This is a genomic window from Oceanisphaera pacifica (assembly GCF_017498065.1).
Classification (GTDB): domain Bacteria; phylum Pseudomonadota; class Gammaproteobacteria; order Enterobacterales; family Aeromonadaceae; genus Oceanimonas; species Oceanimonas pacifica.
In genome coordinates, this window is record NZ_JAGDFX010000003.1 from 173,015 (window position 1) to 230,685 (window position 57,671).

Annotated in this window: 50 protein-coding genes (2 of these 50 running past the window's edge); 31 read left to right on the forward strand and 19 right to left on the reverse strand. The window is 48.1% G+C overall.

The window, feature by feature from the left end; all coding sequences use genetic code 11:
* Positions 1-122, forward strand: partial view of a chromosome partition protein MukE gene (gene mukE, locus J3U76_RS03530; protein ID WP_208004449.1) — the 3' portion only. 601 nt of this gene lie to the left of the window's left edge; the window shows 122 of its 723 coding nt (coding positions 602-723); its start codon lies off the left edge, out of view; its stop codon occupies positions 120-122.
* 38 nt (positions 123-160) lie between these two features.
* Positions 161-4,618, forward strand: a complete 4,458-nt coding sequence (gene mukB / locus J3U76_RS03535) for a chromosome partition protein MukB (RefSeq protein WP_208004562.1) — start codon at positions 161-163, stop codon at positions 4,616-4,618.
* 81 nt (positions 4,619-4,699) lie between these two features.
* Here the strand turns inward: mukB and J3U76_RS03540 are convergent, their stop codons facing one another.
* Positions 4,700-5,446 (reverse strand): hypothetical protein, encoded by a 747-nt coding sequence (locus tag J3U76_RS03540; RefSeq protein ID WP_208004450.1) that lies wholly within the window; start codon positions 5,444-5,446, stop codon positions 4,700-4,702.
* Positions 5,447-5,665: 219 nt separating this feature from the next.
* Here J3U76_RS03540 and J3U76_RS03545 point away from each other — a divergent pair, with 219 nt between their 5' ends.
* Positions 5,666-5,929 carry a DUF4282 domain-containing protein gene (locus J3U76_RS03545; RefSeq protein WP_208004451.1) on the forward strand — a complete coding sequence of 88 codons (264 nt, stop codon included), beginning with the start codon at positions 5,666-5,668 and terminating at the stop codon, positions 5,927-5,929.
* A 79-nt stretch (positions 5,930-6,008) separates the two neighbouring features.
* Here J3U76_RS03545 and J3U76_RS03550 read toward each other — a convergent pair whose 3' ends face one another.
* Positions 6,009-7,514, reverse strand: coding sequence for an MFS transporter (locus tag J3U76_RS03550; protein ID WP_208004452.1), 1,506 nt, complete (start codon positions 7,512-7,514; stop codon positions 6,009-6,011).
* Positions 7,515-7,581: 67 nt separating this feature from the next.
* Between J3U76_RS03550 and J3U76_RS03555 the strand changes: the two genes are divergently transcribed.
* On the forward strand, positions 7,582-7,716 hold the full coding sequence (locus J3U76_RS03555) for a DUF2256 domain-containing protein (protein WP_208004453.1): 135 nt from the start codon (positions 7,582-7,584) through the stop codon (positions 7,714-7,716).
* 141 nt (positions 7,717-7,857) lie between these two features.
* Here J3U76_RS03555 and ybiO read toward each other — a convergent pair whose 3' ends face one another.
* Positions 7,858-10,152: a mechanosensitive channel protein gene (gene ybiO, locus J3U76_RS03560; protein ID WP_208004454.1), complete on the reverse strand. Its 2,295-nt coding sequence runs from the start codon at positions 10,150-10,152 to the stop codon at positions 7,858-7,860.
* A gap of 166 nt (positions 10,153-10,318) precedes the next feature.
* Here ybiO and J3U76_RS03565 point away from each other — a divergent pair, with 166 nt between their 5' ends.
* Both J3U76_RS03565 and J3U76_RS03570 read left to right on the forward strand, forming a co-directional pair.
* Positions 10,319-10,945, forward strand: a complete 627-nt coding sequence (locus J3U76_RS03565; protein ID WP_208004455.1) for a 3'-5' exonuclease — start codon at positions 10,319-10,321, stop codon at positions 10,943-10,945.
* A gap of 70 nt (positions 10,946-11,015) precedes the next feature.
* Positions 11,016-11,885, forward strand: coding sequence for a LysR family transcriptional regulator (locus tag J3U76_RS03570; RefSeq protein WP_208004456.1), 870 nt, complete (start codon positions 11,016-11,018; stop codon positions 11,883-11,885).
* A gap of 23 nt (positions 11,886-11,908) precedes the next feature.
* Here the strand turns inward: J3U76_RS03570 and J3U76_RS03575 are convergent, their stop codons facing one another.
* Genes J3U76_RS03575 through J3U76_RS03600 form a run of 6 tightly spaced genes read right to left on the reverse strand, consistent with a single transcriptional unit; the run spans position 11,909 to position 15,876 of the window.
* Positions 11,909-12,700: a sterol desaturase family protein gene (locus J3U76_RS03575; RefSeq protein ID WP_208004457.1), complete on the reverse strand. Its 792-nt coding sequence runs from the start codon at positions 12,698-12,700 to the stop codon at positions 11,909-11,911.
* The gene (locus J3U76_RS03580; RefSeq protein WP_208004458.1) at positions 12,693-13,367 is read right to left on the reverse strand and encodes a TIGR04282 family arsenosugar biosynthesis glycosyltransferase; all 675 of its coding nucleotides are present in this window, start codon (positions 13,365-13,367) and stop codon (positions 12,693-12,695) included. The genes J3U76_RS03575 and J3U76_RS03580 overlap by 8 nt, the downstream gene beginning before the upstream one ends.
* Complete coding sequence (locus J3U76_RS03585) at positions 13,364-14,029, reverse strand: TIGR04283 family arsenosugar biosynthesis glycosyltransferase (RefSeq protein WP_243454033.1); 666 nt, start codon at positions 14,027-14,029, stop codon at positions 13,364-13,366. The genes J3U76_RS03580 and J3U76_RS03585 overlap by 4 nt, the downstream gene beginning before the upstream one ends.
* A complete protein-coding gene (gene arsS, locus J3U76_RS03590; RefSeq protein ID WP_208004459.1) occupies positions 14,026-15,012 on the reverse strand; it encodes an arsenosugar biosynthesis radical SAM (seleno)protein ArsS in 987 nt (328 codons plus the stop codon). Before arsS ends, J3U76_RS03585 begins: the two co-directional genes overlap by 4 nt.
* Positions 15,013-15,061: 49 nt before the next feature.
* Positions 15,062-15,292 (reverse strand): anti-sigma factor family protein, encoded by a 231-nt coding sequence (locus J3U76_RS03595; RefSeq protein ID WP_208004460.1) that lies wholly within the window; start codon positions 15,290-15,292, stop codon positions 15,062-15,064.
* A complete protein-coding gene (locus J3U76_RS03600; protein ID WP_208004461.1) occupies positions 15,286-15,876 on the reverse strand; it encodes a sigma-70 family RNA polymerase sigma factor in 591 nt (196 codons plus the stop codon). The genes J3U76_RS03595 and J3U76_RS03600 overlap by 7 nt, the downstream gene beginning before the upstream one ends.
* Before the next feature lie 212 nt (positions 15,877-16,088).
* Here J3U76_RS03600 and mtnK point away from each other — a divergent pair, with 212 nt between their 5' ends.
* Positions 16,089-17,261, forward strand: a complete 1,173-nt coding sequence (mtnK, locus tag J3U76_RS03605) for an S-methyl-5-thioribose kinase (protein ID WP_208004462.1) — start codon at positions 16,089-16,091, stop codon at positions 17,259-17,261.
* Positions 17,262-17,327: 66 nt separating this feature from the next.
* Here the strand turns inward: mtnK and J3U76_RS03610 are convergent, their stop codons facing one another.
* On the reverse strand, positions 17,328-19,478 hold the full coding sequence (locus J3U76_RS03610) for an FAD-dependent oxidoreductase (protein WP_208004463.1): 2,151 nt from the start codon (positions 19,476-19,478) through the stop codon (positions 17,328-17,330).
* Positions 19,479-19,728: 250 nt separating this feature from the next.
* Between J3U76_RS03610 and J3U76_RS03615 the strand changes: the two genes are divergently transcribed.
* The 9 genes from J3U76_RS03615 to recR all read left to right on the forward strand — a co-directional run bounded on the left by J3U76_RS03615 (position 19,729) and on the right by recR (position 27,672).
* Positions 19,729-20,490 carry a c-type cytochrome gene (locus J3U76_RS03615; protein WP_208004464.1) on the forward strand — a complete coding sequence of 254 codons (762 nt, stop codon included), beginning with the start codon at positions 19,729-19,731 and terminating at the stop codon, positions 20,488-20,490.
* 8 nt (positions 20,491-20,498) lie between these two features.
* Entirely contained in the window at positions 20,499-21,227 is a 729-nt protein-coding gene (locus tag J3U76_RS03620; RefSeq protein ID WP_208004465.1) for a DUF6969 family protein, read from the forward strand.
* A 13-nt stretch (positions 21,228-21,240) separates the two neighbouring features.
* Positions 21,241-21,390, forward strand: a complete 150-nt coding sequence (locus J3U76_RS03625) for a hypothetical protein (protein WP_208004466.1) — start codon at positions 21,241-21,243, stop codon at positions 21,388-21,390.
* A gap of 145 nt (positions 21,391-21,535) precedes the next feature.
* Positions 21,536-21,928 (forward strand): YbaN family protein, encoded by a 393-nt coding sequence (locus J3U76_RS03630; protein ID WP_208004564.1) that lies wholly within the window; start codon positions 21,536-21,538, stop codon positions 21,926-21,928.
* A gap of 75 nt (positions 21,929-22,003) precedes the next feature.
* Positions 22,004-23,527: a carbon-nitrogen hydrolase family protein gene (locus tag J3U76_RS03635; protein ID WP_208004467.1), complete on the forward strand. Its 1,524-nt coding sequence runs from the start codon at positions 22,004-22,006 to the stop codon at positions 23,525-23,527.
* A 129-nt stretch (positions 23,528-23,656) separates the two neighbouring features.
* Positions 23,657-24,202, forward strand: a complete 546-nt coding sequence (gene apt, locus J3U76_RS03640) for an adenine phosphoribosyltransferase (RefSeq protein ID WP_208004468.1) — start codon at positions 23,657-23,659, stop codon at positions 24,200-24,202.
* A 36-nt stretch (positions 24,203-24,238) separates the two neighbouring features.
* The gene (gene dnaX / locus J3U76_RS03645) at positions 24,239-26,599 is read left to right on the forward strand and encodes a DNA polymerase III subunit gamma/tau (protein ID WP_208004469.1); all 2,361 of its coding nucleotides are present in this window, start codon (positions 24,239-24,241) and stop codon (positions 26,597-26,599) included.
* A gap of 35 nt (positions 26,600-26,634) precedes the next feature.
* On the forward strand, positions 26,635-26,964 hold the full coding sequence (locus J3U76_RS03650) for a YbaB/EbfC family nucleoid-associated protein (protein ID WP_208004470.1): 330 nt from the start codon (positions 26,635-26,637) through the stop codon (positions 26,962-26,964).
* 99 nt (positions 26,965-27,063) lie between these two features.
* On the forward strand, positions 27,064-27,672 hold the full coding sequence (gene recR / locus J3U76_RS03655; RefSeq protein WP_208004471.1) for a recombination mediator RecR: 609 nt from the start codon (positions 27,064-27,066) through the stop codon (positions 27,670-27,672).
* Between the two features lie 461 nt (positions 27,673-28,133).
* Here the strand turns inward: recR and cdd are convergent, their stop codons facing one another.
* Genes cdd through sbcB form a run of 4 tightly spaced genes read right to left on the reverse strand, consistent with a single transcriptional unit; the run spans position 28,134 to position 31,474 of the window.
* On the reverse strand, positions 28,134-28,988 hold the full coding sequence (gene cdd / locus J3U76_RS03660) for a cytidine deaminase (RefSeq protein WP_208004472.1): 855 nt from the start codon (positions 28,986-28,988) through the stop codon (positions 28,134-28,136).
* A gap of 29 nt (positions 28,989-29,017) precedes the next feature.
* Positions 29,018-29,707 (reverse strand): LrgB family protein, encoded by a 690-nt coding sequence (locus tag J3U76_RS03665; RefSeq protein WP_208004473.1) that lies wholly within the window; start codon positions 29,705-29,707, stop codon positions 29,018-29,020.
* Complete coding sequence (locus J3U76_RS03670) at positions 29,704-30,069, reverse strand: CidA/LrgA family protein (protein WP_208004474.1); 366 nt, start codon at positions 30,067-30,069, stop codon at positions 29,704-29,706. The genes J3U76_RS03665 and J3U76_RS03670 overlap by 4 nt, the downstream gene beginning before the upstream one ends.
* Positions 30,053-31,474 carry an exodeoxyribonuclease I gene (gene sbcB, locus J3U76_RS03675; RefSeq protein ID WP_208004475.1) on the reverse strand — a complete coding sequence of 474 codons (1,422 nt, stop codon included), beginning with the start codon at positions 31,472-31,474 and terminating at the stop codon, positions 30,053-30,055. Before sbcB ends, J3U76_RS03670 begins: the two co-directional genes overlap by 17 nt.
* Before the next feature lie 237 nt (positions 31,475-31,711).
* On the opposite strand from sbcB, the gene J3U76_RS03680 reads away from it, so the two are divergent.
* Together J3U76_RS03680 and J3U76_RS03685 are read left to right on the forward strand one after the other, a co-directional pair.
* The gene (locus J3U76_RS03680) at positions 31,712-32,791 is read left to right on the forward strand and encodes an efflux RND transporter periplasmic adaptor subunit (protein WP_208004476.1); all 1,080 of its coding nucleotides are present in this window, start codon (positions 31,712-31,714) and stop codon (positions 32,789-32,791) included.
* Entirely contained in the window at positions 32,778-35,870 is a 3,093-nt protein-coding gene (locus J3U76_RS03685) for an efflux RND transporter permease subunit (protein WP_208004477.1), read from the forward strand. Before J3U76_RS03680 ends, J3U76_RS03685 begins: the two co-directional genes overlap by 14 nt.
* 372 nt (positions 35,871-36,242) lie before the next feature.
* Here the strand turns inward: J3U76_RS03685 and lpxM are convergent, their stop codons facing one another.
* From lpxM to J3U76_RS03710, 5 genes are all read right to left on the reverse strand, one after another.
* On the reverse strand, positions 36,243-37,214 hold the full coding sequence (gene lpxM, locus J3U76_RS03690; protein ID WP_208004478.1) for a lauroyl-Kdo(2)-lipid IV(A) myristoyltransferase: 972 nt from the start codon (positions 37,212-37,214) through the stop codon (positions 36,243-36,245).
* Positions 37,215-37,296: 82 nt separating this feature from the next.
* On the reverse strand, positions 37,297-38,064 hold the full coding sequence (locus J3U76_RS03695) for a DUF3025 domain-containing protein (RefSeq protein WP_208004479.1): 768 nt from the start codon (positions 38,062-38,064) through the stop codon (positions 37,297-37,299).
* 153 nt (positions 38,065-38,217) lie between these two features.
* Positions 38,218-38,319, reverse strand: a complete 102-nt coding sequence (locus tag J3U76_RS03700) for a MetS family NSS transporter small subunit (protein ID WP_208004480.1) — start codon at positions 38,317-38,319, stop codon at positions 38,218-38,220.
* On the reverse strand, positions 38,316-39,794 hold the full coding sequence (locus J3U76_RS03705) for a sodium-dependent transporter (protein ID WP_208004481.1): 1,479 nt from the start codon (positions 39,792-39,794) through the stop codon (positions 38,316-38,318). The genes J3U76_RS03700 and J3U76_RS03705 overlap by 4 nt, the downstream gene beginning before the upstream one ends.
* 501 nt (positions 39,795-40,295) lie before the next feature.
* Positions 40,296-41,666, reverse strand: coding sequence for an SLC13 family permease (locus tag J3U76_RS03710; RefSeq protein ID WP_208004482.1), 1,371 nt, complete (start codon positions 41,664-41,666; stop codon positions 40,296-40,298).
* Positions 41,667-41,735: 69 nt separating this feature from the next.
* Between J3U76_RS03710 and J3U76_RS03715 the strand changes: the two genes are divergently transcribed.
* The 13 genes from J3U76_RS03715 to J3U76_RS03775 all read left to right on the forward strand — a co-directional run.
* Entirely contained in the window at positions 41,736-44,384 is a 2,649-nt protein-coding gene (locus J3U76_RS03715; protein ID WP_208004483.1) for a hybrid sensor histidine kinase/response regulator, read from the forward strand.
* Positions 44,385-44,637: 253 nt separating this feature from the next.
* Complete coding sequence (locus J3U76_RS03720) at positions 44,638-45,891, forward strand: D-amino acid dehydrogenase (RefSeq protein WP_208004484.1); 1,254 nt, start codon at positions 44,638-44,640, stop codon at positions 45,889-45,891.
* A gap of 550 nt (positions 45,892-46,441) precedes the next feature.
* A complete protein-coding gene (locus J3U76_RS03725; protein ID WP_208004485.1) occupies positions 46,442-47,323 on the forward strand; it encodes an AEC family transporter in 882 nt (293 codons plus the stop codon).
* Positions 47,324-47,456: 133 nt separating this feature from the next.
* Positions 47,457-48,323, forward strand: a complete 867-nt coding sequence (locus tag J3U76_RS03730; RefSeq protein ID WP_208004486.1) for an MSHA biogenesis protein MshI — start codon at positions 47,457-47,459, stop codon at positions 48,321-48,323.
* Complete coding sequence (locus J3U76_RS03735; protein WP_208004487.1) at positions 48,320-48,898, forward strand: fimbrial assembly protein; 579 nt, start codon at positions 48,320-48,322, stop codon at positions 48,896-48,898. Before J3U76_RS03730 ends, J3U76_RS03735 begins: the two co-directional genes overlap by 4 nt.
* Positions 48,895-49,581 (forward strand): MSHA biogenesis protein MshJ, encoded by a 687-nt coding sequence (locus J3U76_RS03740; protein WP_208004488.1) that lies wholly within the window; start codon positions 48,895-48,897, stop codon positions 49,579-49,581. Before J3U76_RS03735 ends, J3U76_RS03740 begins: the two co-directional genes overlap by 4 nt.
* Positions 49,574-49,891 (forward strand): SctD/MshK family protein, encoded by a 318-nt coding sequence (locus J3U76_RS03745; RefSeq protein WP_208004489.1) that lies wholly within the window; start codon positions 49,574-49,576, stop codon positions 49,889-49,891. Before J3U76_RS03740 ends, J3U76_RS03745 begins: the two co-directional genes overlap by 8 nt.
* Positions 49,888-51,648 (forward strand): pilus (MSHA type) biogenesis protein MshL, encoded by a 1,761-nt coding sequence (gene mshL / locus J3U76_RS03750; protein ID WP_208004490.1) that lies wholly within the window; start codon positions 49,888-49,890, stop codon positions 51,646-51,648. The genes J3U76_RS03745 and mshL overlap by 4 nt, the downstream gene beginning before the upstream one ends.
* Before the next feature lie 38 nt (positions 51,649-51,686).
* The gene (locus J3U76_RS03755; protein WP_243454059.1) at positions 51,687-52,574 is read left to right on the forward strand and encodes a tetratricopeptide repeat protein; all 888 of its coding nucleotides are present in this window, start codon (positions 51,687-51,689) and stop codon (positions 52,572-52,574) included.
* Entirely contained in the window at positions 52,552-54,249 is a 1,698-nt protein-coding gene (locus tag J3U76_RS03760; RefSeq protein WP_208004492.1) for a GspE/PulE family protein, read from the forward strand. The genes J3U76_RS03755 and J3U76_RS03760 overlap by 23 nt, the downstream gene beginning before the upstream one ends.
* On the forward strand, positions 54,249-55,469 hold the full coding sequence (locus tag J3U76_RS03765; RefSeq protein WP_208004493.1) for a type II secretion system F family protein: 1,221 nt from the start codon (positions 54,249-54,251) through the stop codon (positions 55,467-55,469). The genes J3U76_RS03760 and J3U76_RS03765 overlap by 1 nt, the downstream gene beginning before the upstream one ends.
* Before the next feature lie 1,181 nt (positions 55,470-56,650).
* Positions 56,651-57,172, forward strand: a complete 522-nt coding sequence (locus J3U76_RS14600) for a type II secretion system protein (RefSeq protein WP_208004494.1) — start codon at positions 56,651-56,653, stop codon at positions 57,170-57,172.
* A gap of 64 nt (positions 57,173-57,236) precedes the next feature.
* A protein-coding gene (locus J3U76_RS03775) for a prepilin-type N-terminal cleavage/methylation domain-containing protein (RefSeq protein WP_208004495.1) crosses the window boundary here: on the forward strand, positions 57,237-57,671 show its 5' portion. Its footprint extends 78 nt past the window's final position; only the first 435 of its 513 coding nucleotides appear in the window; the start codon lies at positions 57,237-57,239; the stop codon falls past the right edge of the window.

Consider the following 57,671-nt stretch of genomic DNA (forward strand, 5'->3'; position numbering starts at 1 on the left):
TACGCATGATAAGAGACGGCGAAGCCGTGGTTGGAGAAGGCACACAGTCGCCCATCGACCACAATGAGCAGCAATACGAGCAACAAGACGAACCACAAGATGAGCAAGAGGATGAGCTGTGAGCCTAATAACGCAAGCGACTGATACAAGCATGGCTGCTATGCCCAGTGCCACCCCAGAACAAGACGCCCAAATACCGCCTTTTGCTCGTGGTAAGTTTCACTCATTAACCATGGTGAACTGGAACGGTTTTTTTGCCCGCACCTTTGAGCTCGACACCCTAGTAACTACCTTATCGGGCGGCAACGGGGCAGGTAAATCAACCACAATGGCGGCTTTTATTGCCGCGCTTATCCCCGACTTAAGCCTGTTACACTTTCGTAATACCACTGAGGCGGGCAGCCAAAGCGGTAGTCGCGATAAAGGCTTATACGGTAAGTTACAACGCGGCCATTGTTATTCGCTGATAGAAATAAACAGCTCTCAAGGGGAGCGTGTTTGGTTTGGTGTGCATTTAGAGCAAGTGGCTAATCGCGATAATAAAGTAAATTTAACTGCCTTTAGCATACGGGGCATGCAAGCCGACGATAATATAAAGCCCACGGCATTGTTACTGGCTGAATTAGCAGATGGCCGAGGCCAAGTGCGCTCGCTTAATGAGCTAAAAGCGGCGGCCACTGCCGAAAATTTACAATTTACGCGCTTTAATACGGTGACCGAGTATCATAACTTTTTGTTTGATGTGGGGGTAACGCCACGCAAGCTAAAAGATCAGCGCGACCGAGTGAAGTTTTATCGCCTGATTGAAGCCTCTTTATATGGCGGTATTTCTAGCACCATTAGCCGCAGCTTAAAAGATTACTTATTGCCAGAAAACGCCGGTATTCGCCAAGCCTTTAATGATATGGAAGCGGCGATTTTTGAAAACCGCCGCACCCTAGAAGCCATTCGTGAAACCCAGCGCCAACGGGATGTGTTTCGCCAATTAATCACCGAAACCACTCAGTATGTGGCGGCAGATTATGTGCGCAACAGTGCCGAAAAGCAGCGTTTATCTGAACAAGCGCTGGCGGCTCGCCGTGCCCTTAATCACGAACGCACTATTTTAGCCGAAGAGCGAGCACGGCTCATCTACTTGGCCGATGAGCTTGAGCATTTAGCGGCCCGAGAGCGGATGCAGACCGAAGAGCTTGATCTGGCTGCTGAGCATTTATCGCGGGTGTTAAGTGGTGTTAAGCTCAATGAAAAAATTCAGGGCTATCAGCAAGAGCTTGATGAATTAGCAGAAAAACTGGCCATTCAGCAAGAAACCCTAGCCGAGCTTGAGGATGAACATCAAGCAGCCAACGCCTGCAAAGAGGCCGCCGATGAAGAAGTCGACAGCCTTAAAACGCAGCTAGCAGATTACCAACAAGCGCTCGACACACAACAAACCCGGGCCATTCAATATCGCCAAGCCCGCACCGCCTTGGGTGAGGCCAAGATACAATGTGGCTTGCCTGAGCTAACGCCCGAGCAGGCCAAAGTCCAGGAGCAAACTCATCAGGCGCGAGAACAAGCGCTTACCGCCGTGGTGCTGGAGCATCAGCAGCAGCTGGCATTGGCACAGGCTGCCCGCACGCAATTTGATCAGGCACTGGCGTTATTGCAAACCATAGACAGCAAGGCCGAGCGTGCACAGGCTTTTGCGCGTGCTAACCAGTTATTAGAGCAAGGTCGGGAATATCAGGCACTGTTAAACCGCGAAAGCCGTATTCGCCAGCAATACAGCCAAGCACAATTAAATGTGCAAAAGCGCGAAAAAGTACAAGCCTTGCAAGAAGAACTATCGCGCCTTGGCCATACCGTGACCGATGAGGCGGCGTTAGAACTGCAGCTGGCGGAGTTAGAAGAACAAAAAGCCGAGCTAGAAGCGCAGTTAGCCGAGTGTGCTGATAACCAGCGCCAACAGCAAAACTTGCGCGAACAAATTGCGCCGCAAATAGCCGAGCAGCGCCGCCAAGCCCCAGCATGGCATAAGGCCCAGCAACAATTAGCACGGCTACAAACCTTATCTGATTTAGCGCTACAAGACAGCAGCGAAGTCACCCATGCTATGCAGCAGGCTCTGCGCGCCGAACACAGCGCAGAGCAGCAAAAGCAAGACGCGCTCACTCAAAAACAGCAGTTAGCGCAACAAATTCGCAGCTTACACGGTGGCAGCAATGCCGACGAACGCTTAGTGTCATTATGCGAACAACTTGGCGGTACCTTACTGGCCGATGTGTATGATGATATTGCCGTGGATGATGCGCCTTATTACGAAGCCTTATATGGCCCAGCGCGCAACGCCATTGTGGTACAAGACCCTCAAGCCGCCCTTAAGCAGTTAGAGGGTTTGGAGTCTTGCCCAAATGATGTGTATTTAATTCAGGGTAATCCCGACGCTTTTGATGAAGATGTATTGCATGCCACCGAGCTTGAAGGGGCGATTTGGGTAAAAAACGGTGAGCGGCAACTGCGTTACTCACGCTTTACCACAGAGCCTTTATTTGGTCGTGCCGCAAGAGAAGCTAAAATTGAACAGCTTAACCTCGCGCTTGAAGCGGCAAATAGTCAGTATGCTGATGCCGCCTTTACCCAACAAAAACAAAGTCGCTTGTATCATCAGCTAAGTGAGTTTGTAAATGAGGGCATGCAGCACGCCTTTGGTGATAATCCAGAAACGGCCTTAGCCCAGTTAACGGCAGAGCAAGACCGCATAGACGCAGCCCTAACTGATAACGAAGCGCAGCTGCTGCAGTGGCAGGCTAAGCGTGATCAACTGCGAGACATACAAACCCTGTTACATCGCTTATTGCCGCTGGCAGATCAGCTCTCAGCATCTGAAGGGGAGCGAGTTCAAGAGCAATTTGCAGCCGCCCAAGCCGAGCAAGATTTATTAGCACAAGCGCGTGACTTTATGGCGCTGCATGGTCAACATTTAGGGCGTTTAAGCGAGCAAGTGCAGGTATTGCGCCAAGATCCCGCCGAGTTTGATGCACTGCAACAAAAAGTGAGCAGTGTTGAAGCGCAGTTAACCGAAGCCCGAGCGCGCACCTATGCCTTAACGCAGTTAGTGGCCCGCTTACCCCATTTAGCCTATGCCGATGCCGAGCAATTACTCGATAAAAGCTCCGCCATGAACGACAGCCTAAAGGCAAAACTGGTGCAAGCGGAAGAGGCAAGGCGCAAAGCCAATATTAGGGTAGAGCAACTCAGTGGGCGCGTAACCGATGCGCTGCAAGCCCGTACCGCCATTACCACAGGGCACGATGCGCGAAGCCAAACGCTGAATGAATTTTGCGAGGAATTTGCTGCCTTGGGCATTACCTTGTCTGACGATATGGAAGAGCAGGCCTTGGCGGCGAAGCGCGAGCGAGAAAATGAATTGGTGCACACGCGCAGTAAACGCAGTCAAACCGAGGCTCAACGCCAAGTATGCCAGCGCGAAGTGGAGTCGCTAAGCCAGCGTTTAAGCAAAGATGGTCAAGGCTATTTTGCCGCCCGCAAAGCCTTAGTGGCCCATAAAGCTAATTGGGCAAAAGTGGCAAGGCTTGCACGAGATCATGATGTTGAGCGCCGCTTAGCCCGCCCAGAATTGGCTTATTTAGATGCCGATGAACTGCGCTCTATTTCTGATAAAGCACTGGGTGCACTGCGCATGGCAGTGGCAGATGATGACGAGTTACGCGATGCGCTGCGCGTGAGTGAAGGCCAACGTAACACGCTACAAAAAGTGCAATTTTATATTTTGGTGTTTAACCACCTTAAAGCGCGCATTCGTCACGATATTATTCGAGCCGACGATCCGGTGGAAGCACTAGAAGAAATGGAAATTGAGCTGGCCCGCTTAGCCGATGAGCTGCAACAGCGAGAAGGGCAGTTATCCTTGTCGTCTCATGAAGTGGCGGCCAAAATTAATACCATTATTCGCCGCGAGCAAAATCGTATTCGCCAGCTTAACCAAGGCCTGCAAAATATCAGCTTTGGCTTAGTGGGTGGGGTACGCCTTAATGTTAATATGCGTGAGACCTATGCGCGTTTATTAGCGGCATTAAGCGATCAAGAAGGCCGCCATCAAGACTTATTTTCTAGTAAAGAGATCAGTTTTTCTGAGGCCATGGGTAAATTATTTCAGCGCTTAAATCCGCAGTTAGAGCAGGGCGATCGTAGCCCACAAGTGCTGGGGCAGGCGCTGTTAGATTATCGTAACTACCTAGACTTAGACGTAGAAGTGCAACGCGGCAGCGATGGTTGGCTACGCGCCGAAAGCGGCGCACTGTCTACCGGTGAAGCCATTGGTACTGGGCAGGCTATTTTATTAATGGTGCTGCAAAGCTGGGAAGATGAATCACGCCACTTGCGCAGTCGCGATGTATTACCTTGTCGTTTATTGTTTTTAGATGAAGCGGCACGGCTAGATACCCGCTCAATTGCCACTTTGTTTGAACTGTGTGAGCGCCAAGATATGCAATTATTAATTGCCGCGCCCGAGAATATCAGCCCAGAAAAAGGCACCACCTATAAGCTGATCCGTAAAGTGCACGGCAATCAAGAGCAGGTGCATGTGATTGGCTTAAAAGGCTTTGCTGCATAATCGCATTTAGCCAAAAACATAAAAGGGGTCGGCGTCATTTTAGTGTATTAAGCTAAATGACGCCGACCTTTTTTATCATTTTTAGTAGTCTCCCCCCATGATGTCGCCCATTAAACCTTGTAAATCCATTGGCTCGGCGGGCAGCTCAAACAAAGAAGCGGGAGGGTCGGCGGCACGAATGGACTCAACATAAAGTTGGTCGGCCATTTGCAATAATCCGCTGGCATTTTTTGGCATGGCTTCTTGATAGGCACGAACATGGTCGCTGCCAAGCATGGCCCCCATATAATTAATATAAGCTTGGGTCATTTCTACCGTTAATGGATCACCGGTTAACACCGCCTTGCCAGATTGCTGGCTGCCATCTGGCTCGGTCCAAGTCATGTTATAAACGGTGCCGTTAATACCGGCCACGGTTTTATTTTGTTGGGTAGCACTCACAGAGTCAATGCTGCCAAAAGGGTCGCCACTGCCTTTCCCTTTATTCATGGCTTTGCCCATAGCTTGAATCATGCCACTCATGCTCGCCATGTCCATCACGAGTGCTTTGCCATCTTCTTGGCTAATGGAGTATGCTTTGCCATCGCGCATAATAAGGTAGGTGCTGGAGTCATCATCAAAATTAATACGCATATTATTGGCATCTTGCCATGTCATGGTCATGGTAGTTTGCTCTGCATCCATTGCTAAGCCCTCAGCGTGCATGGGTTGCGCGCTGGCAACCATCACCGCCTCGCCACCTGCCAGTGCCATACTGGGCAGCAGTAAGGTCGCTGCGGCCAAAGTACTGCGCTGAGTGAGTGCTGTTAATCTGTAGCTATTAGACATAATCACATCCTTATGTAGGTCGAGATACTTAGGTGTCCTTTTACTTTAGCGCGACTTAGGCAGCAGCGACAGTTGATAAAAAAGTCTCTTTTTATCTTTGTATTGTGCGCAAACAGGTTTTTGTTTATCTAACGCCAGTGACTTTGTATTTGTGGTTAATTAATGCATAATGTTGTTGCTATATTAATACAAGCCGTTTTATTTTATTAAAGGACTATCATGAGAAATTTATTTTTCTTTGACGCCATGTTGACGCCAAAGATTATTACAGTTGTATATTGGATTTTACTGTTATCTGCGGTTATTTCTGGTCTGGGTAGTATGTTTACCGGTTATAATGGTTTTACTTTTGGCGGCTTTTTAACCGGCTTGCTCATTGCAGCTGCTGGCGCGGTATTTGCCCGTATCTGGTGTGAGCTGATGATAGTGCTGTTCAAAATAAACGGTAACTTACAAAAAATTGCTGATAAGCAAAGTGACTAAATAAGACTAACTGAGTCACTTTTTTAGTGATAGCAAAACGAAATGGCTTTTACCTTAATATTAAGATAAAGGCCATTTCTTAATGGTTGCGCGCGTGTTTGGTGTTTAGATTAAATTCGTGGGGGCTAAGTACCACTATGATTAAAATAATAAACGCCACTACTGCCAGCCCGATATACAAGCCAGAAACAGCGTTAAATACTGCATGGCGTAAATAATTGGCAATATCACTGGTGAGCGACAGCTGTTGTAGTTGGCTGACAACCTGATCAATATTCTCAGGTAATGATGGCTGTAAGGCGCGAGGAGCATCCGTTAATTGCTGAGCGAGGTGCGCATTAAATAAGGTACCAAACAAGGCTATGCCCAAGCTTTGGCCTAAAAAGCGTGAAAACATATTGGCCCCCGTAACCACCCCCCTTTGGTGCCATTCTACAGAGGCCTGTGCACCCACTAATAAGGGAGTAGACAGCAAACCAAAGCCGGCGCCTAAGAGTATTTGATCTAGCACTATCATAATAATGGGCGCTTGATAAGGCAGGCTTAAAAAGCCAAGGGTGGCCACCAAAATACAGGCGCTGCCAATAAGGGCGGTATTACGATAGCCAATGCGCAAATATAATTTAGCCGACAAGGTGGACGCCGTGGGCCAGCCAATACTAATGGCGGCCAGTACTAAACCGGCACTAATGGCATTAAGTCCATAAATAGACTGAGCAAAGGTAGGCATATAGGCTGTAGGCACCATTAAAATAAACCCCATGCCAATCATGGCCACATTGGCTCCGGCAATGGCAGGGTGTCGCCATAACCACAGCGGCATAATGGGCTCTGCGGCACGAGTTTGAGTCCAAATGGCAAAGGCAATAAACACAGCTGAAAGTAAAAGAGCCGTCATGCTGGCCGTCGATAGCCAAGGCCAAGCCGTGCCGCCTTGCATAAGAGCAAAAATAAGGCTGGTCGCGCCCGCTAGAATACTGGCAGCCCCTAAGTAATCGATTTGGTGGCGTTTTTTAACCACCTCTTCTTTTAAATAGAGGCTAAGTAAGGCGATTGCGATAAGACCAATGGGCACGTTTACTAAAAAAATCCAGTGCCAGCTAACGTACTCAACAAAGGTGCCACCCAGCACTGGGCCGGATATTGCGGCCACTCCCCATACACTCGATAGATAACCTTGTACTTTACCGCGCTCAGCCACCGAGTATAAGTCACCGGCCAAAGTATTCACCGTTGCCATAATGGCCCCAGCGCCTAAGCCTTGTAGGCCACGAAAGACAATCAAACTTGGCATATCCCATGCCAGAGCACAGGCAATGGAGCCCAGCAAAAAGACTCCGCTTCCAAACAGAAGTATGGGTTTTCGCCCATATAAGTCCGCCAGTTTTCCGTAAAGCGGGATGGTGACCGTTTGGGTGAGCAAATAAATAGAAAACACCCAAGTGAATAACGAAAAGTCGCCTAAATCGGCCACTATTTGTGGTACCGCCGTCGAGACTATGGTCACATCAATGGCGGCCAGCATCATAAACAACATAAGTGCGGCCAAAATTAAAGGGCGATGTGGGTTAGCTGTCTGCGTCACTGACACTCCGTTATTGTTAAGTATAATTTGCTGAGTTGTTATCGGATGATAAAACAAGAGATAGCCAATGATCAAAAAGTCTGACTTGCCCTCTAAGGTATGCCCTGTGTGCTTGCGGCCATTTAGTTGGCGTAAAAAGTGGCAGCGCAATTGGGATGAGGTTAAATATTGTTCTAAGCGCTGCGCAGGTAAAAAAGCATAAAAAGGGTCGGCGTCATTTCGCGCAACAAGCTAAATGACGCCGACCCTGTTATCTGTGATGGATGATTAGGGACAAGGCACAGTGTTTACCTGTTAGTGACCATTCCCTACTCACCAATCCCTAACCCTTGTTTAATGATATTTAGTCCTCGTTAGGGGCATCATCATTAAGGTGCGTGTTTTGTTTTGACACCGTATGTTTCTCCCCTAAATGGGCAACAGGGTTTGGGCGTGGTTCAGGCGCTTGATCGATGACGCGCAAGTTAGCTGCCGGTGCTTGGCCGTCTTTATCGGCGCCAAAGTAAACGGTGCTATGTGGAAACGGAATATCAATACCGGCTTGCTCAAAGTGCATCTTAACCAAGCGGTTATAAGCACGACCCACGGCCCATTGCATGCCAGGTGTCGATTTTATACGCACGCGAATGATCACCGAACTATCCGCCAAGGCAATCACCCCAGATACTTCTAACGCATCGAGTATTTCGTGCTTCATGTCTTCTGTTGCAGCAAGTTCATCAAAGGCATCTTGCAAGCGTGCAATAGCATCGTCGATATTCTCACGATATGCCACCCGATATTCACCCACATGATAACCAAATTCACGCATGTAGTTAGACACCGTATCCACACTAGAAAACGGAATAATATGGTAAGTGCCACTTAAATCACGAATACCCACAGAGCGAATGCTGAGCTTTTCAGCCGTTCCTGTAATGCCGCCTAATGTCACTACATCACCGGTATTCATGGCATTTTCTACTTGAATAAAGATCCCAGTAATAATGTCTTGTACCAGTTTTTGTGCACCAAAACCAATGGCCAAGCCTAAGACCCCAGCACCGGCGATCAGTGGTCCTATATTAATACCAATTTCTGCTAATGCGATCATAAAGGTAAGCGTACCAAGGGTAATGGCGAGTGCATTACGAAACAGTAGCAATAGAGTTTGGGTGCGGGCAGAAGGGCGACCCTGACCCGTTTCAGGATTGAGTTTATGCTCAATAATGCTGGCCATGAGTACCCATATTATTGCAGCTACCAGTAAAATAATGGCCACCCCAATCACTTTACTGAGTAGTTTTCCGCCGGTTTCAGATTCATACCAAGCGTTTAAGTCCACTATGTACCAAGCATTCAGCACTAATAATAGGGCGATACTAACAATGAGTATGCGCAAAAAGTGTAAAGCAGGAGGCACATAGCTATTAATGCGAGCTTCTAGCAAGGGTAGCTTACGGCGCAATTCGTTTGACAGCGTAATACGACGGCCTAGCGTTTGCGCAAGTAAACTGGAGAGTAAAATGCTGACTATCACGATGCCAATGGTTTTAAGCGTTGCAAACAGCACATAAGGCAGGGCTTCGGCTGGACTTAGCAAGGTCAATACCAAGACGACGGTAAAGTAGGCAAGGGCTATTAGGTGCCAAGTACGAGACAATAATATTAAACTAAATTGGCTGGCAGAAATGGTACTTTTCTCGGCTTTTTGGCGGATCGCTTGGCGTAAACGCACGCGATTTTTTAAGATCACAGTTACGGCATACAGATACGCTGCAATCATGATCAAGGTGTTCACGCCTTGGCCTAGGGTGGGTGAAATATTAATGTTAATTAACGGTTCTACTACTAAAATACCATAGCCCATTAAGCTTATCAGTAGCGCCATCCAGCGATTCCAATAAGCGGCTTCAGTGGCGGCGATGGGCAATAAGCGAAGTCCGTCATAACGAGAAGAAAACAGCACTCTTAAACCGGCTTTTAATAACTCAATGACCACAAAGGCGTTTAAAAACAGCGAGGCTTGAGTGGTCAGCTCCCCTGACTCTCCCACTAAAAAAGTGGCCACTAAATTACCGCCGACATAGGCCAGTGCTACGGCTAATGCATCGACTAAGCTTGCCAGCGCCACGCATACCACTAACCGTAATACGGGGGTTTTTCCTTCACCGTGGCGAGACCAGTGGCTAAAGCGAATAAAAATAGGGCTGGCCAGTCGGCGGAGTAGCCAAAATAGTAGTCCCGTAGCTGCAATAACAAGAGTTAAGTTGAGTGCGGCAGATAAAAAGACATGACTGTCAAACTGCTCATTATCACTTGCTAAATTACCAGAAAATAAACTGCCTGTTACAGCAATTAAGTTAGATAACTGCTGACTTAGACCGCCAGCAATGTCACTGGTTGTTTCTGCAAATTGGCTGGGTAGCGAAGGCTCGGTAGGTTCGCTGCTCGCTATTTCTGCTGCGGGTTGCGTTTGTTTATCGGCCATATTGCGCAGCTCGTTAATGAGTTGCTGGCGCGACTGTTCATTTTCTAATACTTCAGCTAAGGCTTCGTAAGATGGGCCCGAATTGGCTTCTTGTGACTGCGCCACTCCCACAATAGGAATAAACAACAGCCATAACATCAGCAGAGTGAGTCTGTTAAATCGGTTCACTGTGGCCTCCGATAGGCGTTAATGATGATGAACTGTGAATAAACATTGCTTTTATTAATGTAAGTGAAGGCATTAATGCCATCAATAAAGCAGCAAAGTGATGAATTAGGTTAACATAGCAGGCTAGGCGATGTTAATTTTCAATGAGCGATAAGTATGCTAAGCAATGAGTAAATACTTAATAAGACCGACTAAAGCCACCATGGCTGAGCTGCCAGAGTTTAGTGGTTTACCCCTTTGTCGTATTCACTTAGTGAACAATACAGAGCTGCTGCACTTTGCCGCGACTGAGTTAAACGCCTGCACTCACCTTGGATTTGATACAGAAAGTAAACCTACTTTTATAAAAGGAGAAGCGAGCACAGGACCACACTTAATACAGTTGGCCACCACTGAGCATGCTTTTTTATTTCAGATCTTGCCCGAGCAAGGGGTGGCAAGCGCGACACATCAGTTGCTGACACAGGTTTTACAGTCTCCTAATATAGTGAAAGTGGGCTTTGGACTATCATCAGATCGCAAGCCGCTGTGGCGTAACTTAGGCATAGTGTTAAACACCAGCTTTGAATTATCGAGTGCCATCAAGCAGATGGGCTATCAGCAACAGGTGGGGTTACAAGCTGGGGTGGCATTGGTATTAGCAGAGTACCTGCCTAAATCTAAACGGCAAACGCTTTCTAATTGGGCCGCCAAGCCTTTATCTGAAGCACAACTGCATTATGCTGCCAACGACGCTTATGCCAGTTTATGGGTGTATTTAATTATGAAAAGGTGGCATCTGTCAGGCAACTAAAGAGCTGAGGCCGTTTCTTCTTCATGTCTGGGGTTAGGTGGGCAGTCATCACCAATAATAAGGAACAAAGATGTTTATTTGGGAAGGTGTGAGTGAGTTTGTAGCAGTGGCCGAAGCCGAGAGCTTTACTCAGGCGGCTAAAAAATTAAACATTTCAACCGCCCAAGTAAGCCGACAAGTAAGCGGGTTAGAAGCACGACTGTCGACCAAGCTTTTTTATCGCACCACTCGTAAAGTGTCGGTGACGGAGGCGGGACAAATTTACTATCAGCATTGTCGGCAGGTGCTTGATGGGCTAGAAGAAGCCGAGCGTACCATTACTAATTTACAGCTAGTCCCTAAAGGCAAGCTTAGGTTAACCGCGCCAATTACCTATGGTGAAAAGACCATAGCACCATTAGTGAATGACTTTGTGCAGCGCTATCCTGAACTAGATGTACAAATGAACTTAACCAATCAAAAGCTGGACTTGGTGGCAGAGGGCTTTGATTTGGCAGTGCGCCTTGGCAAACTGGAAGACTCCAGCATGATGGCAAAGCGCCTGTCTTCTCGTACCCAGTATGTGTGTGCATCACCTCAGTATATCGCCACTTATGGTGAGCCTAAGCAGCCATTAGATTTAGAGCAACATAACTGCTTGCAAGGTAATTTAGATTACTGGCGCTTTCAAGATCAGGGCAAGGCGCGCAATATACGCGTTAGCGGTAATATCCGCTGCGATAGCGGCTGGGCCTTACTGGATGCCGCATTAAAAGGCATAGGGATAGTACAGCTACCCGATTATTATGTGCGCTCGGCATTAGCGAGTGCAGAGTTAGTCCCTTTATTGGCGCAGTATCAAGAGCCAGATGAGGGGATATGGGCACTGTATCCGCACAATCGTCATTTATCACCCAAAGTGCGTATGTTGTTAGACTTTTTAAGTGAATCGCTAAACTAATACGAGAGTGGTGTTTGGCTGGATTATTTACGTCGAAAAGGCTGTAATAGCTGCTGATGTAGACGCTGCTCGGCGGGGGTACGAAATTGCGTTAAGCCAATGGTCATCCCCACATGCCCAGCTTTAGGCGCTGCTTGATAGGTACCAAATAATCGATCCCACCAAGGAAGATTAAAGCCAAAGTTACTGTTTGTTTCAGCCGGGGTTACCGAATGGTGCACGCGGTGCATATCTGGTGTTACTAGTATGCGGCGAAGCACTATATCGAGCCGTGTTGGCAGGTTAATATTAGCGTGATTAAACATGGCGGTGGCATTAAGCAAGACCTCAAACAATAATACCGCCAGTGGCGGTGCGCCCAACAAAATTACAGCACTCAACTTAACCAGCATGGACAATAATATTTCTAACGGGTGAAAACGCAAACCAGTGGTGACGTCAAACCCCACATCTGCATGATGCACTCGGTGTAATCGCCACAGCAAGGGCAGGGCATGCAGCAGCCGATGTTGTAAGTAAATTAGTAAGTCAAGTATCAGCAGCGACAACACTAGGCTAAGCCAAGTAGGCACAGGCCACGCATTAAACAATCCCCAGTTTTGCTCGCTCGCCAACAGGGCCGCTCCAACCGCCGCTAACGGAAAACACCATCGTAAAATTAGCGTATTGATCACCAGTAACAATAGATTACGCGGCCAGCGTTGGCTACGATTTTGCGGCTGTGGCCGGCGTGGACTTCGCCATTCCCACCACATCATTAGCAGTAATATGCCGACAAAGCAGCCCAGCCGGATCCAAGGTTCAAGCTCAAACATCAGCAATTTCCTGTGACGCCTTGTGGAGAGTTAATACCTGCCGCCAGCTTGGTGTGAGCCAAAATAAATCTGCCGGTTCGTCAATGTCGCGCAGCCGTTCGGCCACCCTATAGCGCCAACCTAATTGGCTAAGCCGCTTTTGAGTGAGGGCAGCCACAGTATGCGTACTCCAAGGGATATTGTTAAATAAGGAATCCCTAAACTTGCGTAAGCCCAGCAGCGCATAGCCGCCATCTTCGGTGGGGTGCAATAAGGCATCTTGCGAACTTAAACGATGAGTTGCATCACGTAGCAACGTGGATGACAGTTGCGGGCAGTCGGTACCGACTAGCAACACTTGCTGCTGCGCCTTATGTCCAACTCTCGCATTGTCAGATAAGGCGCGGCGCGCGGCGTAGGCCATGCGATAACCTAAGTCCCCCTCGCCTTGATTGCTTAATATAAGCGTGGGTGGCAAGGAAATATCGGCCCATTTGGGATCATCAAAATCCGGACTCATGCACAGCTCAACGGGGCCTATGTTGGCGGTTAAACAAGCATGCAGTGTACTGTTTAGCATGTGTTGCGCCAATCGCGCCGTTGCTTCGGTGCCCAGTACACCCGCGAGTCGGGTTTTAGCCCGGCCCGCAACCGGTGCCTTGGCAAACACAATAATACGGGTATTCAACGGTACCTCCTTGCTAATTGTGTGGGGCACACGCCGCGCCAATAGGCAAAGCGCAACCGCCACATTAACCAGATGGTGCGCCATACGCCGTTTTGTTCCCAACGTCGACCCGAGGTAATCACTGTTTGTCTTAAGCAGGCGGGCTTACCCAAATGCTTTAGCCGCTGACTAAGGGCAATGTCTTCCATTAAATCTTGTTCGGGAAACCCCCCAACGGCGGAAAAGGCCGTGCGGTGCATAAACAGCGCTTGATCGCCGGTGGCAATGCCTGACAGGCGCGAACGCCAATTCATCATGGCGCTTATTACTTTTAGCATGGGATGCTGGCCGCTGATCTCCACATCAAATCGCCCCCACTGGTGCTGAGTTAATGCCGAGTTAATGAGTGACTCAAACTGGGCGGGTAGTTGAGTATCGGCATGCAAAAACAATAAATAATCGCCAGTCGCATGCATGCCTCCTAAGTTCATTTGCCGAGCGCGACCAGCGGTGGTACTTAGCACCATGCCCCCTTGTTGCTGTGCAATGGCCACCGATTGATCACTGCTGCCACCGTCCACCAATATCAACTCGATATGGGGTGAGTTATGCACCAAGGTAGCCAAAGTAGCAGGCAGCGCCTTAGCCTCATTGAGCATGGGCATAATAATAGACAGCGTCATGATGCTTTAACATCATCATGCAGTGCGCCACCACAGCTGCTGCCTTGGCCTGCGGTACAGCCATAACAATGCTCGGCGACGCGTATTGGCTGACCGTTAATATCGCGATGCAGTAGGTCACGCAGGTGAGGTCGACTTGCTTTGTGGTCGGCATCGGGCAGTCGCAACCCTAATTGCTGGTTAAAATCGCAGTCATATAAATAGCCTTGCCAGTCGACGCTGACGAGGTTACGGCACATTAAGTTGGCAAGGTTATCGGCAGAAAAATTGTCTTTTAGCAACCGTAAGTAATCATGAAACTGCCGCTTGGTGATCAGGTAATCACCAAAGCGCTTAATGGGCATATTAGCCAGCGCAAACAGGTGATTAAAGCGAATATCAAAATGCTCCCGTAGCGCTTGGCGATATGCCGCCTCTAATCCTTGTTGCTCCGGTGGTAAGCTTGGCCCTTGTGGGTTATAAACCAAATTTAATATCAAGCCAGAATCGGGCTGCCCATAACCTAACTTATTGAGCTGCTGCAATGCGGCTATGCTTTTATTAAAGGTACCTTTGCCGCGTTGCTTATCCACATTGTCCAGCTCGTAGCAGGGCAGTGACGCCACCACTTCTACTTGGTGAACGGCTAAAAAATTGGCCAGCGTCTCTTGGCCAGGCTCATATAAAATAGTGAGGTTACAGCGGTCTATCACATGCACACCTAGCTTGTGCGCGGCAATCACCACGTCACGAAAGCGTGGGTGCATTTCGGGGGCACCGCCAGTTAAATCGAGGGTGTTAAGCTTTTGCACTTTTAAGACACGGGTGATCAGAGCGAGGTTGGCGTCATCCATCATTTCGGTGCGATGCGGGCCGGCGGCCACATGGCAGTGCACGCACTTCATGTTGCACATATAGCCCAAGTTGACCTGCAGTGTGTCTAGTGCATTACGCTTGATTGCCGGAAAACCCGTTAAGTCTAGTAGAGGTAAAGTGTCTCTCATCATGCTTCCTTAATTGAGGCGAACCGCGTTTGGCACAAGTTCACCTGTGTTAGCTGCTGTCTTTATCAACCGTGCCTTGTGGGCCCAAGTTGGTCGGTGTGGTGTCGGGGCGGCGAGCAAAGGTATGGGCTAATGAACGAATGAGCGGTAATTGCCGTTCAAATTGACGACAGCCATTGCACATCGCGGTGTGCAACGCCAAAGAGAGTCGCTCAAATTGGCTTAAGGGGCGTTCTTGGCTCTCGGACATCAGCCGAGTGGCTTTGTGACAGCTCAACATGGGCAGTCTCCTTGTTGTTGCCAAGTGTTTTCTAGGCATTCGCGTAAACGTAACCTAGCTCGATAGAGCAACACATTTAGGTTGCTGACTGTTAAATCTAGTTCGAGGCAGATTTCGCGGCTTTCTAGACCAATAAACTCGCGCATCATAAAAGTACGTCCTTGATTAGGTGGCAGCTTGTCTAAACACAATTCAAACAGTGTCCAAAACTCATCATCTTCTTGGCTATTTTCTGGTGCACTCCACTCCACAGGGCGCTCTGCTTTGTACCACATGCCAAAACGGTTAAATAGCTGTTCTTCTAGGTCGTTATTGTCGTCGGCCCCTAGGCTGGTTAACGTGACTAGACGCTGGTTTTTGCGGATAATATCCACAATTTTGTGTTTAAGAATGGCAAACACCCAGTTTTTATAGGCGGCACGGCCTTTAAAACTATCTGCGTATTTAAAGGCTCCCAACATGGCTTCTTGCACTGCGTCTTCCGCCAGCTGGGCGTCTTTTAATTGTAAGGTGGCAAAGCGCAGCATTTGTCGGCGTAGCTCCTCAGATAACAAAGGGTGTACGGCATTGTGTTTATGATTCATCATGCCCCTTATTGGCTGACGGTTGATAACTCAGTATATGCGCTCTTATGCCTGAGCTCTTATTTAGGGTGCGAATGTTGCCAATATTGTGCTTTCTGTCCCGTTTGTGTTGTTATTCATTTAGCTTAGTCGCCGTTACTGTCGGTTTTGTTACAGCAGCAGGCTGCTTTTATTACTTTTCTATTAGCACAGGTTAAGAGCAAGGAGCGCTGATGAGCCAATATCGAATATTTAATGATGAAGATGCCATTACCTACGCACGAGAAGCGGCCCAGATTGGCCCAGAAGTCATATTGCAAGGAGCAGAAATAGGGGACGGCAACCTCAACCAGGTGTTTAAGGTGTGCCAGCCTGGTGATGCAACAGGATTGATTGTGAAACAGGCGCTTCCCTACATTCGTTGCATTGGTGAGTCTTGGCCTTTAACGCGAGATAGGGCTCGCATAGAAGCCGAAATATTGCTGCAACATGGGCAATTTTGCCCCCAGCACACGGTAGCTGTGTTGCATCACGATGTGTCTTTGTCGGCGATGCTGCTAGAAGACTTATCCAAGTTTCAAGTCTGGCGCCAAGCGTTGCTTAACGACCAGTATTTTGCCGATGCGCCTGTGCAGTTGGGAGAATATTTAGCGCTGGTGCACTTTCACAGCAGTGACTTTAAGCTTGATTATCAGACACAGCTCGCAGCACAAAGACAATTCGCCAACCCAGAGTTAATGTCAATAAGCGAAGCCGTGTATTTTGTCGATCCCTTTTGCGATCATGAACGCAATGATGTGGCCGCCAGTATTCGTCAAGATGCCGAGCAACTATGGGCCGATAAGGCATTAAAAATACGGGTAGCCAAGCTTAAGCACGAGTTTCGCTGCAAGGGCCAAGCCTTGCTGCATGGTGACTTGCATACCGGATCTGTGATGGTGGCGGCTGGCAAGCTAAAGGTGATTGATGCCGAGTTTGGTGGTTATGGCCCCATGGGGTTTGATGTTGGCGTGATGATAGCCAATTTGCTGCTTAATTTTTGTAGCCAGCCATCTTGGTCGCAACAGTCACTGCGCATTAAAGACGTTCACGCCTTTTGGCATAGCTTTAACACGCGGTTTTTTCTGTTGGCTAGCCAGACTTCGGACTCTGCTTTGGGCGCACCTGGTTATATAAGCGCATTTTTACGCCAAGTATGGCAAGACGCCTTGGGCTATGCCGGTTGCGAAATGATACGTCGCACCCTAGGCGTCGCCCATGTGGCGGACATTGAGAGTATTGCCGACCCCCTGCAAAAAACCGCCAGTCAACGCCAAGCATTGGCATTAGGCCGCACTCTTATCATGCAAGCAGACCAGATCAACGACGAACAACTAAAAAGCGTAGCGTTCGCCTACCGACCGTAGTGTTGCGTTTTTAGTTATAAATGTTGAGTTAAGCTCAACACTCGCCGCCGTGGTGGGCGGTATTTGTTACCCCCGTCGACGGCGGTGATAACGGCTTAGCCATGCCAAGGTGCGTGTTGGGGCATGAGCGCGCTTCCACTCGCCGGCCACGTACTTGTTGGCTTCTGCCAAGGTCGGATAAACATGAATGGTACCCAGAATCTTGTTTAGGCCGAGCTTATGTTTCATGGCCAGCACATACTCGGCCAGTAAATCACCAGCATGCTCACCGACTATGGTCACCCCTAATATTTTATCGTTGCCGGGCACGGTTAACACCTTGATAAAGCCCTGATCTGAGCCGTCTGTGATGGCCCTGTCCAGTTCGTCCAACTCAAATCGAGTCACTTCATAGGCAATATCTTGCTCTGTCGCTTCTTGTTCGCTCAAGCCTACTCGGGCCACTTCCGGGTCGACGAAGGTGCACCAAGGCACTACCGAATAATCAACCTTAAAGCGTTTGAACTGGCCAAATAGGGCATTCACGCTGGCATACCACGCCATGTGGGCGGCGGTGTGAGTAAACTGGTAGGGGCCGGCCACGTCGCCGGCGGCGTAAATGTTGGGAAACAGGGTTTCCAGATATTCGTTGGTGGTAACGGTACGCTCGGTGGGGATGCCCAGTGCCTCCAGGCCGTAGCCTTGTAACCGCGCCTTGCGGCCGAGCGCCAGTAATAAGTCGTCACATTCCAGTACCATCTCTTGATCCTGGTGCGTGGCGATAACGCGGATGCCAGCGCCGTTTTGCTCTACCCGCAGCGGGCTGTGCTCGGTCAGTACTCGCACCCCGTCATTGCTGAGGGCATTGTTGACCCAGCCACTGACTTCCCTGTCTTCTTTTGGCATCAGACGCGGGTTGCGCTGTAATAGAGTGACCTCGGACCCTAAACGGGAGAAGGTTTGCGCCAGCTCGCAGCCGATGGGGCCGCCGCCCATGATCAATAGTCGTTTGGGCGGCGTGTCACGCTTAGCCATGGCGTCCCATAATGTGTCGCTGGTTAGATAACTGACCTCATCTAGCCCTGATATGGAGGGAACTGCGGCGCTGGCACCGGCGGCAATAATGATGCTGCGGGCGGTCAGCCGCCGGATGTTACCATCGGCCAAGGTGACTTCCACCGTCCAAGGGTCGACCAGCTTGGCGTAACCTTGCAATACCTCTACGCCAAGTCCGGTGTAACGCTCTACGCTGTCGTGGGGTTCGACCTTGTGGATCACCGCCTGCACCCGCTGCATAACCTGTTTGAAGCTGAATTCCGGTTGGGTGCGGGTCAAACCGTACTGTTCGGCGTGGCGCATCTGATGGGCTAACTTAGCGCTGCGGATCAAGGCTTTGCTCGGCACGCAGCCGGTATTGAGACAGTCGCCGCCCATCTTGTCGGCTTCAATCAGGGTGACCTTAGCCTTAACCGCCGCCGCTATGTAGGCGCTGACTAGCCCGGCGGCACCGGCACCGATCACAATAAGATTGCGGTCAAAATGGCGAGGTTTGTTAAAACCACGATACACTTTTTGGCGTTGCACCAAGCGCAGCACAGCGCGGGTCAGCAACGGAAACAGGCCCAGCAAGGCAAACGAAGCTAACAAAGCCGGCGACAGTATGCCGCTTAAGCTGTTAATGGCGGCCAACTGGGTACCGGCGTTCACGTACACTAGGGTACCGGGCAGCATGCCGAGCTGGCTCACCCAATAAAAGGTGCGGGCGGGCAGGGCGGTGAGTCCCATCAGCAAGTTGATGATGAAAAACGGAAACACCGGCACTAGGCGCAGGGTAAACAAATAGAAGGCACCATCGCGGCTGATGCCTTTGTCGATGGCCTTGAGTCGGTCACCGAAGCGCAGCTGTACCTGATCTCGCAGTAGAAAACGCGACACCAGAAAGGCCAAGGTGGCGCCGATACTAGAGGCAAACGACACCAACAGCAACCCCTGCCAGACGCCGAAGAAGGCCCCGGCGGCCAGCGTCATAATGGCGGCACCAGGTAAAGATAAGGCCGCCATCACGACATAAAGCACGAAAAAACCGCCGGCCATCAACCAGAACGACTCGGCTCGCAGCGTGGCAATGTGCGCTTGTTGTTGTTTTAGAGCCTCGAGGGTGAACCAATCGCCGATATCGAAGAAGAAAAACAGGGCGACCAGCAGCAATAGCAGGGCAAGCAGCAGGGGTTTGCGCATAACAACATCCTTTTTATGACGATGAGGCCGACCTTTATGGCATTGAAGCTAAATAGTGCCGACTATTATTAACATGGTGATGATGAATAAAGACACAACAGGACGAAGAATTCTTACAACGAGATTAGGAGATAGTTAATAAAAATAAGCTGTTTTTGTAATAACCAAACAGTTTGACGCGTCTTATTACTATGCAGGTACTTTTTATGCGTTTCCTGCCATGGATGACCCTATCTTAAGGAGTATGATCATGCGTCTATGTCATTTTCACTTAGAATCTCACTTTCGTATAACCCCCGTTGCCGCTTTAGTGTCGGCATCCTTGTTGGCTTTAGCGTTATCGGGCCCAGTGCTTGCCGCTGAGTCGGGGGGATCTTTAGCACAAGAGAAGGCAGTGCAACAAATAGCCATGAGTAAGAAGCCTTGTGCTGCTAACCCTTGCGCTACCAAGAATCCTTGTGCGGTGAAGAGTCCGTGTTCGGCTAACCCCTGTGCAACCAAAAATCCTTGCGCGGCCAAACCGGCGGCAGTGAACCCTTGTGCAGCCAAGGCGGTACAGCGGCCTGACAATTATCAGCCTTACCAAGGCGAACATGCCGAGCTGGTGACGCTGGGCAAGACGCTTTTTAACGATACCAGCCTAAGCAGCAATGGCCTTGCTTGCAGTAGCTGTCACCAAGGTCAGCTGATGTATCAGGCAAGCTTTGCCATGGCGTACCCGCATCCGGTGGCGATGGCACAAGATCAGTTTGGTCTAAGTCAGGTGCATCTGGATGAAATGATCCAAATTTGTATGATGTCGCCGATGGCGACTCAGCCCTTAGCGTGGGACTCGAAAAAACTAGCCGCCTTAGTGGCCTATGTACAAACCGAGCAAGTCAGCCATTCACCCAGTGGCGCTAATCCCTGTGCGGCGAAGAACCCGTGTGCTGTGAAAAGCCCGTGTTCGGCTAATCCCTGTGCAGTGAAAAGCCCATGCAAGGCTAATCCTTGTGCGGCCAAGTCACAGTAAGGATGTCTATGACTACTACCATACCCAGACTGGTGCCGCCGGTGGCAGCCAGCCTGACGCCTGCCGACATCAGCCGGCTACGTGAAGCCGGTGCCCAAATTCGGGAATGCTATCGGGTGATGAGCAAAGGCGGGGTCAATATCGTCGGGGAAGTGCTCAAAGGGCAGGGGACCTTTTTCGAGATGACTCACTATCCGCTGGACGATGTACTCGATAAAGACAGTCACAGTCAGTATTACTACCATGCCCATCGCGGTGGCGAACAAGAGCATGGCCACTTCCATACCTTTTTGCGTGCGCCAGGCATTCCCGCCGAGTTGCGTATGCTGGATTATCCACAGGCCAGCGAGCCCTGGCCCCAAGGGGACAAGGCGATTGCTCATCTGGTTGCCATCTCCATGGATGCCTGGGGCTTTCCCTCAAGCCTGTTCGCCTGTAATCGCTGGGTGACCGATGAAAGCTGGTACCCGGCCGAGGCGGTGCTCTCGATGCTGGACCGCTTCGTTATCGATCATGCCAGTCCGTCTTGGCCGGTAAATATCTGGCTGAGCAACATGCTGGTATTATTCCGGCCTCATATCGCAGCGCTGCTGGTGCACCGGGATGCGGTGATCAATCAGTGGCAATTGCAGCATCCAGAGCAGGACATATTTGAGAACCGGCAGCTGGAGATCACCGGTCAGCTGTCCATTTCGGTGGATGATTGGCTAACCGAGCTGGAGGCCGTGTTGGTTTAAAGCTACCTTGGCCATGTTGTTGCTGGGGCTGGCGCTGGCGCTGGTGATATCGGCGGCTTCTACCTTGGACTCAACCTTGTCTAGTGCCGCTAAGCAGTTGGTGGTCGATATGGAGTTGTGCCGCCCCTCTGCGGGTAGCGGTCGCCTGGCCATGGCACTGTGACGCCCAACCCCCCGATAGATAACGCCCTCTACACATCACAAAAACGCAAGGCGGGTACCGCTTGCCTGACAAACCCACTGATATTTGGGCTCCTTGTCGGGGAGACTTCTTGCTATCATTGATGGCAGGTTTTAGGGAGGGCGTGATGCGTATCTTATTTGCCCTATTAGGGGGCGTTTCATTATTCTTAGGCTTAATTGGTGCCTTCTTACCCGTGCTGCCTACCACACCATTTATTTTATTAGCCGCCTTGTTGTTTAGTAAATCTTCGCCTCGTTTGCATCGTTGGATGTTGAACCACCCTTGGTTTGGCACCCTGATCCGAGACTGGCAGACCTATCGGGGTTTACGGCCTAAGATCCGGCGCAGAGCAATATGGATGATGGCCATCAGCTTTGCATTTTCCATTTACATGGTGCCATTATGGCCGGTTAAAGCAGGGTTAGTGCTCACCTTTGTTATCTTATTAGCGTGGTTTTTACGCTTGCCGTTAGTGCCCGAACCGCCTCAAGGGGACAAAGAGGGTCGCTCCCCCTGATAGAAATCACGAACAGATTTGTGAATCTGCTCTGTAAAAAACAACTCTACTCATTGCCATACCGGAGTGTACTGCATGACTCAGCCTGAAGATCTGTATCTTAATTTACGTAACTTAACACTCGATGACTACGATCAGCTGCAAGTACTGATGAACCGTGTCTATCATGATATTGGTGGTGCTTGGCCCAAAGCGACCATAAAAGCCTTAATTGAGCAGTTTCCAGATGGTCAAATTTGCATTGAGGATAGCGGCAACCTGGTGGCCGTTGCGCTAACCGTTAGTGTTAAATATGATCGTTTTAGCAACCCCCATACTTATGATGATCTTATTTTAAGTAACGAAAAAATTAGGCATAGCGATAAGGGCGACTCTTTATATGGCTTAGATGTTTTTATTCAGCCTGAATACCGAGGTTTTCGACTGGGGCGAAGACTATACGAGGCGCGTAAAGAGCTGTGTCGGTCACTGAATCTTAGGGCTATTTTGGCTGGTGGGCGTATTCCGGGTTATTTTCAACACAGTGAGCAATATACGCCGGCAGAATATATTGATCGGGTAGACCGTAAAGAAATTTACGATCCTATTTTGAGCTTTCAATTAGCCAACGATTTTCAAGTGACTCGCTTGATGCACAAATACCTACCGGAAGATGAAAAGTCTTTGGGGTATGCCACCTTACTTGAATGGCGCAATATTTTGTATACGCCGCCTTCTTCGGTACTAAACGAAAAAAAGGTTCAAGTGCGGATGGGCGCGGTGCAGTGGCAAATGCGTGAGTTTGCCTCAGTAGACGAAGTATTGGAGCAGGTTGAATACTTCGTCGACGCTTTGTCTGATTATCAGAGTGATTTTGCGTTGTTTCCTGAGTTTTTTAATGCGCCTTTAATGGGCTTAACTGATCAGGTAGACCAAACCCGAGCTATTCGTTATTTAGCAGAATATACCCCACAGTTTCGAGATAGAATGTCGGACATGGCGGTAAGCTACAACATTAATATCATTACCGGTTCTATGCCATTAATCGAAGATGATCGTGTTTATAATGTATCTTATCTTTGTCATAGAGATGGGCGGGTTGACGAACAGCGCAAAATTCATATTACGCCTCATGAACGCAGAGACTGGGTCATAGAAGGGGGCAATAAATTTGATGTGTTTGATACGGACGCAGGGCGTGTGGCTATTTTAATTTGTTACGATATTGAGTTTCCTGAACTCGGTCGTATTGCTGCCAGCAAAGAGGTGGACATTATTTGCGTGCCATTTTGGACAGATACCAAAAATGGTTACTTGCGGGTGCGCCATTGTGCCCAAGCACGAGCCATTGAAAACGAATGTTATGTGGTGATCACAGGCAGTGTGGGCAATTTACCTAAAGTACAAAACCTAGACGTACAATATGCGCAGTCATCGGTTTTTTCTCCGTCTGATTTTGCTTTCCCTCATGACGCTGTTATGGCTGAAACAACGCCTAATACCGAGATGATTATGTTCTCGGATATGGATTTAGAAAAGCTCACCTTAGTACGTAACGAGGGCTCAGTGACTAACCTAAAAGACAGACGAACCGATCTTTATAACATTGTGACTCGTTAATCTTGCTTAAGGTTGCTTCGCCAGGGTCAATGCTGATTGTTGCATTGGCGTTGGCTAAGCCCTAAGCTAGCTGCCGTTGTAAATTTACATGCTGAGCTCTTACTTTTAGGGTTGATAAGGCCGAACATTATGAAACAAGAAACGCTTAAGCTCATTGCCGATAGCATTGCTTCTGTCCCTGACTACCCAAAGCCTGGGGTAGTATTTCGAGATATAACCAGCCTAGTAGAAAATGCTGAGGCGTTTAAAGCGACCATTGAAGCCATTGTTGAACGGTATCAAGATGCGGGTATCAACAAGGTATTGGGCACCGAGGCCCGAGGATTTATTTTTGGGGCGCCCGTTGCCGCCGCCCTAGGGGTTGGTTTTATTATGGCGCGTAAACCTAATAAGTTACCCCGAGACGTCATTGAAGTTGAGTACGACTTGGAATACGGCAAAGATAAACTGCAAATTCATGTTGATGCTATTTTACCCGGCGAAAAAATCTTAATTATTGATGATCTATTAGCCACTGGTGGCACAGTAGAAGCCGCTGTAAAACTGGTGCGCCGTTGTGGCGGTGAGGTGCAAGAGGCGGCCTTTGTGGTGGCATTACCGGCACTCGGTGGTTTGCAACGCCTTAATAACATGGGCATTCGTGTGAATAGCTTGGTGCAGTTTGATGGCGAGTAGCCAGAGTTCACAAATCACAATGGTCACTAATAACTGATGAATTACCAGGTTCTTGCCAGAAAATGGCGCCCGCAGCGCTTTGCCGATGTAGTGGGTCAGCAACATGTGCTGACCGCATTAATTAATGCCCTCTCTCAGGGTCGGCTGCATCATGCCTACTTGTTTAGCGGCACTCGGGGCGTAGGGAAAACATCCATTGCTCGGCTATTAGCTAAAGCGCTTAATTGCGATCATGGCATTACTCCAGACCCTTGTGGTAGCTGTGCCAGTTGTCAAGAAATTGAGCAAGGGCGCTTTGTTGATTTACTTGAAATAGACGCCGCGAGCCGTACTAAGGTCGAAGACACGCGAGAGTTGCTCGATAATGTGCAATATCAGCCCGCTCGTGGTCGCTTTAAAGTGTATTTAATCGATGAAGTGCATATGTTGTCGCGGCACAGCTTTAATGCACTGTTAAAAACACTGGAAGAGCCCCCGCCTCATGTTAAGTTTTTGCTGGCAACAACGGATCCACAAAAACTGCCGATTACGATTTTATCGCGCTGCTTACAGTTTCATTTAAAGAGCCTTGAGCCCGAGCAAATTGATACTCAGTTGCAGCATATTCTGGAACACGAACAACTTCCCTTTGAGGCGCAAGCCACAGCGGCTTTGTCTCGTGCGGCAGACGGCAGCTTGCGTGATGGCTTAAGTTTAACCGATCAGGCGCTGGCCTTTGGTAATGGAGAGGTGAAACTGGCATGGGTTGAGTCTATGCTGGGCAACCTGAATCGCAGCCAGTTATTAGCGCTCATTGAGGCTATTTTGTCTGGCCAAGGTGATGTCTTGCTCGCGCAGGTGGCAGAGCTTGCCAGTTTAGGGCCCGATTACGATCAGGTACATAAAGAGTTAATAGGCTTTTGGCACCAACTGGCCTTGGCGCAACTGGTGGCGGCGTCGCCTCAGCAACCTTATGCCGAAGAGCTGAATCGGCTGGCGCCTTTGGTGTCATCAGAGCAAATACAGGTTTTTTATCAAATCTGTTTACAAGGCCGTAAAGATTTACCCTTTGCTCCCGATGGTCGTTCGGCATTAGAGATGACGTTACTGCGCACCTTGGCATTTCGCCCAGAAGCGCCTGTGGTCACCACCAATGTTGCTTTTGGCAGCCTTGCTAGCGCTGTGCCTAAAGAGGTGAGCCCCACAGTAAAAAAGCCTGAGCCGCCGCCCATTAAAGAGGCGCCATCAACGCCTGCTGCTCATGAGCCCACGGCGGCTTCATTAGAACAAGAGCAAAATGAAATATGGGAGCAAGCAGCTCGGCTAGGGCAAGCTTCGCCGTCTGCGGTGGCTTCTGAGCAGCCCTCAGCAGGCACGGCTAAGGCAGCGTTACCAGACGAAGCGCTACATACACCTATATCCGATAACGAATCTAAAGCAGCGGTAACACCTGCGCCAGTGGCTAAACCGTCATCGGCTGATGCAATAGAAGACCCAGCGGCTGCAGACGTTGCACGGTTGCGTCGTTTATTACAAACTCGCAATCGTTTACGCAGTCAAGAGCCAGATAAAGCGGCACCTGCCCCAACAGTGACGCCAATAGCCAAGCCGAGTGTTACGCCCACAGCGCCGCCGGTACAAGCAACACAGTCGCAAGCTCAGGTGCAGGATCAAGAACCGATCAGGGCAGCAGAAAAACCAAGCATACCCGCATCGGGAGCTTCTCGTGCCGATGAGTTACCACCGCTAGATGCCTATGATGACGCCAATTGGCAAAACGAGGATCAAGACTTGCCGCCCTGGCATGCCGACGGGCAGTCTACTCAGGCAACGCCATTAGCACCATCAACAGCACAGGCACAAGCCTCCTCTCGTGCAGAGGCAGGGCAGTTGCAGCGAACAGCACAGCCTCAACCGGCGTCTTCTGTTGTCCCTAATGTTGCTGCTCATGCGCCTGCGGGACCTTTGACGAAAGCGCAACACAGTGCTAGCGATCCTGAACCGTTAAAAGCGATTAGCTTATTACCTCAAGCTGAAGATAGTTGGACTCGCTTGGTTGCAGAATTACCCTTAGGCGGCTTATTACGACAACTCGCGATGCACAGCAGCCGCGAAGAAATCACCGAACAGCAATGGCAATTGTGGCTACAGCCACAACATAAGCACTTATTAAACGAAAAAAGCCGACAAGAATTAGAGTCGGTGATCCAGCAACATATCTCTCAGCCCATTACTGTGCTGGTAACAGTAGGGCAGCAAACAGGTCTGCAAACGCCGTTTGAAATAGAGCAAGTGCTATATCAAGCCGCCATTGCTCAGGCAAAAGATGAAATTAAAGGCGATGATGCGGTACAATTTTTAATATCGCGCTTTGCAGCAGTACTAGATGAAGATAGCATTGAACCTATGGTGCAATAGCACCGTTTTTATCCATTAATAAAGAGTGAGTAATTATGTTTGGTAAAGGTGGAATGGGCAACATGATGAAACAGGCCCAGCAGATGCAAGAAAAAATGCAGAAGCTACAAGAAGAGTTGGCCGAGTTAGAAGTGGTTGGCGAAGCTGGCGCAGGCTTAGTAAAAGTTACCATGGCCGGCAGCCACTCTGTACGTCGTGTTGAGTTAGACGACAGCCTGTTTGAAGACGACAAAGAGCTAATAGAAGACTTACTTGCAGCAGCAACAAACGATGCTGTGCGTCGTATTGAAGAGCAAAATAAAGCGCGCATGAGCGAAATTACCGGTGGTATGAACTTACCGGCCGGCTTCAAAATGCCGTTCTAAATTGATTATTTATCAATAATTTAAAAAGCTGGAAACTACAGGTTTCCAGCTTCTAGCTTCCAGCTTCCAGCTTTATCCTCGAACTTCCAGAGTAAATTCATGCGTTTTAGCCCCCTGTTAGATGAATTAATCAAGAGCCTACAAGTGTTGCCTGGTGTTGGGCCTAAATCTGCGCAACGTATGGCCTTTGCTATGCTAGAGCGCCAGCGCAGTGGTGGCCGACGTTTAGCGCATGTATTAGATCAGGCGCTAGAGCATATAGGCCATTGTCGCCAGTGCCGAACCTTTACCGAAGAAAGAGTCTGTGGTCTTTGTACTAATCCTAAGCGCGCAGTGAGTGGCCAACTATGCATAGTAGAAAGCCCAGCTGATGTGGTGGCCATTGAGCAGACCGGTCAATATCAGGGGCGTTATTTTGTGTTAATGGGGCACTTGTCACCACTTGATGGCGTCGGGCCTGAAGAGCTAGGGTTAGATAAGTTAGCGGACTTATTAGCAACTGAGGCATATCAAGAAGTCATTTTAGCGACTAACCCCACAGTAGAAGGGGAGGCGACAGCCTATTACATTGCCGATATTGCCCGCAGCCAAGACGTTAACGTTAGCCGCATCGCCCACGGCGTGCCCATTGGTGGCGAACTCGAGCTAGTTGACGGCAACACCCTCACTCACTCCTTTATGGGCCGCAAAGTGTTTAGTGAGCAATGAAGCACTGACAGCCATCAGCCATCAGCTATCAGCCATCAGCTTTCAGCTGTCAGTTAAAGACAAACACGCTTTTTGTAGCATTGTGGTGCACCTCTACATGGGTGTTTAGGGTTGGTTTTTAAACTGAAAGCTGGCCGCTTACGGCTGACAGCTTTCAGTTCGGCCGTCATTGCGAGGAGTGCAACGACGCGGCAATCCATCTAACAAGCAGCTGTACGCCTTACGCTGACCGCTGTACGAAAAACCAAACCGCGTTTTTAACTGATAGCTGTACGCCTTACGCTAACCGCTGTACGAAAACCAAAACCGGTGTTTTCTTTGACGTAATGCGTACCGCGTAAAGCGTACAGCGCTCTTTTGGTCGAATAAATTCGACCCTACACTCGGTTGTATTTTCTTTAACTGACAGCTGAAAGCTGACGGCTGAAAGCTGATGGCTCTCAGTTCTGCGCTGTTTATTTTTAAAACTGAACTGTTTCTAGTTTAACATCGCAGGCAGCGGCTAATACTTGAGCGGCATTGTGGGTTTGCTGCACTTGGGTGCTGGCCTCAACTAAACAAGCGCGTTCGATATCTGAGGGCTGATAACCGTTTAAAAACAGCTGGCTTAAGGCAAGCTGCATAGGGCCTAGGCCTGGATTAAAGGCGGCGTTTTCTAGGTATCTCCCCCGACAAATCTGCCCGCCTTCTAATTGCAGTGCAACCCCTGCCCGATTTTGGCTATAAGGTGCATAGCTGGCATTGGCTTCATCGATGGCGAGCAACATTAAGGCATCATGCGGATTAATATCAGGGTTGTTCACCGCAGCCAAGGTACCTGTCGGTGCGGTTAGCATGCCGTAACTTTGGGATAAATCTGCGGGTCCAAAGGCATGGGGCAGTAATTCATTCAGCATCACATGCGCCTCAGGCAACACCAGCATTAGGCTTTCTTGATTTAACTCATGCATAAATTGACGACAGTGGCCACAAGGGCTGGCACTGACTATGACCTTCTCAATATGCTGTTCATCAAACAAGGCGGCATGACCGATGGCGGCTTGCTCGGCATGCAAGGCGTTATTAAGAGACTGGCCAGCCAACTCCATATTGGCCCCTAAATACCAATGGCCGGAGCCGCTAATGGCAATAGCACCAACCTTAAAGTCAGAGACAGGCACTTGGGCTTTTTGTTGGGCTAACGGTAGTAGGGCAAGGGCGAGGGCCTCTTCACCTAGCTGGGTGGCCTTGGTTAATAGCGTAATTTGTGTAGGACTAAAACGGGCAGCATCGGCTAATCGGTGCTGGGCTAAGGTATTTTTTAATACATCACTCATGATATCTGCCTCTTTTTAATTAATACACGTTATTGAATCAGCCATAAATAAAGATGAAATAAGGGCGGCGCCAGTAGGGCGGTGGCAATGCCGCAGACTACCATGGCCAGAGAAGCAAACGCCCCCTGTACTGCGCCCACTTCAGCCGCCGCCCCAGTGCCAATGGCATGGGCAGCGGCCCCCATGGCCAAACCTTGTGCTTCTGGGTGGGTCACACCGGCAAGTTTTAATAGCGGAAAGCCAATAATGGCACCCATCATACCTACTATAATAACCAAGCCTGCGGCAATCGCCGGAATGCCCCCCATGGTCTCGCTTACACTCATGGCCAAGGGCGTGGTAATCGATTTAGTCGCAATAGAGGCCAATAGTTCAGGGCTTGCCTGTAATAAACCGCCAATCACTAAAGTGGTGCCCACTGAAATAAACACAGATAGCGAGCAACACAATACAATGGGCCACCATTGTTTGCGAATTTTGGCAGCCTGTTGATATAAAGGCAGGGCAAACGCCACCACGGCCAGTTCTAGTAGGTGCGTAAGGGGCTGGGTGCCGGTTTGGTAGTCGCTGCCATCTTGGCCGGTGAGCACTAATAAAGCGATAATTATTAACGCGGGCAGCATAATGGTGTTAATAAGCGGGCTTTTATAGTGTTGTGCCAGCTTTCTCACCGATAAATACAGCAGCAGTGTCAGAGGCGTAGCTAACCATACCATCATGCTTGCATCCTCTGATAAAGGCGGCCAACAACCAACAATATAAGCACTAAACCAATAAAAGCTGCGCTTAAGATCAGGCCTATCCCTTCGCTTAGTACATCCACATAGCCTAACAAGCCGGCAGCCACAGGAATAAATAAAATAGCCATATGGCGCAGTATTAGCTGGCCACTGTTATATACCCAATTAAGGGGCAGCAGTTGAGTACTTAGCAGTATAAACAAAATAAATAAGCCTAAAATGCTGCCCGGAAAATCAAAAGGTAGCAGGCTGGCCATGCCATTTCCGGCTTGTAGGCAAGCCAGTAACACCATAAAGCCACGTAGTAATATAAAAGCAGAAGATTTATAAAGATTGAACATAATGCGCTACCGCTTGTAATAAGGCCAATTTGGCTTCATCTTCTTGATGCGCCATTACTAATTGTTCTAAACGTTGCATATACGGCTCGGCCTGATTGGCGAGCTTGTCTTGGCAGTGTTGGCGCCAGCGCTGCCATTCTTGCTCGGTTAAGGTGTGAGGATAATTGCGCGCCCGGTAGCGAAACAGCATCTCGGGCAGGCGTTCATCATTAAATTGCAGCGGCATGTCTGCTAATGCCTCGGGTTTACTGGTGCGGATCATGTCCATGACCGCTTTATCGGCACTACCAAAAAATCCCCCTTCATATAGGGCACCGTCTACATCTGTAATGGGGGCAAAATCAGGGGCAATTTGATACAAAGCCACGACCTTTTCGCGGATCTCGGGGTGGCTGCGTAATAAATCTAGGCTTTTGCGGCACTGGGCACGATCAATACCCAGTTCATCGGCTCGCTGCTCGGTAAGGGCGCCAGCTTTAGCCAACACCGGGCATTTATTGATTTGTACTAGCTTAACGGGCACCGGTAATTGCTCACCTAAATCGGCATGCTTGGTATATAAGTGCGTGTGTAATTGTTCGGGGCTGAGTTCAATTAATGGGGCGAGATCCATGCTTAAATTAACGCAAATTACCGCATTGGCATTGTCGGGGTGCCAAGCCAGTGGTGCAATCCAGCTGGCGCAGCCTTGCCAAGACGAAAACCGGCCCGACACATGCACTAATGGCTGGCTATTCACCACATCAATCAGTGCTTTTACCTTGTGTTTATTTCTTAGTTCAAATAAATAATCAAACAATTTAGGCTGAGCTTGGCGCAGCAACTTCGCCACGGCAATGGTGGCTTTTACATCAGCCAAGGCATCGTGAGCGTCACCATGGTCAATGCCATTGGCTTGGGTGAGTTGCTCAAGCTTAAAGCTAGGTTTGCCGTCTTCATCGGTGGGCCACTGAATGCCCTCGGGGCGCAGAGCATAAAAGGCGCGCACCACGTCTAATAAGTCCCAACGCGAATTACCTTGTTGCCAGCTGTAAGCATAGGCATCATAAAAGTTACGATACAGAGTAAAGCGGGTCACTTCATCGTCAAAACGAAGGTTGTTATAACCCAAAATACAGGTGTTAGGCAGGCTAAATTGATCGTGGATCTGGCGAATAAACTCGGCTTCACACACACCTTTTTGTTGCGCTGTTTGTGGGGTAATACCGGTAATTAAGGTGGCTTCCGGTGAGGGCAGATAATCGCTCGGCAACTGACAATACAGTTTTAGCGGCTCGCCAATTTCGTTTAACTCGGCATCGGTACGAATAGCGGCAAACTGTACTGGCCTGTCATAGGCTGGATGAAGACCAGCGGTTTCGTAATCGTGAAACAAAAAACTGGGTGTTGCTGCAGACTGGCTCATGATTATGGGTCTTTTTACAGTGGGCCAAGCGTAAACAAATTAATTACCTTGGCCAATAAAAGAGATTACCTATAAGAGTATCATGTTGAAAAAGCAGCGGTAAGAGGGGGAGAGACACTATCAGCACCTGGTGCTGTATCTCGCCACACTTTGTCACAGGTTAATGCTTTACAGACATAGTTTAGAGAAATTAAACAGGTAAACTAAGCCAAGCTTAGAAAAAGGAATAACAAAAGCATGCTTAATAACAAAAAATCGGTATGGCTTAACGTCGGTTTGTGGGTGTTAGTTGCACTTATGCCTGTATCTGTGTTCGCACAACGTAGCGCTGTGGTTACTACTGTGCGGGTTGCCGAACAGCCCATTGCTGCCAAAGTAGAACTTATTGGTACCCTAAAGGCCAATCAGCAAGTGGCCATTGCCCCCCAAGTGAGCGCCCGTGTCACTCAAGTGCATTTTTCGCCGGGGGTAAAAGTTAAAAAAGATCAGTTGTTATTAAGCTTAGATGACAGAGCCGCCCAAGCTGTGGTGCGTGAAGCCCAAGCGGTAAAACAAGATGCGGTGCGCATTCTAAAAAACTATCAACAGCTGTTTACTCGAAAAGCCGTTACCCAAACTGAGTTAGAAGGCCAAGAAGCGGCAGTGGCCATGGCGGATGCTAAGTTGGCGGCAGCGAGAGTGGCAGCCGATCATTTAACGCTGCGCGCACCTTTTGCCGGGGTAATGGGCTTAAGTGATGTAGCACCCGGAATGCTGCTATCGGCCAATAGCCCGATTGCCGACTTGCAAGATAACAGCCAGTTAAAGTTAGATTTAGCCATACCCGAAAAGTACTTTGGCCAATTAAAGGTGGGCGAGCAATTAACCGCCTTCACTCAAGCTTATGGTGAGCAAGCATTTACCGGTAAACTCACTGTGATTGCCCCCAGTATTAACAGCAACACGCTAAATGGCAAAGCACGGCTAATTTTTGATAACAGCACACAACTATTAGTGCCAGGCATGTTAATGCGAGTGCAGCTGCAGGTGTCTAACAGCACCCAAATGGTGATTCCTACCCAAAGCTTGTTGTATGCCGGCCAGCAACGCTATGTGTATGTAGTAAATGAAGAAGGTAAAGTGAGCCGTCGTAATGTGAGTATTGGTCGTAACTTAGGCGCACTTGTCACTATTACCGACGGCTTAGCTGTGGGCGAGCTGGTGGTGAATAAAGGTACCGTTAAAGTGCGAGAGGGCAGCCAAGTTGAAGTATTAGATACCCCCACTACAGATAAAACAGCCGCTAAGCAGGCAGAGGTAACCCATGAAGCTCTCTGATCTGTCGATAGCCCGGCCAGTATTAGCCACGGTACTGAGTTTAATGTTGTGCGTGTTTGGGGTGATCTCTTTTATTGAGCTGCCGCTGCGTGAAATGCCCGACACCACCTCACCTGTGGTCACAGTACGCACGACTTACAGTGGTGCCAGTGCCAGCGTATTAGAAGTAAAAGTCACTAAGCGTTTAGAGGATGAGTTATCCGGCATTAGCGATGTAAAATATATCAGCTCAAGCACCCGAGATGGCAGTTCAAGCATTACCATTGAATTTGATCCCGCCCGCGATCTCGACAGTGCCGCCAGTGATGTGCGAGAAGCGGTGGCACGGGCCTCACGCAAGTTACCTGACGAGGCCGACGCCCCCATTGTCACCAAAGATACGGGGCGTAACGATGTGGTGCTGTGGGCCACATTGCGCTCAACCGGCATGTCGCCTTTGGCGATGGGCGACTATGCCGAAAATGTGTTAGCCGATAGATTTAGCCTGCTCGATGGCGTGAGCTCGGTGATAGTGGGTGGACGCAAAGAGCGGGTGATGAATGTACGGCTCGACGCTGCCGCTATGGCTGCGCGGGGCGTGACGGTGTCAGATATTCGCGCCGCATTGCATTCACAAAACGTAGAGTTACCTGCAGGCGTGTTAGAAAATAGCCAGCAAAACTACGCGGCGCGCATTCAGCGTAATTACGATCAAGCCATTAACTTTCAACGATTAAGCATTCGCCGTCTCGACTCCAATACGCGGGTGTATTTATCAGATGTGGCCGAGGTGTGGGAGGGCGAAAAGCCCGAAGATACCTTGTTTCGCTCTAATGGCCAAAACGTGGTGGGGCTGGGCATTGTTAAGCAAAGTCAGGCCAACACCCTAGATGTGGTGAATGAAGTTAAACAAGCCATTCGTGCCCAACAAGCGTTTTTGCCCGATGGCGCAGAGCTTACCTGGACTTACGACAGCTCGGTATTTATCGATAATGCCATTAGCGAGGTCTATCAAACTCTAATGATCACCGTTGGTTTAGTGGTGTTGGTGATTTATATCTTTTTAGGGCAGGTACGCGCCACCTTAATTCCGGCCATTACCGTGCCCGTGTCTTTAATTAGCGCCTTTATGGCGGCCTATGCGCTGGGCTACTCGGTGAACCTCATTACCCTAATGGCATTAATTATGGCCATAGGTTTGGTGGTAGATGATGCCATAGTGGTGCTAGAAAATATTTATCATCATTTAGAGCGGGGCCGCTCGCCGTTAGCTGCGGCCTATTATGGTACTCGTGAGGTAGGCTTTGCGGTGATTGCCACTACTCTTACCTTGGTGGCGGTATTTGTGCCCATCATCTTTATGGGCGGTATTATTGGCCGTATTTTTACCGAGTTTGCGGTCTTATTATCCGCCGCTGTGGTGTTTTCATCCATAGTGGCACTCACCTTAAGCCCAGTCATGAGCTTTAAGGTATTAAAGCCCCATCAAGCACCGACTCGATTAGCTCAGCGTTTTAACCAAGGTTTTGCCAAGCTAGAGCTGATGTATAAAGGCTTACTTAATAAAGGCATTACACGCCCTTGGTGGGCGCCTGTGATCATAGTGGCAGCCTTAGCATTTACGGCTTGGTTATTAACACAAGTGCCGCAAAGCCTGACCCCTAAAGAAGACAGAGGCGCTATTTTTGTGTTGGTGCGCGGCGCCGAAGGCGCAAGCTTTGAGCGCATGAGCGAGGCCATGAACGAGATAGAGCAGCAATTAACGCCGCTAAGAGCAGAGGGCATAGCCACTAATTTAACGGTGCGCACCCCAGGCTTTGGCGGTGGTGTGAATAGTGGCTTGGTGATCATCAGTTTAGAAAAATGGAATAAACGTAGCGTATCGGCGGCACAAGTGGTGGGACGCATTCGTGGCATGACCCGTCATATTGCCGATGTATTAGTGATCCCTATTTTGCCGTCATCCATTCGGGGTGGCTCTAGCTCGCCGGTGGAATTTGTGATTGGTGGCAGCGATTATGATGAGCTTTATCAGTGGGCAGAGCAGTTAAAAACCTTAGCCCAAGATAACCCGGGCTTAAGTGATTTAGATCTCGACTATGCGCAAACCAAGCCTGAATTATTGGTGGATGTCGATCAAGCCCGTGCAGCCAAACTGGGCATTTCGGTGACCGAGGTTGCCGATAGCTTAAATGTGATGCTGGGAGGGCAGGCGATTACCACTTACGAGCGCCAAGGCGATGAATACGATGTGTACTTAAAAGGCCAACAAGATAAGTTTCGCCAGCTCAGTGATATAGGAAGTATTTATATGCGCGGGGCCGATGGCGCGCTTATTTCCCTCGATAACCTAGTGCAATTGACCGAGCAAGGCGCGTCGCCCTCGCTTAATCACTACAACCGTAAAAAAGCCATTACCCTAAGCGCCAACCTAGTGGGCAGTTATAGCCTAGGCGAAGCCCTCGACTATCTGGATCAACAAGTGCGTGAACATCTACCCGAACATGCCATTGTTGATTACAAAGGGGAGTCGCTGGAATATAAAAATAACCAAAGCGATATTCTATTTGTGTTTGGATTAGCACTGTTGGTAGTCTTTTTAATATTAGCCGCGCAATTTGAAAGCTTTGTGCATCCCTTTATTGTATTGCTTACCGTCCCTTTGGGCTTGGTCGGCGGCTTGTTGGGCTTATATTTAGTGGGCATGAGCTTAAATGCTTATAGCCAAATAGCCATGGTGATGTTAATTGGCTTGGTGACTAAAAATGGTATTTTAATTGTCGAGTTTGCCAACCAATTGCGCGACCGTGGCATGGCCTTTAATGAGGCAGTGATAGAAGGGGCGGCAAGACGGTTACGGCCGATTTTAATGACCGCTTTTACCACTATTATTGGTGCTATTCCGCTAATATTAGCCAGTGGTGCTGGCGCTGAAAGTCGTCAAGCCGTGGGGGTAGTGGTATTCACCGGCGTCAGTCTGGCGACCTTACTCACGCTCTTTATGGTACCCGCTATGTACCGGTTACTGGCGCGCAATACCCAATCTCCCGAGCACCAACAACGCCGACTAGCAAAAGCGTTAGAGGAAGGGTCGAAGTGATAGCTGTCAGCCGTAAGCGGTCAGCTTTCAGTTAAAGAAAATACAACCGAGTGTAGGGGCGAATTCATTCGACCGATCGATTTTAAGCCGTGCCACCATTTTTGTGCGAATAAATTCGCCCCTACAAAAAGCCAGAGCCACCCTTTGGTCATTGCGAGGAGTGCAATGACGGCCGAAGTGTCAGCTGTCAGCCGTCAGCTTTCAGTTAAAGAAAAATACAACCGAGTGTAGGGTCGAATTCATTCGACCAAAAGAGCGCGGTACGCTTTACGCCGTAAGAAAAATCTAAACACGGTTTTGTTTTTCGTGCAGCGGTCAGCGTACGGCTGCATGTTTGTCTTTAGCTGATGGCTGACAGCTGACAGCTCACAGCTATCCCTTCCCTCTTATCTTACGAATGCCGGCCTCGTAACGGCCCTCGTCGCTGTCTACTTGGGTTTGAAAGTACTTTAAAAACCACATGTATTGCTCGGGCCAGTCGCCTAATAACGCCTCAATTTCTGCGTTCATAGCACGGGTGTCGCCCATTAAATCGGCGCTGGGGTAGGGGGCCATAACCGGGCGTAATATTAACTCGTAGCGGTGTTGCTTGGTGTTATAAACACTGAGCACGGGTATCACTTTGGCACCGGTTAGCTTCACCAGCTTAGGCAAGGCCGGCAGCGTGGCTTTTAACTCGGCAAAAAAAGGCACAAATAAGCTGGCTTCGCGGCCGTGATCTTGGTCGGGCAAGTAAAAGAAGTGCTTGCCACTTTTAATGGTTTTAATGACCGCTTTAATGCCTGCATCTCGCTCATAAACAATGCCATTAAAACGGGCACGCTGGCGATTGATAAACCAGTCAAATACCTCATTTTTTGCACTGTGCATCATGGTGCACATGGGCAAACCTAAAGACGTAAGATACAAACCCCCTGCATCAATTGCCCATGTATGAGGGATCATAAAGATAATTTTTTCATCGTTGGCTAAACAGGCATCTATATGCTCTTGGCCATGCACCACAAAGCGGTTTTGCAAATAATTTGCACTGCGCGCCGTCCATTCGCCATAGCCCATAAAGGTCATTAACCCGGCGCGAATAGATTGCGCCAGCATAGTGTTTACCTCGTCAGGCGATAGCTCAGGAAAACACAGCTCAATATTGGTGCGAGCAATATAACAAGGCTTTTTAGCAAAGCGCATCAATAAGGGGGTAAAAGCCCCAGCAAAAGCATCGCGCACGCGCACTGGCAACCAAGCCAGTAACCAAAGCGCGGCAATGGCGAGCCAAGTTAGCCAGTATTTAGGGTGTAAATAATGGCGCTTAAAGCTCAGGTCATAAACGGGGTCGGCCACAGACACAAGAAGATCCTTTTTAGAATTAGACGGCAAGTGTAAGAAAAAAAACGTAAAAAATCATTAAACCTAGCCCTAAAGTATACTGCTAGCGACGGCGAGGGCGAAAATACTGGGTGTTTTGGTAAAAAGTGAAATCTTCGTTATCTGGCCACCAGTTTGGTATGCCCAGCATGGGCAAAGGGCGCAGGGGTTTGTGTTGATCAAACAACGCATTGTTTTCAAGTTCAGCTGCCAATTGTACATCCAATAAGGCATAGCGTTCGGCCAGGGGGCGCTTAAAAAAATCGGCGGGCATTTCAACGACCACACATTTTGCTGTCATACCAACAAAAGGAGTCAGCGCTTGTTCATACAATGCATGGCCAAAAATAAACGGCTGCCAATCGTGTCCCCAGCGTGTGCGCTCATCAATAAAAAGTTGTTGCCAATTATGCGCAACCAGCAGTTCGCTCATCTGCGCTTTATGGGTAACGGCTAACACCATGCCACATTCATCAAAATGGGTAATACGATCACGCCGTGGCGTGCGCCGCAGGCCTTGTGCATGAATATCGGCCATATGTAAGCGATTTAGTAAGGCTTTAGTATTGGGAAATAACGCCCAAATAACAGCACCAAAAAAATCATGCCAATTAGCCGCTCGGGTGGGCACTAACCCCTGATCGACCGCTTGTTCGTAATAGCAATTAAGCGCCACAAAGTCGTTATCATCAATAAAGCGAACCGGCAGCTTGGCACCCAAGGTGTGGTTTAGCTGATCCACGCTTGGCCAATGATCCCAGTCGATGTGTATTAAGCCCGTTAATTGGCCCAATACGGCATTACGCTGAGTCACCTTTGCATCCCAATCCATCTTTAGTATCCGTTTAAACCTCACAAAGGCGGCAAGCATAGCGCACCAGAGGGGTAAGCTAAAGACACGCGCCAAACTGGCATAAAAAAAGCCAACCTAGCATGGCTTAGGTTGGCTTATATTTGCACTTAATATTGCCGCAATGCGGCGTTATTAGCTTTTACTGGTCTTCATGGCTAAGCGAATACACAAGACGGCACCGCCCCACGTTAGTCCTAAGCCTACCAATAGCATGATAATGGCACCAAGGCTCATATTTTGCTCTCCTGCTTGCTGCTTACGTTAACAATAATCGCCACTATTAACATTAGGGTGATCATGCCCCAGCCAATATAAGTGACTTCAGCGCTAGCATAGCCACCGTAGCCTTCTAAAAATGCGGTTTTGATGTTGTTGAATAAAATAACAATCAACATGGCAATCGATACAAACTTAATGCATACCGTCCACCAGTTACCCACACTAAATTCAGAGATTTGGTTTGCATAAGCACGAAAGTCTTGCAAACGGCACAGCCAACCCACTAATAACAGCTCTAACAAGCAAGAACCCAGTAGGGCGATGTTATTAATAAAGTAGTCAACCAAATCAAGCAGTAATAAACCGCCTTGGGTGATAAATAATAAACTTACTACAAAACCAACCGAGCAAAACACAGTGGCAGTTTTAGGGCGGCTCCAGCCTAGCTTGTCCATAAGCCCAGTAGTTACGGCTTCGGCAATAGAAATATGCGAGCTAACCCCAGCAAACATTAAGGCCAAAAAGAACAGCGGGCCCATTACGCCAGGTGCGGGCAGTAAGTTAATGGCGGTAGGCAAGGTAACAAAAGCCAAGCCAACGCCTGAGCTGACGACCTCGGTAAGTTCTTTATCTTGCACGTTAGCCATGTAACCTAAGGCACCAAAAATCATAATACCGGCAAGAATAGAGAAGCCACAGTTCATTAATACCGTCATAAAGGCGTTGTTATTAATGTCTGATTTTTTAGGCAAGTAGCTGGCATAAGACAGCATAATGGCAAAGCCAACACTCAAGGTGAAAAAGATCTGGCCATAAGCCGCAGACCACACCTTAAGATCCCAAATTTTGCTAAAGTCCGGCTTAAGTAACCAGTCAATGCCCTCTAATGCCCCGGGTAAAAAGGCAATGCGGCCAATCAGCAATAACACCATTGCAAACAGTAAGGGCATCAGGACTTTATTAACCTTCTCGATACCGCCTTTAACACCACGGAAAGTGGCAAAGTAGGTCGCCGCCCAGGCTAAGCACAATGGTAATAACAAGTTCCACTGCAAGCTGCCTAAGTTAGACGGAGCACTGTCGTCGCCTAGGCCTAAAAATTCACCAAAGAAAAAGGCATTGCTGTCTTCGCCCCAAGATTGATTAAAGGCAAAGTAAACAAACGAAATCGCCCAGGCAATCACCACTACATAATAAAAGGCGATAATGGCGGAGATCATCACCTGAAACCAGCCCAGCCACTCAAACTTGCTGTTGAGCGTGCCCAAGGTTTTAGGTGCGCCGGCGCGAAATTTATGACCCAGTGTAAACTCTAAAATCATAAAAGGGATGCCTGCGGTTAGCATGGCAAATAGGTAAGGAATAAAAAAGGCACCACCGCCGTTTTCATACGCCATATAAGGGAAGCGCCAGATGTTACCTAAGCCCACGGCCGAACCCACCGCCGCCAAGATAAACCCAGTGCGAGAACCCCACTGTTCTCGTTTCATAATCAGTCCTTCAAAAAATGAGGTAAATCGTAATTTAAATAAAGAGTTGCCAAGAGTGACCTTAGTCATCAGAGCTGAAGCGCAGAATAGGTAGCAAAGGCGGTTAAATCAATGTGGGCACTGGTCTAATAAGTGGTGTTTGCTCTTAATATTGCGGGTTACCAGTGGCATTATTAGTGAATGTGGTTGGGTGAGCTTGTTATAGTGGAGTTATTAACTGCTTAGGTTTTGTTTTGTGGTGTATCTGTGTTTTTTGTGTTTTGAGCATAATCTTCGAGGTAGGGCAGGGTTAGCAGTGAACACTACTGCTTACTAGTTTTTGTATAATTATTCATAAATCATTATAAATACCGTGAAATAACATAGTGTGGTGCGTAAATGACTGACTTAACTGCTTGTTTATGTAGTTTGCTGTCAGCCAGCGAGTGTTTAGCGCTTTCACTTTGCCTATTACTTACGGCGTACCCAGTACGCCGCAAGTAACAGACTAAGGTGTTGTGGCTATTGGCCAAATAAGTAGAAGTAACCGGCTAGCACACAAATACAGGCAATATTTAATACTAAACCGGCACGCATCATGTCTTTTTGCTGAATAAACCCAGAGCCAAACACAATCGCATTAGGCGGGGTCGCCACTGGCAGCATAAAGGCACAAGACGCCGATACCGCAATAACAGAAGCCACCATCACTGGTGGTAAGCCTAGGCCTTCAGATACCGCAACAAATACCGGAATCAATAAGGCAGCACTGGCGGTATTAGATGCAAGCTCGGTTAAAAATACCACAAAGGCGGTAATGGCCAGCAAAATAATAAACGGATTAGCGCTACCAATAAGGTCGGCCAAGTGATGGGCTAAAAACAGGCTGGTGCCGGTTTCTTTTAGCACATGGCTTAAGGTTAAACCGCCACCAAACAGCAGTAACACGCCCCAGTCGGTGTGTTTTTCAATATTTTTCCACTCCGCCACCTTGGTAATACCAATTAAGGCGATGGCTAATAAGGCCACAATAGTGTCAAAAGAAGCCAATCCGCCTAAGGCTTTAGATACGGGGCCCGAAAATATCCACAGCATCACGGTAATCGCAAAAATACCCAAGGTCGTTTTACGCTTACCCGTCCAAGTTATGCGCTCGGCACTTACTTCAATACGCTCACTCAAGTTAGGGCGAAACAGCACATACAAGATAACAGTGGTCACGGGGAGCAGTATTAAGGTAATGGGCAAACCTAATGCCATCCACTCACTAAAACTTAACCCTACTTCAGCCGCAGCAATGGCATTAGGTGGGCTACCGACTAAGGTCGCAATGCCGCCAATACTGGCGCTGTATGCGACCCCTAATAACACAAAAATATAGGTGTGGTTATGGCGCTTGGCGTCTAAACAACTTAATAAGCCCAATGCCAAAGGCAGCATCATGGCGGTGGTGGCAGTGTTACTGATCCACATAGATAAAAAAGCCGCTGTTGCAAATAGCAACAGGGTCGCTACGCTTAAACGACCTTTAGCCAATTGTAAAATACGGCTGGCAATTAGCTTATCTAATTGCTGGCTGTGCATGGCCGCAGCCAACGCAAAACCACCTAAAAATAGGAAAATAATTGAGTTAGAAAAGTTACTTAATGCCGAGCTGGTACTTAAAATACCCAATAAGGCAGCTAATAGAGGTACCAGCAGTGCAGTAATGGTAATATGCAAGGCTTCGGTTAACCAAAGCACGGCAATAAATACCAATAAACTCAAACCTTTGGTAACCCCTGGGTCTAGGGGCAGGGTATTGAGCATCACCAAAAATACAATCAGGTTAATGCTTAAAATTCCCCACTTAGGCCGAGTACTTACATCTTGCTGTGGAATTTCGTTAGACATGTATCGTTCTCGTTATTGTCTCGTTGTGTTAAAAGCGGGGAGTATATCACTGCTCTATAGGAGTAAAAGATGACGGCGGTTGCAAAACAACAAAATACTTTTACCCCATCTTGGGCGGTATGGGGGTTTGCTTGTATATTAATCGTATTGTTGGCTTATGCGGGGAGCCAGTACCGTCACTATCGTTATTACTTAGCGTTAGAGCAGCAGATCACGCCGATTGTGAGCAGGCTACACCAGCTACAGCATAAAATGTTGGTAACGAGCGAAAACGATCAAGTGTTAAAAAAACAAATGGTAGAACTGTCGTTAGCCAGCTCTCACTTTCTGCATTTTATTCATCAATCACCTCAAACCAAAAACCGCCTAAGCGCACTCAGTGAGCTGCTTGAGGGCTATCAAAAACGCTTATATACCTTACAAGATGCTGAAATGCGCAGTCGGTATGCGCTAGAGGCATTTTCAAATCAAATAAAAACCTTAGAAATGACTCAAGATAAAGCCAAGTTGTATCAAACCCTATTGCAGCTTAGTCAGGTCTACTTTAAGTCTAATAACCCTTATTTTTTGTATATATTAGATGAAAGCGCCGAGCGGCTGTTGAGTCGGTTAACGGATGAACAACAAGGTACCTTGTATTTTTATCGTATTTATCGAAAAAGTCTTGAATTGCTTGTTCAACAGCGTTTTACCCTAACGATTGATGACGGCTCTGAGTTGATGTCGCGCCAAGAAAAGTGGCGTCAACAAAGTGCACATAGCTTACATCATTTATTTTTTGCACTATTTTTAACGCTTATGTTGTGTTTTGGCTCAGCGTTAGTCCTGCTAGTGCTGCGTAATCGCAAGCTACGCAAAACCAGCCAAACCGCATTAACCTTAGCCCGTACTAAAACCGATTTTTTGGCTAATATGAGCCATGAAATTCGCACCCCTATGAATGCCATTATTGGCTTTGCCTCTTTAATGCAACAAACGCCATTAACGCCAGTTCAGCAGCAACATCTAAAAAAAATCAAGTTATCTTCTGATAATTTATTGTTACTGATTAACGATATTTTAGATTTGACTAAAGTGGAGGCCGGCAAGCTAGAGTTAGAAGACATAGAGTTTGATCTTAACGAGCAATTAGAACGCTTATCGGGTTTGTTTTCTGATATGTCAGAAAATAAACAGCTAGAAGTCGTGATGATTAAAGACCCAGAAGTGCCAAACAGTTTACGAGGTGACCCTCTGCGCTTAGGTCAAGTATTGGTCAACCTTGTTAATAATGCCGTTAAGTTCACAGAGCGTGGCGAAGTGGTACTTAAGGTATCAATTTGTCATAACCCCGAGCCTCAACTCTGTTTTGCTGTAAGCGACACAGGCATTGGTATTGTGCCAGAGCAACTAGACCGACTTTTTCAGTCTTTTACTCAAGTTGATGCCAGTACTACCCGTAAATATGGGGGCAGTGGTTTAGGGTTAAGCATTACCCATCACTTAGTACAGTTAATGCAAGGCACCATTGAGGTTACCAGTCAGCCTGGGCTAGGCTCTTGTTTTACCGTTAGCTTACCGTTAAATCCGGGCCAGCTGACACGATCACCAATAGCCGTTAGCTTTAAAAATCAAGCCGTGTTATTGGTTGATGATAATCATTTAGTGATTGAAGTGGTGAGCCAGTTACTAACAAAGTTAAATATGACGGTTTATAGCGCGACCAATTTAACCTTAGCTAAAGATATCTTGTTAAAGCGCGGCAGTGCCATAGATATTGCCATTATTGATTGCCGTATTGGACCAGATGATGGCCTAGATTTAGCGCGCTACTTACAGCAAGAGTCACACTTTAGACATATTAAACTTTTAATTACCAGTGCATTTGGCCAAGACAAGCCCGCGCAAAAAATGCGCAATCTCGGTTTAACACAATATTTGTCTAAGCCGATAACAGAGCATAATTTGCGTTATGCGCTACAACAACTGTTAGAAGTCGCATCCGCAGATACAGATCCCTATTTACTTGATGTATCTTATTATCAACAGCGCCTACTGGGTAAGCATGTATTATTAGCTGAAGATAACCGCATGAACCAGCAACTTATTGTGGAGTTTTTAAAGCAAATTAAAGTGTCTGTTACCCTCGCAGATAATGGTCGCCAAGCTGTCGAACTTACCTCTAAGCATAGCTTTGACGCTATTTTAATGGACTTACAAATGCCCATTCTTGATGGGGTAGAAGCGACTCGGCAAATTAGAAAACTGAATGTAAATCATCAAATTCCCATTATTGCGCTAACCGCCAGCGCTATGCGTGGTGATCGTGAAACCAGCTTAGCCGCAGGCATGAACAGCTATGTCACCAAACCCGTTAACCGCTTTGGTCTATATCAAGCATTAATACAAGAGTTAGCAACAGTTGAGCCAACCGATAACAAACAGATAAGCCCAGCGCCGGCCAATACAAGGGCATCATCAGAGAGCGAGTTAACCAAACAACACCAATTTGCCCAAGAACATCAAGATGATGTGTGGTTGTTACAAGCGCATATGGCCGCCGATAATTGGTCAGCAGCTCAGCAACTGATCAATACATTAGTCGCAGAGGCGCAAGCTTGTGGTTTGTTTTTGTTAGCAGAACAAGCTCAAACCTTACTCGCGCCACTGGCACAACAGCAGCGACCACCCGACGAGCACACCAGTCAGTTAACACAGTCATTAACCCAATTAAAATAAAAAGGGTGGAGTCATTTTTTAAAAATATGTGATCATAATCTCATAGATATTGCTTTGGTTTATTGTTTCATTTTTTAATGTTTTTGCAGAGTAAAGCTCTGTAATGTAAAGTGCGTACAGATAAAGCAGTAACCCTTACTCCAGCTTGCCATATTCGAATTATTAAGGAGCTTGAGAGGACTGTTTTTTACTCTGGATTTTCTTATGTTTTTAGAGGATATTCTCGGCATTGAGCACTTGGCTGGACAAAGAGATGAAAGTATTAGTATTAGGTAGTGGCGTAGTCGGGGTCACCAGCGCGTGGTATTTAGCACAACAGGGCCATCAGGTGACAGTGGTTGATCGCCAGCCAAACGCCGCGGAAGAAACCAGTTTTGGTAATGCAGGGCAGCTGTCGTTTGGCATGAGCTCGCCGTGGGCAGCACCGGGTATTCCGCTAAAAGCAATAAAGTGGATGTTTCAGGCACATGCGCCGTTAAAAGTACGGCCTAGCCTGAATCCTGCGCAGTGGCAGTTTATGTTTTCTATGCTGGCTAACTGTAATGAAACTGCTTACAGCACCAATAAGTCTCGTATGGTGCGCGTATCTGAATATAGTCGTCAGTGCATTAATAGCCTGCAAGATGAACTGCAACTGCCGTTTGAGGGCCGCAAAAAAGGGCTGCTACAGGTATTTCGTACCCAAAAGCAAATTGACGATGCAGCAAAAGACATTAGCGTATTGCAGCAGTTTAATGTGCCTCATAATATGTTAAACGTAGCAGACTGTATTGCTAACGAACCGGCGCTTGCGCGAGTAAAAGACAAAATTGTGGGCGGTTTGCATTTTCCAGCCGATCAAACCGGTGACTGCAACTTGTTTACTAAATCGTTAATGGAAAAATGCCAAGCTGCCGGTGTGGTGTTTAAATTTAATACCGAGATTCACTCATTAGTACAAGATGGCGATCGCATTCGCGGTGCACAAACTGCAAACGGTTTTGAAGGGGCAGATCAGGTACTGGTATGTTTAGGCAGCTATTCGCCATTTTTATTACGTCCTTTAGGTATTAAATTGCCGGTATATCCCATTAAAGGATATTCACTGACCTTAGACGTAAAAGACGATGCCGACGCGCCTCAGTCCACCATTATGGATGAAACCTATAAAGTGGCCATCACGCGATTTGATAACCGAATTCGCGCCGCGGGCACCGCAGAGTTGGCTGACTTTAATGACGATTTGCCCAAGTCACGCCGCGATACCATTGCCGAGTCGGTGATGAGTCTTTTTCCTGAAGGTGGTATCATAGACGAAAGCAAATTCTGGAGCGGCTTTAGACCTATGACCCCAGACGGCACCCCTATTATTGGTGGTACTCGCTATAAAAATCTGTGGTTAAACACCGGCCACGGTACCTTAGGTTGGACTATGGGGGCAGGCTCAGCTAAGTTAATTGCTGATTTAATGAGTGGCCGAGAGCCCGAAATTGATCATAGTGGATTGGCGGTCAGCCGCTACGGCTAATAGCCGTACTATTACTAGGTAGAAAATTCAGTACCAAGGCGCCATAATAGGCGCCTTTTGCGTTAAATGACTCCGACCCCTTTTTTGAATTCGACCCTACACACGGTTGTGTTTTTTAACGTAAGGCGGTCTGCGTTAGAGGTAGTGTTTTCTTTAGAATGGATTGCTTCGTACCTCGCAATGACTCAAGTTATGTAGGCTTTACGCCAACCTTAGTCATTGCGAGGAGCGAAGCGACGCGGCAATCCATCTAACAAGCAGCTATACGTCGACCGCTGTACGCTTTGAATCTTTTGTAGATAGCGAATTTATTCGCACAAAAACGGTGGCACGGCTTAAAATCGGTCGAATGAATTCGACCCTACACACGGTTGTGTTTTTTAACGTAAGGCGGTCTGCGTTAGAGGTAGTGTTTTCTTTAGAATGGATTGCTTCGTACCTCGCAATGACCCAAGTTATGAAGGCTTTACGCCAACCTTAGTCATTGCGAGGAGCGAAGCGACGCGGCAATCTATATAACAGGCGGCTGATAGCTTTCATCAAGGATGTTATGTTTTCTACTTTACTGAATATTGTTATCCCTGTGTTTGCCGTGGTGGCGGTGGGCTTTGCTTTTGGGCGGCGTCAAAAAAATCCCGATATGGGGTTTGTTAACTTAGCTAATGTGGCGGTGTTTTGCCCAGCGCTGGTATTTTCAGCCCTTATTGATAACCCCGTATCTATTAGCAGCAGTTGGCCATTAATTGTAGCGGCCGTTTTGGTGATCTTGATCCCAGGGCTGCTGTTAAGTTTGCTGACATTTAAAGGGCTAGAGCGGCGTACTTTGGTGTTGGGGGGCATGTTTCGTAACACGGGTAATATTGGTATTCCGCTGATGATGCTTGCCTATGGCGAAGATAAAATGGGCGCTATCATTATTTTGTTTGTGCTGTCCAACGTCATCCATTTCTCTCTTGGGCTATTTATTTTATCGCACCAAGCAGGGCGTTGGCAGTGGCTTAAAAATCCCATTGTGTGGGCGGCGGTGTTGGGCTTATTGCTGGCAGATCATCGCACTGTCTTGCCTGACTTTATTTACACCAGCGCTGAGTTATTAGGCCAAATTTCGGTGCCACTTATGCTGTTTGCCTTAGGTGTGCGCTTATCAAGCGGCGAGGTGGGGGATTTGGGGTTAGCTTTTAAGGTCAATATTAGTTATTTGTTGGCAGGCTCTTTAAGTTTGCTAATGGTGGCTTGGTGGCTGCCATTAACTGCTGAATGGTTGCAATTATTAGCCTTGTCCGTCATCTTGCCCCCTGCGGTGCTTAACTACTTGCTATGTGAGCAATACCAGTGTCAGCCAAATAAAATGGCCAGCATAGTATTACTGGGTAATGTGATGTCGGTGCTGACGATTCCGATAGTTATTTATTTAACACTCACGTTTTTCTGATAAAACCTTGATTTCTCTTAAACAAGAACAAATGGTACACAAATGATTAATTTTTTTGTGTATTTTTAAGCGTCTGTTTATAAAACGCTTTTAACTGTTTATAATAAATTTTTATTTCTGTAGCGCGGTAAAAATGGAACTTGTACCTAATTGGTTAAAACCTCGCCGCACAGCGTCTGCGGTAGGTCTCTACATTACCTCCACTCATTTGATTGCAATTGATGAGCATGCTCCTCTTGACGTGCGAGAGCGAGACATTAATAAAGGCGAAACCATTATTATGGCGCTAAAAGCCTTTATTGATGAGCAGCAGTGGCAAGGGCGACGTTTGTTTATTGCGCTTAATCGCCACTGGTACAAGCAAACTCAAATTGAAAAGCCCGCGATGCCTGATGAAGATTTGGCACAGGCGCTACCGTTTTGCATGCGTGATCTGGTAGAAGTGCCAGTAGCAAATTTAATGTTTGATTACATTGACCTGCCCCTAGGGCCAGCAGGCCAAGAGCGCATTGCGGTGTATAGCAGTGAACGCGAACGCATTGCCAGTTTAGTACAAGCCGTTAGTCCGTTATGTGAAATTGTCACCATAGGGGTAGATGAGCTGGCGATTGCTAATATATTTGAACCCGAGGTGCGGGGCTTGTTATTACATAAAATACCCGGCCAAGAATTAACCTTAACCTTTATTCATCAGCGTCAGTGGCACTTTTCTCGTACTATTCGCGGCTTTCAAGCGCTAGACGATGAAAGTATGTCGGCGGATCAATTTGTGTTTGACAATCTCTTACTAGAACTACAGCGCAGCATTGACTATGCGGTGGGCCAGCTTAAATTAACGGCGCCCGATAAATGGTATCTGGCACTCCCCCAGCGCGTTACGCCGGCCATCACCAGTGCCATTAGCCAGGTATTCGACATTCAGCCTGAGTCATTAACCACCAAACAGTTAAGCCCAATGAGCTTACCTGTAGTGGGTATTTTAAAAGAGGGGCAAGCGTGAAGCACCGCATAGAATTTTATCAAGCCTCTTTAAAACCCAGTAGCGATAGAGCTAACCTCACCACCTTATGGCAAGTGAGCCTCGCCATAGTGGTGGTGTGGGGGTTGGTATTTACTTATGCAGGCTTAACGCATTATCAGCTTGGTCAGCAAAATACCACCTTGCAAATGACCCTAGCTGCCAAACAACATGATGCAGAACAACTACGTGCCACTTTGTCTGTTTTACAAGGCCGCCAAGATGGAGCAGAGCGCAGCCGTATAGAACAAAATATTAAAGCACGACAACAGTTACTGAGTTTATTGTCGCAACAAAACCTAGTGTCTTATGCCAATACCTTAAACGACTTGGCGCATATTCCGTGGGATAATGTTGCCTTACAAGGGCTTACCTTACAGGGGGAACAAATGGTATTACGTGGCGAAGCCGTTACTGCCAGTGCCGTTCCTGCTTGGATATTAGGCTTTAACTTACGCAGCAGCTTGCGTGGGCACCGTTTTGGGCAATTGGCCATTACCCAGCCACCAGAGGGCGACTTAACCTTTAGCCTTTACAGCACAGGGATCACGCCATGAGTGGGGTTAAACAACAAATAGCCGATTTACAAAGTCGCTTTATTGGCTTGTCTCAACGAGAGCGTTGGCTGGTGCTGGGGGCTAGCTGGGCTTTGTTGGCGTGGGTGGGGTTATTAATCTATGAGTCTAGCCTGCAGGCCAGCATAGAGCAGCAAGAGCAAGCCCAACAAAGCCTAGAGCGCCAAATTAATGAGCAAACACAACTTAGTGCCGAGCTAGAACTCGCTATTGCTAAGCTATCGAATAATGGCCAAGAGCAACAATTAGCCAGATTAAATCAGCGCCTTAGTCGGCTTAACGAAAATGTGGATGAGCGCATGCGTACCCTAGTTGAGCCGGATCAAATGTCGAGCTTGCTACTCACTATGTTAGAAAAAAGCGACGGGCTTACCTTGCTGGAGCTGGGTAACCAACCGCCAGAGTTACTTAATGCCAATGCCATGGCCGAGGCGGCCAACTCAAGCAATACCGCCAGTTATAGCCAAGCCCTATATCGACATAATTTAAGCTTGCAGCTAAGTGGTAGCTACATGGCGTTGCTTGATTATGTACAGCAGCTAGAACAGCTATCTGGGCGTATCTTTTGGCAAGGCCTTGAGTTTGAGGTAGAAGAATACCCGCAGGCTATTATTCGCCTTAATTTTTTTACCATTAGCCAGCATAAGGAGTTGTTGCGTGGTTAATTCATTATTGCTGTTGTTACTCAGCACCACAGCGGGGGCGCAAGATCCTACGCGGCCATTAAGCCCCATAGCGCAGCCCAGTACAGAGGTACAGAACGAGGCGCCTAAACAAATAGAATTACAATTGCAGGCGATTTTTAGTGGTCGTCATGCCATCGCTATTATTGATGGCCAGCGTTATCAGGTAGGCGATCAGGTACAAAACTACCGACTGTCGCGCATTAAATCCGATCGCGTATTGCTTGAAGGGCAGGGGAGTCCGCTTACCCTGACCTTGTTTCCTACATTATCAAATACGAGTACGCCATGAACTTAACGATACGACCTTTAGCCATCGCCTTGCTAAGTGCTTCTATGGCGGCCTGTGTCACCTCACCCGACGGCACTTTGCCCAAAGAGGCATTAGATGAGGCGTTAGCGATTAAACCCAATAGTGTGCCAGACGATGTACAGCGCGAGCTACTTAGTGCCAAACCTGTTAGCACTGCCGTTACCCCAGCAGTGCGTGCCCGTCGTTTTAATATTGCCGCCAATGGCGTGCCCGCCAATGGTTTTTTTAATGCCCTTGCCAGCCAACACGGCATTAGCATTGCGACTCATCCCGAAGTAAGCGGCGCGATTAGCCTTAACTTACGTCAAGCTACTTTAGCCGAAACCATGGCCGCTATTTCGCAGCTCTATGGCTATGGCATAGAGCATAAAAATGGCGTGTATCAGGTGTACCCTAACGGCGTGCGTACCCAAACTTTTAACGTTAACTACTTAATGCTTTCGCGCCAAGGGCAGTCACAAACCGCCATTAGCGGCAGTAACTTGTCGAACACCGATAATGAAAGTGGAAGTAGCAGCAGTTCTACCAACGACGCCACCCGCATTAGCACAGAATCGACCAATGACTTTTGGGTCGATTTAGAGTCGGCGCTGAGCCGTTTAATTGGCAGCCGAGACGATCGTGTGGTGGTGACTAACCCTCAAGCGGGGTTGGTAAGTGTGCGTGCTAACCCCAGCGAACTGGCTTTAGTGAAAGATTTTTTAAGCCAAGCTGAGCGCCAGCTTAAGCGTCAGGTAATTTTAGAAGCGCGTATTGTTGAAGTAGAGCTCAAAGATGGCTACGAGCAAGGCATTGACTGGCAAGACCTACAGGCCGGTTCAGGGGCCAATATAACACCGCCTTCACGCGTTACCGGTAATGTTAACCCCTTTCCTGGGTTTAACTTACCCCTTACCGATGTATTGGGAGGGGGCGCCATCTTTAACTTTACCGATGGTAATTTTACCACCGCCGTTAGCTTGTTAGAAACGCAAGGCGAAGTAAACACCTTATCTAACCCAAGAGTAACCACCAGTAATAACCAAAAAGCCGTCATTAAAGTGGGCACAGACGAATATTTTGTGACCAACTTTACCCTTGAAACCACCACCAGCAGTAATGGCAATACCCAACAGTCGCCAGATATAGAGCTAAAGCCGTTTTTCTCGGGCATTTCGCTAGACGTTACCCCACAAATATCAGAAGACAATAAGGTATTGCTGCACATTCACCCCACAGTCAGTGAGGTGACCGACGGCGAAAAACGCATTAACTTTGGAGAAAACGGTGGCGAGGTCGTATTACCGTTAGCACGCAGTACCGTGCGTGAGTCCGACACCATAGTAGAGGCTAATTCAGGCGAGATGATCATTATTGGTGGTCTTATGCAAGAAAAGCAACGCGAACTAAGCAGCGGTGTGCCGGTATTAAGCCGTATTCCTGTGTTGGGTAACTTATTTAAAAATCGCAGTGTTTCTACCGTTAAAAGTGAGCTGGTGATTATGCTGCGCCCCGTAGTAGTGGCCGAAAATACCTGGACTGATGAGCTACAACGCTCGCGTGACTTATTAGATAAATGGTACCCAGAGCCCCCCAAGCCGGTACGCAATGTAGACAGCGGCGAAGTGCGCTTTTCTGAGCCTATGCGTGGCATAGATAATAACCAACCTATGGCCAAAAAACCGGTGAGCCAAAGCACAGGTATTATCTCTAATAATCAGCGGCCCATGCGCACTATTGATCGCGAGACGAGGTAATGACAGTTAGCCATAATATAAGGCCATACAACTTGAGCATGATAACGGTTGTGCTGGGGCTGCTAGCAATAACGCTGCTCTCTCAAGCCCGTGCTCAAGCAACAGAGTCAGTGGCCAATAATCCAGTAACCAATAATCAGGTAGCCATTACCGATTTAATGGTTAACGCACCAGAGGCCGAGCTGGACGCCCTTGCGCGCCAATATTTACAACAAGTGGCGCCCAATGCACCCACACCGCCCACTGTGACTCACAGAGCCATGGCCCCTAGTGCAGGCGTAACTACAAAAAGCGTTGCTAGCAGTTTAGACATTAGCGAGGTCAAACTATCGCGCAAGCAATGGTTAAATGAAGTTAACCGCCAAGCTGATACTGCACTTGCAAATAATAACTGGCCGCTGGCCGAAGTCACACTGGCGCAAGCCTTGGGGGAATTTAGCGATGCGCATAAGTTGCGTTTGCGTTTAGCCTCGCTTATGTATGGCCGTGGCGCGCTAAGCCAAGCCAGCCAAGTACTACAACAAGGCCTACACTTGGCGCCTCAGCAGCCTGATCTACGACTGACCTTAGCGCGGTTATTAGCAGAGCAAGGCCGCTATAGTGCTGCTTTACAACTGCTCAATGAGGCGCAACCGCCCTTGGCCGAGCACCTCGATTATTACAGCCTAAAAGCCGATATGGCCAGGCGTAGCAATCAGTGCCATCAAGCCATTACTACGTATCAGCAATTACTTACCCACAGTAGAGTCGGCGCTTGGTGGTTAGGCTTGGGTTTATGCCAGCGCGAGTTAGGGGAAGACTTTAGCTCGGCTTTTTTACAGGCGCGAGCCAGTGCCGATTTAGGCCAAGCCTCACAACGTTTTGTAGAGCAGCAGCTAACACAATTGCAGCAAGGGGAGCACAATGTCCAAACACAAGCTAACTAAGCGCCTGGGTGAGTTGTTAATTGACCATGAGGTAATAACCGAACAACAGCTAGACGCGGTATTACAACAGCAACAGCGTGAAGGCGGGCGTATTGGTGCGCTTATGGTGCAAATGGGCATATTAACCGAGCCTGAGCTGCTGGGCTTTGTGGCCGAGCAACTGGGCTTGCCGCTGCTTGATCTTAATAAAATCGACATTGATCCCAAAGCCGTCAAATTATTATCAGAAGTGTATGCGCGCCGCCACCGAGCATTGGTGATTGAAGCCAGCGACACAGACGCCACCGTAGTGCTGTCTGATCCCGCCGATCTTGATACCCAAGATGCGATAAGCAATTTACTCTCACCCCGAGAAGTACACTTAGCGGTTGCGTTGCAAAGCCAATTATTTGATTTATACGATCATTTATACCGGCGCACCGACGACATTGCCCATTTGGCCGAGCAGCTACAAGGCGAAAATGCCCCCAGCCGACCAATAATGGAAGCGGCTGGGCTAGATGACAGCGACGCTACCGTAGCCAAGCTGCTTTATTCGATGTTTGAAGACGCCCTGCAAGTGGGCGCGTCAGATATTCATATAGAGCCTGATAAAAAGTTGATCCGTTTTCGGATGCGAGTAGACGGGCGCTTGCAAGAAACCGAGCTAAAAGAGGTGAACATTGGGCCTGCCATTGTCTCGCGGCTAAAAATTATGGCCGGGTTAGATATTTCAGAACGTCGCCTCCCTCAAGATGGCCGCTTTGCTTTAACGATAAAAGACAGCCCTGTAGATATTCGTATGGCCACCATGCCAGTACAATTTGGTGAGGCCGTAGTACTGAGGCTGCTCGATCAATCTCAGGGTATTCGCAGCCTAGACAAAGCCGGCATGCCCCCCGAGCTACTGACTAAATTTCGCCGCAAGTTAGCCGCGCCCAACGGTATTATCTTGGTTACAGGCCCCACAGGGAGCGGTAAAACCACTACCCTTTATGGGGCTTTAACTGAGCTCAACACCCCAGAGCTAAAAATTATTACCGCCGAAGACCCAGTAGAATATCAATTGCCACGAGTTAACCAAGTACAGGTGAATACCAAAGCGGGCTTAACCTTTGCCTCTATCTTGCGTACCAGCCTGCGCCAAGATCCAGACGTATTACTAATTGGGGAAATGCGTGACCAAGAAACTGCCGAAATTGCCATGCGCGGCGCACTGACCGGTCACTTAGTACTTTCTACCTTGCACACCAACGATGCGGCAAGCTCGGCGGTGCGCTTAATGGACATGGGCGTGCCGGGCTTTTTGGTGGCCAGTACCTTAAAAGGCATATTGGCGCAGCGCCTAGTACGTCGCTTATGCGAATACTGCAAAGTAGAGCATCAGCTTGAGCAAAGCGAACAGCAGTTTTTGCAATACTTAAGCCCAGCGGCCAGTCACACCGGCTTTTACCAAGGCGAGGGTTGTGCCAGTTGTAACCACACCGGTGCTAAAGGGCGAGTGGGGGTTTATGAATGGTTAGAAATTACCCACGAGATGGCCGATTGCTTGCGTGAGCAAAACATAGACGGCTTTAACCAGCTCGTGGCCAACGATAAGGGCTACATTACTCTGGCCAAAGCGGCCCTTAAGCTGGCTCAAGCCGGTGACATTGCTCTAAGTGAAGTGCTGCGCTTAAGTGAGTGGATAGACTAATGGCCTTTTTTGAATACCGTGCCCGCAACACGCGAGGGGAGCTAAATAAAGGCCGATTAGAAGCCGCTACAGAGCAAGCCGCCGCCGACAGTTTAATAAATGCCGGTTTAATGCCGGTTGAAATTAAAGAAGCCAGCAGCAGCGCCAAAAACAGCTTTAAATGGCAGACGTTTTTACACGGCGGTGTAAAACTCGAAGTGTTATTAATTTTATGTCGGCAGTTTTCTTCCCTCACCCGCGCCGGTATTCCTATTTTGCGTATTGTAGAAGGCTTGCGCGATACCACAGACAATAAAGTATTGATAGCGGCACTAACCGAGGTGGTAACGGCACTTAACCAAGGCCAAACGCTCGCTAATGCCTTGGCCGCTCATCCGCATATTTTTAATACCTTATTTGTGTCACTGGTTGAAGTAGGGGAGAGTACCGGTCAATTAGAAGAAGCCTTTTTGCAGTTAGCGCATTATTTTCAGTTAGAGCTAGACACCAAACGTCGGGTAAAAGCCGCCACTCGCTACCCCATGTTTGTGAGTATTGCCATGGTAGCGGCCATGGTGGTGGTGAATATTTATGTGATCCCGGCCTTTACCGGTATTTTTGCCAGCATGGGCTCTGAGTTACCGCTGGTCACTCGAATTTTGATTGCTACCTCTGAGTTTTTTACTAACTATATTTGGCACATGGTGGTGGGCATTATAGCGGTAATAATGTTGCTGCTGCGTTACGTAAAAACCAAGCAAGGCCGGTTACGCTGGCACAGATTATTATTGCGCATTCCCATTATTGGCCCCTTGGTTAATCGTATATTATTAGCGCGCTTTTGCCGCAGCTTTTCGATGATGCTTGGCTCGGGCGTACCCATAGTACAAGTGCTCACCTTGGCCGGTAATGCCACCGGCAACGCCTATTTAACTCAAGCTATTCTAGAAATGGGCGATAAACTAGCATCGGGCAGCAGCTTATCGGCGGTAGCAGAAGAAAGTAAGGTATTTACCCCACTGATTTTACAGATGTTTAAAGTGGGTGAAGAAACCGGTCGCGTAGACCAAATGGTGATGGAAGCCGGCAAGTTCTATGAAGAAGAAGTGGACTACGATATTAGTAACTTAACCTCTAAAATAGAGCCGATATTAATAGTGGTTATCTCTGCCATGGTGTTAACGCTGGCACTGGGTATATTTACCCCCATGTGGGACATGGTGGGCTTGGTGAATCAGTAAAAAGCTGAAAGGCAGTGACTAGGGACTGGTGAATAGGGAATAGTAACCGACAGATAAGCGTGGTTCTCTAATCCCCAATCCCCAATCCCCAATCCCCAATCACTAATCACTCAAGAACTAACACCCTTTTGCCACGGAAGAACACGGAATACACGGAAAAATAGCGATAAAATCGGAATAAAGGCCTATTAAGGGTGAAATGGTCGAATTGTATTGGTAGGGGCGAATTTATTCGCACAAAAAACTGACCGCTGATAGCTGATAGCTGATAGCTGACGGCTTAAAGCTGCCCTTACAGTCATTGCGAGGAGCGCAGCAACGCGGCAATCCATGTAACAGGCGGCTGTACGCTTTACGCCATACGCGGTACGAAAAGAGTGGGCTAAAACATAGCGCCCGACGCCCAGCTCCAAGCGCCCAGATAAGCTAAACCTAAGACCCTTTTGCAACGGAAGAACACGGAATACACGGAAAAATAGCGATAAAATCGGAATAAAGGCCTATCAAGGGTGAAATGGTCGAATTGTATTGGTAGGGGCGAATTTATTCGCACAAAAAACTGGCCGCTGATCGCTGACGGCTTAAAGCTGCCCTTACAGTCATTGCGAGGAGCGTAGCGACGCGGCAATCCATGTAACAGCCAGCGGTACGCTTTACGCCATACGCCATACGCGGTACGAAAAGAATGGGCAAAACATAGCGCCCGGCGCCCGGCTCCAAGCGCCCAGATAAGCTAAACCTAAGACCCTTTTGCAACGGAAGAACACGGAATACACGGAAAAATAGCGATAAGATCTGAATTAAGGCCTGCTAAGGGTGAAGCGGTCGAATTGTATTGGTAGGGGCGAATTTATTCGCACAAAAAACTGGCCGCTGATAGCTGACGGCTTAAAGCTGCCCTTACAGTCATTGCGAGGAGCGTAGCGACGCGGCAATCCATTTTATATTGGTGACTCGGGACTAGGGACTAGGGACTAGGGATTAGGGAATAGAAGATCAGTGATTAAACCACCAATCCCTGTTCACTGCCCAATATTTAAACAACAACGGTTGAATAGCCTCAAGCGGAGCGGTATTATTACTAATAACTTTATTCATTATTGTGTACACTGATGCTTTAAAGTGGCACAGTCATTTTTACAACCAACACGGTTTATAACAACAAGAGCAAGGAACAAAATATGAAAAGAAGTGCGGGTTTTACCCTAATTGAATTAGTTATCGTTATCGTTATTTTAGGTATTTTAGGTGCAGTAGCAGCGCCTAAGTTATTTAACCTACAAGGTGATGCTTATAGTGCCAACCTTAATGCCATGAAGAGTTCTATTTCGACGGGTATGACAATGGCGAATGCTAAGGCGCAGATTGAAGGTAAATATAATGTTGCTGGTGCTGCAACAGCTGGTGAGGATACAGTAGGAGATTACTTTAATGTTGGATTTACTGCGGGTTTTCCTAAAATCGGCACTGCAGATAATGACTGGAAAGACGGTATTCTAGGTACTCTAGAAGAATTTGATATTGCCCGTTATGATTTTGATCCTACTGAGGCTGTAGCTAACACATCAGCTGGAGTATTATTAATATCTCCTAATGCAGCTAATGATTCTGCGAATTGTTATGTTCGTTATACTGAAGCTTTAAAACCTGAAGGCGGCGCTAGAACATCGGCCAAAGTAGAAGCTGAAACTTCAGGCTGTTAATAACCAATAATCGACAAGGGCGGCTTAGGCCGCCTTTTTTCTCACTCTATGAAGTATAAAATTTATGCAGATAGAGCGTGGTTTTACGCTAATTGAATTAGTATTAGTGCTGTTGCTGATTGGCATAATGAGCGCTGTGGCAGTGCCACGCCTGTTTAGCAATGCCGATACTGGCAATATTACGACTCGCGATGCGTTAGTGTCTCGGTTGCGGTTAGTGCAAACCATGAATATGAATGAGCCTCAAACTCAGCGTACGCGCTTGGTGGTGGGTCAACCTCAAAATGGTCAAACGGGCTTTGCCCATATTACTGATGTTATCAGTGCCGATGCCGATCCGGTCGGTAGTGCTAACCTTAGTGACACCTCAGCTTGGCGACGCATGCATAATGCCGATGCCGCTATTACCGTAAATACACGGACTAATTTTTCTCTCCTTTTTACCCGCTTAGGCAAGCCAAAGCTTTATGGTAGCAATGGACAACTTGTTACTGATTGC

Bases quoted from the DNA above. Each gene is read 5' to 3' on its own strand.
- J3U76_RS03710 (WP_208004482.1), bottom strand. From the start codon at position 41,666: ATGTCTAACGAAATTCCACAGCAAGATGTAAGTACTCGGCCTAAGTGG.
- J3U76_RS03720 (WP_208004484.1), top strand. From the start codon at position 44,638: ATGAAAGTATTAGTATTAGGTAGTGGCGTAGTCGGGGTCACCAGCGCG.
- dnaX (WP_208004469.1), top strand. From the start codon at position 24,239: ATGAATTACCAGGTTCTTGCCAGAAAATGGCGCCCGCAGCGCTTTGCC.
- sbcB (WP_208004475.1), bottom strand. From the start codon at position 31,474: ATGAGCCAGTCTGCAGCAACACCCAGTTTTTTGTTTCACGATTACGAA.
- J3U76_RS03695 (WP_208004479.1), bottom strand. From the start codon at position 38,064: ATGGATTGGGATGCAAAGGTGACTCAGCGTAATGCCGTATTGGGCCAA.
- mshL (WP_208004490.1), top strand. From the start codon at position 49,888: ATGAACTTAACGATACGACCTTTAGCCATCGCCTTGCTAAGTGCTTCT.
- J3U76_RS03755 (WP_243454059.1), top strand. From the start codon at position 51,687: ATGATAACGGTTGTGCTGGGGCTGCTAGCAATAACGCTGCTCTCTCAA.
- J3U76_RS03565 (WP_208004455.1), top strand. From the start codon at position 10,319: ATGAGTAAATACTTAATAAGACCGACTAAAGCCACCATGGCTGAGCTG.
- J3U76_RS03725 (WP_208004485.1), top strand. From the start codon at position 46,442: ATGTTTTCTACTTTACTGAATATTGTTATCCCTGTGTTTGCCGTGGTG.
- J3U76_RS03650 (WP_208004470.1), top strand. From the start codon at position 26,635: ATGTTTGGTAAAGGTGGAATGGGCAACATGATGAAACAGGCCCAGCAG.
- J3U76_RS03545 (WP_208004451.1), top strand. From the start codon at position 5,666: ATGAGAAATTTATTTTTCTTTGACGCCATGTTGACGCCAAAGATTATT.
- mukB (WP_208004562.1), top strand. From the start codon at position 161: ATGCCCAGTGCCACCCCAGAACAAGACGCCCAAATACCGCCTTTTGCT.
- J3U76_RS03600 (WP_208004461.1), bottom strand. From the start codon at position 15,876: ATGAATCATAAACACAATGCCGTACACCCTTTGTTATCTGAGGAGCTA.
- J3U76_RS03595 (WP_208004460.1), bottom strand. From the start codon at position 15,292: ATGTTGAGCTGTCACAAAGCCACTCGGCTGATGTCCGAGAGCCAAGAA.
- J3U76_RS03705 (WP_208004481.1), bottom strand. From the start codon at position 39,794: ATGAAACGAGAACAGTGGGGTTCTCGCACTGGGTTTATCTTGGCGGCG.
- J3U76_RS03635 (WP_208004467.1), top strand. From the start codon at position 22,004: ATGACTCAGCCTGAAGATCTGTATCTTAATTTACGTAACTTAACACTC.
- J3U76_RS03670 (WP_208004474.1), bottom strand. From the start codon at position 30,069: ATGTTCAATCTTTATAAATCTTCTGCTTTTATATTACTACGTGGCTTT.
- J3U76_RS03740 (WP_208004488.1), top strand. From the start codon at position 48,895: ATGAGTGGGGTTAAACAACAAATAGCCGATTTACAAAGTCGCTTTATT.
- J3U76_RS03570 (WP_208004456.1), top strand. From the start codon at position 11,016: ATGTTTATTTGGGAAGGTGTGAGTGAGTTTGTAGCAGTGGCCGAAGCC.
- J3U76_RS03715 (WP_208004483.1), top strand. From the start codon at position 41,736: ATGACGGCGGTTGCAAAACAACAAAATACTTTTACCCCATCTTGGGCG.
- J3U76_RS03620 (WP_208004465.1), top strand. From the start codon at position 20,499: ATGACTACTACCATACCCAGACTGGTGCCGCCGGTGGCAGCCAGCCTG.
- arsS (WP_208004459.1), bottom strand. From the start codon at position 15,012: ATGAGAGACACTTTACCTCTACTAGACTTAACGGGTTTTCCGGCAATC.
- J3U76_RS03625 (WP_208004466.1), top strand. From the start codon at position 21,241: ATGTTGTTGCTGGGGCTGGCGCTGGCGCTGGTGATATCGGCGGCTTCT.
- J3U76_RS03765 (WP_208004493.1), top strand. From the start codon at position 54,249: ATGGCCTTTTTTGAATACCGTGCCCGCAACACGCGAGGGGAGCTAAAT.
- J3U76_RS03665 (WP_208004473.1), bottom strand. From the start codon at position 29,707: ATGATGGTATGGTTAGCTACGCCTCTGACACTGCTGCTGTATTTATCG.
- J3U76_RS03700 (WP_208004480.1), bottom strand. From the start codon at position 38,319: ATGAGCCTTGGTGCCATTATCATGCTATTGGTAGGCTTAGGACTAACG.
- J3U76_RS03540 (WP_208004450.1), bottom strand. From the start codon at position 5,446: ATGTCTAATAGCTACAGATTAACAGCACTCACTCAGCGCAGTACTTTG.
- recR (WP_208004471.1), top strand. From the start codon at position 27,064: ATGCGTTTTAGCCCCCTGTTAGATGAATTAATCAAGAGCCTACAAGTG.
- J3U76_RS03730 (WP_208004486.1), top strand. From the start codon at position 47,457: ATGGAACTTGTACCTAATTGGTTAAAACCTCGCCGCACAGCGTCTGCG.
- J3U76_RS03585 (WP_243454033.1), bottom strand. From the start codon at position 14,029: ATGACGCTGTCTATTATTATGCCCATGCTCAATGAGGCTAAGGCGCTG.
- cdd (WP_208004472.1), bottom strand. From the start codon at position 28,988: ATGAGTGATGTATTAAAAAATACCTTAGCCCAGCACCGATTAGCCGAT.
- J3U76_RS03685 (WP_208004477.1), top strand. From the start codon at position 32,778: ATGAAGCTCTCTGATCTGTCGATAGCCCGGCCAGTATTAGCCACGGTA.
- J3U76_RS03680 (WP_208004476.1), top strand. From the start codon at position 31,712: ATGCTTAATAACAAAAAATCGGTATGGCTTAACGTCGGTTTGTGGGTG.
- J3U76_RS14600 (WP_208004494.1), top strand. From the start codon at position 56,651: ATGAAAAGAAGTGCGGGTTTTACCCTAATTGAATTAGTTATCGTTATC.
- J3U76_RS03610 (WP_208004463.1), bottom strand. From the start codon at position 19,478: ATGCGCAAACCCCTGCTGCTTGCCCTGCTATTGCTGCTGGTCGCCCTG.
- mtnK (WP_208004462.1), top strand. From the start codon at position 16,089: ATGAGCCAATATCGAATATTTAATGATGAAGATGCCATTACCTACGCA.
- J3U76_RS03615 (WP_208004464.1), top strand. From the start codon at position 19,729: ATGCGTCTATGTCATTTTCACTTAGAATCTCACTTTCGTATAACCCCC.
- J3U76_RS03575 (WP_208004457.1), bottom strand. From the start codon at position 12,700: ATGTTTGAGCTTGAACCTTGGATCCGGCTGGGCTGCTTTGTCGGCATA.
- apt (WP_208004468.1), top strand. From the start codon at position 23,657: ATGAAACAAGAAACGCTTAAGCTCATTGCCGATAGCATTGCTTCTGTC.
- J3U76_RS03555 (WP_208004453.1), top strand. From the start codon at position 7,582: ATGATCAAAAAGTCTGACTTGCCCTCTAAGGTATGCCCTGTGTGCTTG.
- J3U76_RS03630 (WP_208004564.1), top strand. From the start codon at position 21,536: ATGCGTATCTTATTTGCCCTATTAGGGGGCGTTTCATTATTCTTAGGC.
- J3U76_RS03760 (WP_208004492.1), top strand. From the start codon at position 52,552: ATGTCCAAACACAAGCTAACTAAGCGCCTGGGTGAGTTGTTAATTGAC.